This window comes from Mesorhizobium sp. M0590 (assembly GCF_040320905.1).
In the GTDB taxonomy this organism is placed as follows: domain Bacteria; phylum Pseudomonadota; class Alphaproteobacteria; order Rhizobiales; family Rhizobiaceae; genus Mesorhizobium.
On the sequence record NZ_JAMYQN010000002.1, the window covers coordinates 228,282 to 284,423 of the forward strand.

Consider the following 56,142-nt stretch of genomic DNA (forward strand, 5'->3'; position numbering starts at 1 on the left):
CGTTCTAGGTTCTGAGCACGCCGCCGGTCTGCTTGCCGACATTCTCGACGATGCGCTTGGCCAGCGCCTCGAAATCGTCGTCGGTCAGCGTCTTTTCGACCGGCTGGATCGACACTTCAATGGCGATCGATTTTTTCGCCGCGCCGAGCGCTGCACCCTCGAAAACATCGAACACCGAGACGCCGGAAATCAGCTTTCGGTCGGCGGCAAGGGCGGCGCGAACGAGTGTGCCGGCTTCGACCGCCTTGTCGACAACGAAGGCGAAATCGCGCTTGACCGCCTGGAAGGCGGACAGATCAAGCCTCGGCTTCGTCCGCGTCGGCTTGGCCTTCGGCTCGGGCACCGCATCGATGAACACTTCGAAGCCGCAGAGCGGGCCGGAGACGTCCAGCCCCTCCAGTGTCTTCGGGTGGAACTCGCCAAACGTGCCAAGGATTACCTTCGGCCCAAGCTTGATCGTGCCGGAGCGGCCGGGATGATACCAGGCCGGGCCGCCAGCCTCGATCTGCAGCCGCTCGACCGGCGCGCCGCAGGCTTCGAGTGCTGCGATCGCATCGGCCTTGGCATCGAAGACGCCGACGGCGCCGGCGTTGCCGGCCCAATGGCGGCCGGAGCCCTCGAGCTTGGCGGTGCCGCGCCGCACGCCGGCGGCAACGCGCCGCTGCTGGTCGGCGCCGTCGCCCTCGTAAGTGCCCGACACTTCGAAAAGCGCGATATCGCCGATGCCCCTGTCGGCATTGCGCTGTGCTGCCGCAATCAGCCCCGGCAGCAGCGACGGCCGCATGTCCGACATATCGGCGGCGATCGGGTTGGCAAGCTTCAGCGCCTGCTGGCCGCCGCCGAACAATTCGGCGTGTTTTGCCGGAATGAACGACCAGGTGACGGCCTCCATCATGCCGCGCACGGCAAGTGCCCGCTTGGCGGCGCGGGTGCGGATCTGCAGCACAGTCAGGATCCTGGCGTTGACCGCATCGTGCGAACCGAGCGGCTGCGGCGCGATGTTGTCGACGCCGTGGATGCGCATGACCTCCTCGACCAGGTCGGCCTTGCCGTCGACATCCGGCCGCCAGGACGGGACCGCCACATTGACGACATCGCCCGTGCCCTCCGGCCTGAAGCCGAGGCGGGCAAGAATGTCGAGGCTTGTCGAGCGCGGCACTTCGATGCCGGTCAGCCGCTTCACTTCCGACAATGGGAACGAGACGATCTTCGGCTGATGGCCGGCATAGCCGACGACTCGGGTTTGGGCCGGCGTACCACCGCAGAAATCGAGCACCAGCTTCGTTGCCAGCTCCAAGCCGGGAACCATCATTTCCGGGTCGACGCCACGCTCAAACCGATAGCGCGCGTCGGTGATGATGCCGAGTGTGCGGCCGGTGCGGGCGGTGGTGATCGGGTCCCAAAGCGCCGACTCGATCAGCACGTCTGACGTGTTCTCGTCGCAGCCGGAATGCTCGCCGCCCATGATGCCGGCAATCGATTCGATGCCGTCCTGGTCGGCGATGACGCACATCTCCGGCGTCAGCGTGTATTCGCGGCCGTCGAGCGCCAGCACCTTTTCGCCGTCATGCGCCCGGCGCACGGTGAGATTGCCGGTGACCTTCGCAGCGTCAAAAACATGCAGCGGCCGACCGCGGTCGAAGGTGACGTAATTGGTGATATCGACGAGCGCGCTGATCGGCCTCAAGCCGATGGCGAGAAGCCTTTGCTGCAGCCATTTCGGCGACGGTCCGTTCTTGACGCCGCGTACCAGGCGCAGCGCAAAGCCGGGACAGAGCTCCGGCGCTTCGATCGTCACCTTGACCGGCGTCTCGCCCTTGCCGGGGATCGGCTCTATCGGCGCGATCTTCAGCGTGCCGAGCCCGCTCGCCGCCAGATCGCGGGCGATGCCATGGACACTGGTCGCATCCGGCCGGTTCGGCGTCAGATTGATCTCGATCAGCGGGTCGTCGAGATGGGCATAGGCGGCGAAGCTGGTACCGACCGGCGCATCGGCCGGAAGGTCGATGATGCCGTCATGCTCCTCGGACAATTCGAGCTCGCGCTCGGAGCACATCATGCCGTGGCTTTCAACGCCGCGGATCTTGCCGACGGTCAGCGTCACGTCGATGCCGGGAATATAGGTGCCCGGTGCTGCAAAGGCGCCGATCAGGCCCGCGCGGGCGTTCGGCGCTCCACACACGACCTGCACCGGCGGCTTGCCGTCGCCGGTGTCGACGGTCAGCACGCGAAGCCGGTCGGCGTCGGGATGCTGGACCGCCGTCAGCACCTTGGCGATGACGAAGGGGGCCAGGCTCGCCCGGTCGTCGACATGCTCGACCTCGAGGCCGATCGAGGTGAGACGCTCGACGATTTCCGCCAGCGAGGCGTCGGTGTCGAGATGATCCTTGAGCCAGGAGAGGGTGAGTTTCATGACTGTGTTCCGTCTGGTCTGGGCACGCTGCACTTGAAGCTATGCGTCCGCGCGTCGCACATGTGCAGGAAGGCGAGCTGCCCGCGGATTTGCTGCGGCCCGGTCGTCACGCGCTCAAGCCCCCGAACAGCGTCGGCATGTCAAGCGGCCTAAAACCGTAATGCGACAGCCAGCGCACATCGGCGTCGAAGAAGGCGCGCAGATCCGGCATGCCGTATTTCAGCATGGCGATGCGGTCGATGCCCATGCCCCAGGCGAAGCCCTGGTATTCGTCGGGATCGAGCCCGCCGTAACGGAGCACATTGGGGTGGACCATGCCGCAGCCGAGGATCTCCATCCAGTCCGAGCCCTCGCCGAAGCGCACCTCGCCGGGCCGCGAACGGTCGCACTGGATGTCGACCTCGAGGCTGGGCTCGGTGAACGGGAAGAAGGACGGCCGGAAGCGCATCTTGACGCTCGGCACTTCGAAGAAGGCCTTGCAGAACTCCTCCAGCACCCATTTCATGTTGGCGACGTTGGCCGATTTGTCGATCACCAGCCCCTCGACCTGATGGAACATCGGCGAGTGGGTGGCATCGGAATCCTGCCGGTAGGTCTTGCCGGGAATGACGATGCGGATCGGCGGCTTCTGCATCTCCATGGTGCGGATCTGCACCGGCGAGGTGTGGGTGCGCAAAAGCTTGCGCTCCCCCTGCTCGTCCGGCTGGAAGAAGAACGTGTCGTGCATCTCGCGCGCCGGGTGGCCTTCCGGGAAGTTCAGCGAGGTGAAATTGTAATAGTCGGTCTCGATGTCCGGACCTTCGGCGATGGCAAAGCCGAGATCGCCGAAAATCGCCGCGATCTCGTCGATAACCTGGCTGATCGGATGGATGCGGCCGCGCTCGGCCGGCGATTGCCTGACCGGCAAGCTGACGTCGACCTTCTCGGCGGCAAGCCGTGCCGTGATCGCCACATCTTTCAGCTCGGCGCGGCGCGCCGAAAGTGCCTCGGTGACGCGGTTCTTGAGGCCGTTGATTGCCGGGCCTTTGACCTGTCGCTCCTCGGCGCTCATCGAGCCGAGCGTCTTCAGCATCTCGGAAACCGAGCCCTTCTTGCCAAGGGCAGAGACACGCACCGCCTCGATCGCCTGCTCGTCGGCGGCCGAGGCGATCTCGGCCATCAGGGAATTTTCGAGAGTTTCCATGTCACTCATGTTCCAGATCCGATTGGAAGCAAAGAAAAACCCGCGCCAGCCCTGCCAGCGCGGGTTTCCCAAATCAAGTGTCGAATAGCTTGGGAAGCGCTGGTCTTAAGCGACAGCGCTTTCAAAAGCATTCGGCGTGGTGTTCTTCAGGTATTCGAGCGCGACCTTGGCCTTGGCCACGAGTGCGGCGAAGGCCTGCGGCTCGTGGATGGCCATGTCCGACAGGATCTTGCGATCGATCTCGATCCCGGCCTTGTTGAGACCGTCGATGAAACGGCCATAGGTCAGGCCATGCTCATGCGTCGCCGCATTGATGCGCTGGATCCACAGCGCGCGGAACGAGCGCTTGCGGTTCTTGCGGTCGCGATAGGCGTACTGCAGCGACTTTTCCACCGCCTGCTTGGCGATGCGGATGGTGTTCTTGCGACGGCCGTAAAAACCCTTGGCGGCTTTCAGGACCTTCTTGTGCTTGGCGTGCGAGGTGACGCCTCTCTTTACGCGTGCCATGTCATGATCTCCTTAAAAGCAATTCCAGGAAAGTGCCTGGCGGTTTTCCGTTCGGAATTGCGTAAAAACAAATGCGTGCCCAGACCGAATGCTCTTATTTTGGCGCATGATGTTTCCAAAAAGTCTGCAACTTTTTGGCATCATGCCCTAGAGGCCGTTCGGCAGAAAATTCTTGATGACCTTCTTGCCATCCGGTTCAGCCAGAACCATCGTGCCGCGGGCATTTCGAATGAACTTGTTGGAACGCTTGATCATGCCGTGACGCTTGCCGGCCGCAGCCGACAGAACTTTACCCGTACCTGTGATCTTGAACCGCTTCTTGGCGGCCGATTTGGTCTTCATCTTGGGCATTTTGCTACTCCGTTTATATGCGCACCAATGCGCTTTTTGTTCGCTTCAGGCCGACCAAAGCCCGAAAAGCAAATGAAACCGCCACGGCATGCCCTGCCGGGCGGTTTTTTGGGAACGGCGGTCCTATACGTCAAAGCGGGCTGGCGCGCAACACCCCGTGCTCAGCAACACTGTATTCAGCAACACTGTACTCAGGGGAAACGGAACAGCACCGGCAATATGCCGGACTGCTGGGCGCCGTCGATCAGTTCGAAAGCCGGCAAGGCAACGAGGAAGACCAGCCCGTCCAGCAGCGTGGTTCGCAGCAGGCGCGGCTTGAAGCTGCCGGTGTCGCCTTCCTGATACAGCGATAGTTTCGGGAAGAAGCGCGGCACTTTCGCCAGGTAGGCCTGGTATGGCGCGCCGAGAACCTGCTTGAGGAATTTCTCCTCGCGCAGGATAACGATGTAAAAGGCACCCGCGCAGAGCGCTCCAAAGCCGATCGTGGCGGAGATGGAGCCGATCTGTGCGCCGACACCGGCGGCAGCTAAAGTGGAGAAAAGGTAGAGTGGGTTGCGCGTAATCGAATACGGTCCGCCGGTCACCACTTCTGAGGATTTGCGTCCACCGATGTAGAGCGTCGACCACAAGCGTCCGACGACGCCGAGAAAGATCAGCACGACGCCGACCATTTCGATCGTTTCATGCACTGGCGTATCGGGCGGGAAAACCGACTGGCCGAACAGCAGCGCCGCAAACATCACCACGATCAGAACGGCAAGTACCATCCTGCGCGTGTGCTGATAGCTGCCCAGTCCATATCTGGCTTCCGAATGCTTGACTTCATTGACCATGTCGGGAATCCGATCGTCGAGGGAACCAGAGCGTCTTTGCTCTCGCCGGCGATCGCAGCGTCTGGCCAAGAAAACAGGCGCCCCGCCGATCGCCGGGACGCCTTGCAACATGATTCAGGCGGATTTTATGCACGTCGCCCAAAAGTGCGCAGCGGTTTTGCGACAACGACATGCACAAAACAGAACTAAAGCGCAACGCGCTTTAGCGGGGCGCCAGCACCATCATCATCTGGCGGCCTTCGAGCTTCGGTTCGGCTTCGACCTTGGCGATGGGCGCCACTTCCTCGCGAACCTTGTTCAGAAGCTGCATGCCGAGTTCCATATGCGCCATCTCGCGACCGCGGAAGCGCAATGTCAGCTTGACCTTGTCGCCTTCCTCGAAAAAGCGCCGGACGGCCTTCATCTTGGTCTCATAGTCGTGGCTGTCGATGTTCGGGCGCATCTTGATCTCCTTGATCTCGATGACCTTCTGGTTCTTGCGCGCCTCGGCCGCCTTCTTCTGGTTGGCGTATTTCAGCTTGCCGAGATCGAGGATCTTTACGACGGGCGGCACTGCATTGGGCGATATCTCGACCAGATCGAGCCCCGCCTCTTCGGCGAGCAGCAATGCATCGTTGATGGAGACATCGCCGCGGTTCTGGCCTTCGGCGTCGATTAGCTGGACCCGGGGAACCCGGATGTCACGGTTGGAGCGCGGGCCTTCCTTGGTGGGCGCCGCTGCTTTGAAAGGTCTGCGAATGGTCGTGGTCTCCTTGAGCCGTTTCGTTAAGGGGTTCTTCAGTTCAGAATTGCGAACGCGCAATGTGGTGAGCGCGCGGTCGGAGTCAATAGCACAGCATTCTCAGGAAATCACCTGCTCGATGGAATGCTCCTCTGCACCAAGCGAAGAAAGTGGCGGAGCACTTTTCGTTGAACCCCCGCTTGTGCCAAAAGACCGGCGTGAGGGAATACACCATGACCACCACCCCGATCTTCCTGGACGTCGACGGGACGAGCATCGCCGTCAGGCATGCGGCAGGTGCCGAGCCCGGCATCGTCTGGCTCGGCGGCTACAAATCCGACATGCTGGGCACCAAGGCCGAAACGCTGTCGGAATGGGCGCGCAAAGAAGGTCGCGCCTTTCTGCGCCACGATTATTCCGGCCACGGCGAATCGGGTGGCGCCTTTGCCGACGGCACCATCTCGAAATGGCTGGGCGAGAGCCTGGCGGTTTTCCGCCGCTTCACCCAGGGCAGGCAGATCCTGGTCGGCTCCTCGATGGGCGCCTGGATCGCGCTGCGCATGGTGCAGGAATTGCGCAAGGCGGGCGAAAACAGCATCGCAGGTCTTGTGCTGCTGGCCCCGGCGCCCGATTTCACCGCTGAACTGATCGAGCCGGTGCTGACCGGAGCGCAAAAGCGCGACCTCAGGAAAAAGGGCTTTTTCGAGGAGCCGTCGGACTATTCAGCCGAGCCTTACATCTACACGCGCGCGCTGATCGAGGACGGCCGCAACAACCGGGTGATGACCGGGCCGATCGACACGCACTGTCCGGTCCACATCCTGCAAGGCCTTGCCGATCCCGACGTGCCGTCGAGCCATGCGTTGAAGCTGGTCAGCCTGCTGCCGGCCGACGACGTCACGCTGTCGCTCATTCCCGACGGCGACCACCGCCTGTCGCGGCCGCAGGATCTCGACATGCTGGTGCGGGCGGTGGACGCCATGGTGCGGCAGGCGGGATAGATTCAGCCGTTGCGGAACGCATAAGCATATCCGTTGATGGCCGGAGCGCCGCCAAGGTGGGCGTAGAGCACTTTCGATCCCTTGGGAAAATAACCCTTGCTCACGAGATCGATCATGCCCTGCATGGATTTTCCCTCATAGACCGGATCCGTGATCATGCCTTCAAGACGCGCGCAGAGACGGATTGCTTCCTTCGTCTCCTGCGAGGGGACGCCGTAGACCGGATAGGCATAATCTTCGATCAGGACGACATCGTTCTCATCGAGCTCCTTGCCGAGTTCGACCAGCGTCGCGGTGCTCTGCGCGATCTTGAGCACTTGCGCCTTGGTCTGCGCCGGGGTGCAGGATGCGTCGATGCCGATCACCTTGCGCTCGCGGCCGTCCTTGGCGAAGCCGACCAGCATGCCGGCGTGAGTCGAACCGGTGACGGTACAAACGACGATGTAGTCGAAGGCAAAGCCGAGCTCCTTCTCCTGCGCGCGGACCTCCTCGGCAAAGCCGACATAGCCCAGGCCGCCATATTTGTGTACCGAAGCCCCGGCCGGAATTGGATAGGGTTTGCCACCCTTGGCCTTCACATCCGCGATTGCCTGTTCCCAGCTTTCCCTAATCCCGATGTCGAAACCCTCATCGACCATCTGGACATCAGCGCCCATGATCCGGCTCAAAAGGATATTGCCGACGCGATCGTAGACGGCGTCCTCGTGGGGCACCCAGCTTTCCTGCACGAGGCGGCACTTCATGCCGATCTTCGCCGCGACGGCCGCCACCATGCGCGTATGGTTGGATTGGACGCCGCCGATCGACACCAGTGTGTCGGCGTTTGAGGCGATCGCGTCCGGGACGATATATTCGAGCTTGCGCAGTTTATTGCCACCGAAGGCAAGGCCGGAATTGCAATCCTCCCGCTTGGCATAGAGATCGACCTTCCCGCCGAGATGACCACCAAGCCGCTCCAGTTTCTCGATATGGGTCGGCCCGAATGTGAGCGGATAACGTTCGAATTTCTCGAGCATGAGAGTGCCCTCGCTTGTTCCATTCATTGCGGTGTGGTGCGATGAACACTATCAGCTCTGCCTTGAAATGTGCTCTCAAAGATCGAGCCCAGAATATCCAAAATATCGCTTCATGGCATTGAAATGTCATATATATTCGATTCTTAATCCGAATAACGGAAGAATCTTTCATGCGCGCAGCGCTCGACCGGATCGACCTGAAAATGTTGCGCCTGCTCCAGGGCAATGGGCGACTGACCAATGCGGAGCTGGCGCAGTCGGTCGCTGTTAGCCCGGCGACGTGCCACCGCCGGACGCAACGCCTGTTCGATGAAGGCTACATCAGCCATGTCAGGTCGATGGTGACCCCGCAGAAGGTCGACAGAGGCGCGTTGGTGATGGTTGGCGTCGTACTCGACCGTTCGACCCCGGAGAGTTTCGCGGAATTCGAAAAGGCCGTCGCCAAGCTGAAATTCATCCTCGACTGCCATCTGGTGGCAGGCGACTTCGATTATTTTCTGAAGATCAGGGTTGGTGACATGGCGGATTTCAACCGAATCCACGGGGACCAATTGATCGCACTGCCTGGCGTTCGCCAGACCAGAACCTTCTTCGTGATGAAAGAGGTCGTCGACAATGCGCCTCTGGATTTTTGAACGGACGGCTTCGAAGCGTCAAACCATTGCACTCAGCCAGCAGACGCGATCGGCGCTGGATTTTCACTACAGAACCGTCGGCGGCATTGCCCCCTTACGGGGCCTGACTGCTCTTTTCCTCGAAATGCTCAAAAAGCGATAATCATTTCAGCCGCTTGTCCGGTTTTGACGGTCGCTGTCTTGAATCGCCGTTTTCTCCATCCCATTTCGATTTCACGCAGCCGGATTTGGCTGTCTCCAACTGAAGGATTGGGAGAAATGAACACATCTGCATTGATCCGTCCGGCCTGGACGCCGGCGACCATCGCGTTGATGGTGATCGGGTTCATGGTGTTCTGGCCGCTCGGCTTCGCCATGCTCGCCTACATCATCTGGGGCGACCGGCTCGAGGGCTTCAAGCGTGACGTCAATCGCGCCACAGACGGCATCTTCGCCGGCTGCCGCCGCGGGTCCGACAAGGCCGCGCGCTGGGGCCATGGCTCCGCCCGCACCGGCAACGTCGCTTTCGACGACTGGCGCGAAAAGGAACTCGAGCGGCTTGCCGAGGAACGCCGCAAGCTCGACGAGATGCTGAGCGAGTTCGACGAATATGCCCGCGAATTGCGCCGCGCCAAGGACCAGGAAGAGTTCGACCGCTTCATGGCCAACCGCAACAAGTCGACGTCGCCCACGACCGGTGGGTCAACCGGCTCGACGACGAACAACAAACGCGGCGGTAATTCCACGCCAGGCCTGCTCGACGAGTAAAGGTCCTTGCCCCGATAAATAATTCAAAAACGGCGTCGCGTCAGCGGCGCCGTTTCTTTTTTGTTCTATTCGTTTCCCTCGAATCGCGTATCGTCCCGGCATGTCATTCGGCTTCTTCCGCACCCCGGCGAAACCCAAGCCCACGCCCGTCGTGGAGCGCGAGCATTGCGTTGCCGGCCGCACGCTGCCGCTCAAGATCGTCGAGAACGACCGCGCCCGCCGCCTGACGCTGCGCATCGACTCCGGCGGCCGCGGCCTGCGCATCACCGTGCCGCCGGGGCTGCGCCGCGGCGAGGTGGAAAAATTCCTCGACCGCCATCAGGACTGGCTGGAGCAAAGGCTGGCCAAGGTACCCAACCGGCCACAGGTGCGGCCCGGCATCAAGGTACCGGTGCGCGGTGTGCCGCATCGCATCGTCCATGAACCGTCGAAACGCGGAACCGTCACGCTGTCGCGCGACGAGCGCGGACCGCTGATGATCGTGCATGGCGAACGCGTGCATCTGCCGCGCCGCATCGCCGATTTCCTGAAGCGCGAAGCCAAGCGCGAGATCGAGGCGCTGGTGACGAAGCACAGCGCGGCGATTGGCAAGCGGGCCAAGGCGATCCGCTTCAAGGATACGTCGAGCCGCTGGGGGTCCTGCACGTCGGACGGCAATCTGTCGTTTTCCTGGCGCATCATGATGGCGCCGCGGCCGGTGATAAACTACCTCGTCGCGCATGAGGTGGCGCACCTCAAGGAGATGAACCACGGCCCGAAATTCTGGAAATTATGCGAGCAGCTTTGCCCGGACACCGAGCGCTGCAAGGACTGGCTCAAGCGCAATGGCGGCGCGCTGCAGGCGATCGCGTTCGAGTGATTGATGCCTGCGCGGATGGAATACCGGCTGATTGGAGCGGGCTGGGCGATGTGCGATGTCACGGTTGGGGACCTTCAGGCGACCGTGGCGGCGTCTTATCTGGGCGATGCCCTCAACGAGTTGCTTGGCGCCACGCTGAACGCGCTGAAAGGCACCAGGTATTCGGTCGCACGCTTCTGTGATGAGCCCGGTGAGTATCGCTTCGTCCTGGTGCCAGAAGGCGCTTTTGTCAGAGTGCAGATGTGATGAGCCCGGTGAGTATCGCTTCGTCCTGGTGCCAGAAGGCGCTTTTGTCAGAGTGCAGATACTGGAATTTTCAGAAATCTGGTCTGACGAGCCAGACGACTTCGGCGAGGTGAAACTTGAAGCCACATGCGGGTTGCGAGAGTTCGCAGAAGCAGTTCTCAGTGCCGCGCGTGAGGTTTTGAACACACATGGCCTCAAAGGTTACAAGGAAAACTGGCGCAAACATGACTTTCCGTTGGAGGCCATGAACAACCTAAGTTGCGCGTTGAGAGGAGGAACACTCCATTGACAGAGTGCGCTTTTGATCAGGGCTTAATTGCTCAATCGTCATTGGCCGCGTTCAACTCCTCCGGCCGCAGCCCCTCGTCGGCGTGGCGCGGCCAGGGCAGGAAATCCTTCTCGAAGCCATCGTTGCTGAAATAAGCCAGCGCCCGGTGCGCCTCGGCGCCGTTGAAGGCGGCCTTGTCCATCAAATGAGCGATGACCTCATGGGCCTGCGCCAGCTTTTGCCTGAGTTCCGCGACGGTCTTTTCCGGCATGATCTTTGTTCTCCCGCCTTTGTGCCTGAGCAAGGCAGCGCGTTGCGTTCTTAGATTAGCAAGGTAGCGCGTTGCGCTCTTACATTAGCAAGGTAGCGCGTTCCGCGCTGGCGGCAAACAGGATGCTTTTTCTCGACTCTTTGGCCGTTTCGTGCCAATCCCGCGCCATGGCGCTCGACATCAAGATATGCGGGTTGAAGACCGACAAGGCACTGGCCGCGGCATTGGCCGGCGGCGCCAGCCATGTCGGCTTCATTTTCTTTGCCAAAAGCCCGCGCTATGTCGAGCCGGCGGAAGCTGGCCGCCTGCGCGAAGCGGCGCGCGGCAGGGCCAAGGCGGTTGCGGTGACGGTCGACGCCGGCGACGCGTTTCTGGATGAGATCGTCGAAAAAATGCAGCCCGACATGCTGCAGCTTCACGGCGCCGAAACCCCTGAGCGGGTGGCCGAGGTGAAGGCGCGCTACGGCTTGCCGGTGATGAAGGCGCTGCCGGTCAGCGAGGCTGCCGATCTCGAGCAGGTAAAACCCTTCGTCGGCATTGCCGACCGCTTTCTGTTCGATGCCAAGCCGCCTAGGAATTCGGAATTGCCGGGCGGCAACGGTCTTGCCTTCGACTGGCGCATTCTTGCCGGCCTTGACGCCGGCGTCGATTACATGCTTTCCGGTGGGCTCAATGCTGGAAATATCGGCGACGCCGTTCGGCTCGTGAACCCGCCCGGAATAGATATTTCTTCGGGCGTGGAAAGCGCGCCGGGCGTCAAGGAACCGGCGCTGATCGAACAATTTTTCCGGGCCGTCGGGGCAGCACGCGACAACCGCGCCGCCTGACCACGCTTCAAACCGCAGACCAGGAGATCGGCGATGGATAAGCCGGCGATACCGAATTCCTTCCGCACCGGCCCCGACGAGCAGGGCATGTTCGGCATTTTTGGCGGTCGTTTCGTTGCCGAAACGCTGATGCCGCTGATCCTCGAGCTGGAGCGGCACTGGAACGAGGTCAAGAACGACCCGGATTTCAAGGCCGAGCTGACCGATCTCTCGACGCATTACGCCGGGCGGCCTTCGAAGCTCTATTTCGCCGAAGGCCTTACCCGGCATCTTCGCGGGGTTTCCGCGGCTAAGGGCCTCGGGGGCGGCGCAAAAGTCTATTTCAAGCGCGAGGACCTGAACCACACTGGCTCGCACAAGATCAACAACTGCCTCGGCCAGATCCTGCTCGCCAAGCGCATGGGCAAGACGCGGATCATCGCCGAGACCGGCGCCGGCCAGCATGGCGTCGCGTCCGCTACAGTGGCGGCGCGCTTCGGGCTTCCTTGTATCGTCTATATGGGTGCAACCGATGTCGCCCGGCAAAGCCCCAACGTCTTTCGCATGAAGCTTCTGGGCGCCGAGGTGCGGCCGGTGACCGCCGGCCACGGCACGCTGAAGGACGCCATGAACGAGGCGCTGCGCGATTGGGTGACCAATGTCGAGGATACCTATTACCTGATCGGCACCGCCGCCGGCCCGCACCCCTATCCGGAGCTGGTGCGCGACTTCCAGTCGGTGATCGGCACCGAGGCGCGTGCCCAGATCCTCGAGCAGGAAGGCCGGCTGCCGGACACCATCATCGCTTGTGTCGGCGGCGGCTCGAACGCCATCGGCCTGTTCCATCCCTTCCTGGATGACAGGCAGGTGCGCATCATCGGCGTCGAAGCCGGCGGCCGCGGGCTCGACGGCATCGAGCATTGCGCCTCGATGAGTGCCGGCGCGCCCGGCGTGCTGCATGGCAACCGCACCTACCTCCTGCAGAACGCCGACGGCCAGATCATGGACGGCCACTCGATCTCGGCCGGCCTCGACTATCCCGGCGTCGGGCCGGAGCACTCATGGCTGCGCGATTCCGGCCGCGTCGACTATGTGCCGATCCTCGACGACGAGGCGCTGGAGGCGTTCCAGCTGACGACACGCGTCGAGGGCATCATTCCGGCGCTGGAATCGGCCCATGCCATCGCGCAGGCGGTGAAGATCGTGCCTGATATGGACAAGGACCAGATCGTCATCGTCAACCTGTCCGGCCGTGGCGACAAGGACGTGCACACAGTGGCCAATATGCTGGGCATGGAGATCTGATCATGGCCACTCGCATCGACCGCCGCATGGCAAAGCTGAAGGCCGAAGGTCGACCGGCACTCGTCACCTATTTCATGGGCGGCGACCCGGACTACGACACCTCCCTGTCGATCATGAAGGCGCTGCCCGGCGCCGGCAGCGACATCATCGAGCTCGGCATGCCGTTTTCCGATCCAATGGCCGACGGCCCGGCGATCCAGGCGGCCGGCCTGCGGGCGCTGAAGGGCGGCCAGACACTGGTCAAAACGCTGAAGATGGCCTCGGAATTCCGCGCCGGCGACAGTGAAACCCCGATCGTCTTGATGGGCTATTACAATCCGATCTACATCTACGGCGTCGAGCGCTTCCTGAGCGATGCGCTGGCCAGCGGTATAGACGGGCTGATCGTCGTCGACCTGCCGCCTGAGATGGACGAGGAGCTTTGCATCCCGGCACTCAAGGCCGGCATCAATTTCATCCGGCTGGCGACGCCGACCACCGACGACAAGCGCCTGCCCAAGGTGCTGCAGAACACGTCGGGTTTCGTCTACTACGTCTCGATGACCGGCATTACCGGTTCGGCGCTGGCCGACACCGGCAAGGTGGCGGCAGCGGTCAAGCGCATCAAGAGCCATACCGACCTGCCGGTCTGCGTCGGCTTCGGCGTCAAGACCGCCGAGCAGGCGCGCACCATCGGCGCGTCGGCCGACGGCGTCGTTGTCGGCACCGCGATTGTCAATGCCGTCGCCAACGTGCTCGGGCCGAAGGGCGAAAAGACCGCCGATCCGGCCGAGGCCGTCGCCACGCTGGTCAGCGGGCTTTCGCAAGGGGTTCGCGCGGCTCGCCTTGCTGCCGCCGAATAATCTTCCTACGTCTTCTTAAGGGACAGGAGCCGAAGCGATGAACTGGATCACCAATTACGTCCGTCCGAAGATCAATTCGATGCTCGGCCGCCGCACCGACATGCCGGAAAACCTGTGGATCAAGGATCCCGAGACCGGTGAAATGGTGTTCCATAAGGATCTGGAGCAGAACCAGTTCGTCATTCCGTCCTCCGGCCATCATATGAAGATATCGGCAAAGGAACGGCTGAAATTCTTCCTCGACGACGGCAAATACGAGACGCTGGAAAACCCCAAGGTCGTTCAGGATCCACTCAAGTTCCGCGACGAAAAGCGCTACATTGACCGGCTGAAGGATGCCAAGGCCAAGACCGGCATGGAAGATGCCATCATCAATGCGCTGGGCACGGTCGAGGGCCTGCCGGTGGTGGTGACGGTGCAGGATTTTGCCTTCATGGGCGGCTCGCTCGGCATGGCGGCCGGCGACGCCATCGTGCATGGTTTCGAGGTCGCCTTGCAGCGCAAGCGGCCGCTGATCCTGTTTGCGGCCTCCGGCGGCGCCCGCATGCAGGAAGGCATCCTGTCGCTCATGCAGCTGCCGCGGACCACGATTGGCGTCGACAGGCTGAAGGAGGCTGGCCTTCCCTATATCGTCGTCCTGACCAACCCGACGACCGGCGGCGTCACCGCCTCCTATGCCATGCTGGGCGACGTGCATATTGCCGAGCCCGGCGCCCTGATCGGCTTTGCCGGCCCGCGCGTCATCGAGCAGACCATCCGGGAAAAGCTGCCCGACGGCTTCCAGCGCGCCGAATATCTGATGGAACACGGCATGGTCGACATGGTGGTGTCGCGGCTGGAGATGCGCCAGACGGTTGCGCGGCTGCTGAGAATGCTGCTCAAGCTGCCGGAAGAGCAAAAACCGCAGGAGCCGGAAATCCTGCCGCCGTCGGTGATCCCGGTCGAAGCCCGGCCGCACGCCTGACGCATTCGCCACGAACCGCGATTGCGCGCCGTCCGTGGCGCGCCTAGGATTCGCCATGACCACGCTTGCCGCCGACCGCGAAATCGAAAGCCTGATGGCGCTTCATCCGAAGGGCTTCGACCTTTCGCTCGACCGCATTTCGCGGCTGCTCGAGCGGCTCGGCAATCCGCAGGACCAGCTGCCGCCGGTCATCCACATCGCCGGCACCAACGGCAAGGGCTCCTGCGCTGCTTTTTCACGGGCGCTGCTCGAAGCCGCCGGCTACCGCGTCCACGTCCACACCTCGCCACATCTGGTGAACTGGCACGAGCGCTACCGGCTGGCCGCGGATGGCGGCGGCAGGCTGGTGGACGACAAGGTCTTCGCCGAAGCCATCGCCCGCGTCGCCAAAGCCAATCAAGGCCAGAAGATCACCGTCTTCGAAATCCTCACCGCCGTCACCTTCCTGCTGTTTTCCGAACATCCGGCCGATGCCGTCATCCTCGAGGTTGGCCTTGGCGGCCGCTTCGACGCCACCAATGTCATCGCCGAGCCGGCCGTGTCGGTGATCATGCCGGTGTCGCTCGACCATGAAGCCTATCTCGGCGACCGCGTCGAGCTGATCGCCGCCGAAAAGGCCGGCATCATCAAGCGCGGATGCCCGGTCGTCATCGGCGCGCAGGAAAGCGAGACGGCCCAGCAGGTGCTCATCGAAACCGCCGAGCGGCTCGACTGCCCCGCCTTCGTCTATGGCCAGGATTTCCTTGCCTATGAGGAAAACGGCCGCATGGTCTATCAGGACGAAGACGGATTGATGGACCTGCCGCCGCCGCGCCTGCCGGGGCGCCATCAATTCGCCAATGCGGCGGCGGCGATCGCGGCGGTCAAGGCAGCGGGCTTCGAGATCAGCCACCGCGCTGCCGAGAAGGCGATGGCGAATGTCGCCTGGCCGGGCCGCATGCAAAAGCTGCCACAAGGCCGGCTGAGTGAACTGGCGCCGAAGGGCGCCGACATCTGGCTCGACGGCGGCCACAATCCCGGCGCTGGCGTGGTCGTCGCCGAGGCGCTGGCCGAGCAGGAGGAAAAGAACCCGCGTCCGCTGTTCCTGATCTCGGGCATGATCAACACCAAGGACCAGAGCGGCTATTTCCGCGCCTTCAAAGGGCTGGTCCGGCATGTCTACACCGTGCCGGTGAGCCTGAGCGACGCGGGCGTGCCGAACGACGAGCTGGCGACCCGCGCCATCGAGGCCGGCCTGTCGGCCGAACCGGTCAGTTCCGTCGCCAATGCGCTGATGCTGCTGCGCGACACATGGGACGGACCGCCGCCGCGCATCCTGATTGGCGGGTCACTTTACCTGGCCGGCGCGGTGTTGGCCGAAAATGGTACGCCGCCGGTTTGAGGCGTGCTTCAGCCGGGCCACGGTGACGCCACACTTGTCAGACCACCGCGAGGAGCCAATCATGATCAAGGTAAAGCAGCTCGCACACGTTTGCATTTTCGCGAATGACCTGGAGATGACGCGAAGCTTCTATCGGGACGTCCTCGGCATGGACACCCAGTTCAATTTCCTGCGCGACGGGAAGATTTTCGGCTTCTACCTCAATTGCGGCAGCCGTAGCCATGTCGAGGTGTTCCAGAAAGACGGCGCCAGCTATGGCGACTTGAACCAGATCAACCACTTCTGCCTCGAAGTGGAAAACATCGACGCCGCGATCATCCATCTGAGGTCAAAGGGCGTTGATGTCACTTCCAAGAAACGCGCGTGCGATGACACCTACCAGGCTTGGATCCGCGACCCCAACGGCGTGAAGATAGAACTGTTCGAATATACTGAGAAAAGCGCACAATTCGTCGGCGGCGATCGTATCGCGGATTGGTGATGACGTCATGTTCGACGCCCTCGTTGCGGAAATACGGCGAGCCCTTCTTCATCTCGGCAAAGGATTCGCCATCCTTGGTCAGGAGCTTCACCTTGCCGTCGGTCAACGGCACGATCACATAGTCGTGGCCATGGCGATGCCAGCCGGTGTTGTCTCCCGGGGCGAAGCGGTATTCGGTGACGATGACGCGCTCATTGTCGATGAAGACGGTGGCCTTGGCGGATCCGGTCATATCGCTTCTCCTTTGAATTCAGAAGAGAAGAATACCGGGCGGCAAGCCGCGAGTGCCAGAGCGGCCCACCAATGACGCCAGCAAAAGAAGGCCCGGCGCGAGGCCGGGCTTTTCTGCAAAATTTTGATCGGATCAGGCGAGGCTGCCGTTGATCCAGTGCGACAATGCCGTTTTCGGCGCAGCACCGACCTTCATGTCGGCGACTTCACCGCCCTTGAAAATCATCAGCGTCGGGATCGAGCGTACGCCGAACTGCGCGGCCAGCTCAGGATTCTCGTCGATGTTGAGCTTGGCGATCTTTATCTTACTGCCGAGTTCGATGGCGATGTCCTCGAGCGCCGGGGCGATCATCTTGCACGGGCCGCACCATTCCGCCCAGAAATCGACCACGACCGGCTCCTTGGCGTTGAGCACGTCGGCCTGGAAATTGCTCTTGTCGACCTTGACGGTGGCCATGCTGAGATCCTTTCGATTTGTTCGTCGCACCAAATGTGGTGGTGATCGCGTCCGTCTTCAAGCAAGTGTTGTGTCACGCTCCCGTGAGTCTAGCAAGCGCATCGTCCAAGGCCGCCGCCGGCAGCTCGATCAGCCGCGGCGCCTCGGTGAACAGCAGCGCCGCCGAGACCTCGCGTCCCGGATAGAGCGGCTGAAGCAGCGCGCGATAAAGTGCTAGCTGCAGAACATAGGCTTGCGGCACTTCGGCGAGCGTAGCTGGCGCTGGCCGATTGGTCTTGTAGTCGACGATCGAAACCTTGTCCGGCGTTACTGCCAGCCGGTCGATCTTGCCGGAAATCGAGCGCAGTTTGCCCCTTACCTCCAGGCTGCCCATGATGGCGACTTCGGCGCGCGAGTTTGGCGCAAACAGCGGCGCGAAGCGGCTGTCGGCAAGAATTCTGAAAACGCCAGCCAAGGCCTTGTCGTGCTCGTCGTCGAGCCATTCCGCGCCGGCTCTTGCCAGATAGCGTTCGGCGGCATCCCGGCGTTTTCCCTCGGCGATGCCGGGCAGCATCTGCAGCAATTTGTGCAGCGCCAGCCCGCGCATGACGGCAAAGCCGGGCTCGGCGTCGGCATCCAGTACCGGCGAACGCGTGTCGGCCACCGCTTGCCGCGCCTCCTCGATCAGCACCGAGGCGCCGGACGGCGAGAGCGGCCGCGGCAATTCCTCGAAGGGCGGCAGAGGCCGGAACAGGGTTTCAAGCAGTGGTGCAAAGCGTTCCGCCTGTCGTGCCTCATTCACTGCCGCCAGTGGCATGGGCGGCAGTTTCGTCACCTGGAAACGATGCACGGTCTCGCCAGTGGCGGGATGCCGGCGTTCTTTGCTCTCCGCGGCACCGACCAGTGCGCGGCTGACGATCGAATGCCAGGTGCCGGTATTCGGCGCCCGCTTGCCATGGTAGCCGCAGACGATCAGCCGATCCTCGGCGCGGGTCATGCCGACATAGAGCAGCCGGCGGTATTCGTCGTCGGCGAGCTCGCGGGCGCGGGCCGATGCGGCGCGTGAAAACCCATTGGCGACATCGCTGGCCGAACGCCAGAGATAGCCCTTGCCCTCCCAGCAGTCGCCCGAGCCTTCGAACGGCATCAATCTCGGCAGATGCTGGTCGCTGAACGGCGCGGAGCCGCCATCGACAAGGAATACCACCGGCGCTTCCAGGCCTTTGGCGGCATGCACGGTCATGACGCGAACCTCGTCGCGGGTCTGGTCCATTTCGCGCTTGATCTCGGGGCCGGCGTTTTCCAGCGTCGACAGGAAGGATTCCAGCCCTGGCAGGCCGGTTCGCTCCTCGGCCAGGCAGAAATTCAGGAATTCGTCGAGGATATCGCCGGCCTCCGGACCGAGCCGCGCGATCATCTTCTTGCGCAGGCCGTCGCGGGCGAGAGCTGCGGCATAGAATTCGAACACCGGCTTGAATGCGGCCTCGTTCGACCATGTGTCGAGCCGGCTGACGACGGCGGCCAACGCCTCGCTTTCGCCGACATGCCGGCGCAGCGAGGCGATCAGCGAGACGCCCGACGGCCTCTGGGCAGCAAGCGCGAAAAGCTGCTCTTCCGAAACATCGAAGATCGGGCTGCGCAGCACGGCGGCCAGCGACAGATCGTCCTCGGGCTGGATGAGAAAATGGCCAAGTGCGATCAGGTCTTTCACCGCGACGTGGCCGGGCAGGCTGAGCCGGTCGGCGCCGGCCACCGGAATGTCGCGGCGCTTCAGCGCCCGCGTCAGCGCATGGACGAAGCGATCGCGCTTGCGCACCAGCACCAGCACGTCGCCGGGGCGGAGTTTCTTGCCGCGGCCTTCGATGACCTCACCGTTGCCGATCCAGCCGGCAATCGTTGCGGCGACGTTTTCAGCGACGCGGACTGCCGGCGCGTGGGCATGGTCGACCGCTTGCGTCCAATCGTCTGGTTCGTCGACGACGTTGGCGCCGATCGACGGCCAGACCTCGACATGACCCGGCGCATCGGTGCGGATCGCCTTGTGGTCGAGCGGATCAGGATCGTGGCTGATGCCGCGCCGCACGTTCGGGTCGGCAAAGACCCGGTCGACGGCGGCAAGAACATCTTCGGTCGAGCGGAACGACCAGGTCAGCTTGAGATCGGCGAAGGCGGCGGCGGCGGATCTAACTTTGCCGGCAAACAAAAGCCGGCTGTCGGCAAAGGAATCCGGGGCGGCTCCCTGGAAGGAATAGATCGACTGCTTTTCGTCGCCGACAGCAAAGATGGTGCGGTGGACCGCGTCGCGTGCGCCGAGCCCGGCAAAGAACTCCTCTGCCAGCCGCTTGACCACCTCCCACTGGTCGGGACTGGTGTCCTGCGCCTCGTCGAGCAGGATGTGGTCGATGCCCTGGTCGAGCTTGTACTGCACCCAAGGGCCGGCATCGGGCCGTGCCAAAAGGTTGACCGTGCGGGTGATCAGGTCGTTAAAGTCGAGGAAGCCGCGGGCGCGCTTCAATTGCTCGTAACGGGCGATCAGCCAGTCGGCGATGGTCAGCGCCGCACGCGTGCCTTCCAGCATCCTGAACAAGGCCAGCCGGTCGGAGATTTCGAGAATGGCGTCGACCGCCGCCAGATAACGTTCGGCAAGATCGGGCAGCCGGTCAAGCAATGCCCTTTTAAATGTCTTTGCCGGATCGTAAGGCTCGCCGTCGGCCCTCAGGAAAGCCTTGGAGAGCAAATTCAGGCGACGTACCGGATCCTCCTCGGCAAAGGCAAGGCGGGCGTATGGCAGCAGATTGTTCAGCACGATGCGCGCATCGGCGGCCTCGGCCGCCCGTGAAAAGGTGACGAGATAATCCGGCAGGAAGCCGGGCAGCGGCCAGACCGAGGCGGCTATACCTTCGGCCGTCTGGCCGGCGCGGAAATGGAACTCGTCGAACAGCGCCTGAAAACCATCGCCGCCGGCCGCGGCGATGAACGCACGCAAACCATCGCGCTTGCGCACGATCTCGGCCAGCAGTGCGTCGAGCCCATGCTCGCCGCCGCGCTCCAGCACGGTGGCGAAGGCCTCGGACAATGCCGCATCGCCTGCAACGCCGCCCGAAATCATGTCGCGGCGGGCGGCGGCAAACAGCGAAGCCTCCATTTGCGGATCGAGCATTTCGAAATGCGCAGGGATATTGGCTTCCAGCGGGAACTGATGCAGCACCGATTCGCAGAAGGCGTGGATGGTCTGGATCTTCAGCCCGCCCGGTGTTTCCAGCGCCTCGGCAAACAACCGCCGCGCCCGGCGCATGGTTTCGCGGTCGGGCTGGCGGCCGTCTAGCGCCTCTATCCGTGTCGAGAGCTCGGTATCGCCCAGGGCCGTCCATTGCGACAGGGTCGAAAACACCCGGTTGGACATGTTGGCGGCGGCGGCACGCGTATAGGTCAGGCACAGGATCTTGGACGGATCGGTGCCGCGCAGCAGAAGCCGGATGACGCGCTGGGCGAGCACATGGGTCTTGCCCGATCCGGCATTGGCCGACACCCAGGCGGAATTGCGCGGGTCGGAGGCGCTTGCCTGGCTGGCGGCAGTGTCGCTTGGAATGGGGTAGGCCTTTTTCATGCCTCTCCTCCCTCGTCGTCGGCATCGCCGCCGGCCGACCATTCGAGCACGCGGGCGAGATGGTCGTAATCGCCGTCGGTCTCACCCTCGCGGAACGGCAACGCCCGCGACAAATACCCGGTCGTCGGGTCGGCATAGTGGATCAGCAGCTTTTCCAACCTCGCCCAGGCCTCTTCGGCGAGATCGGCGGCGGTTCGCGGCTTGCGGTTGTATTCGAGGATCGATTCTTCGAACACCTCGCCATTCGGCCTCAGCCGCACGAAAGCCAGTTGCGACGGCTCACAGGCGCCAAGCTCCTTGAAGGCGCCGCGACGCAGCAGCGCGCCCTCCAGCGCCAGTTGCGGCGCGAGCAGCGTGTGCGCCTGCGCTTTGGATGGCGAGGAGCCGGTCTTGTAGTCGAGGATGTCGGCCATGCCGCCAGCCAGCAGATCGATTCGATCAGCGTAGCCGGACAGGGTCACGCCGGATAGGCCGACACCGGTCTTTTCGGCGCGTTCCTCGGCGTGCCGCCGTGCCACGGCGGCGGCCCGGCCGCGCTCCCATTCGATGATGCCGGCGGCAAGCTTTTCAAAACGCGGCCACCACACCGCCTCGACATCGGCGGGCAGGGACGCGTCGGCAAAGCAGGAGCGGCCTGCGGCGATGAGCCCGTCCAGCGCCTCCGGCGCGCGCGGGTCGGCCACCCTCGCCGAGAAGAGGTGCAGAATGGCGTGAAACAGCGTGCCACGCTCGGCGGCGCCCGGATCGCGAATGACCGGATCGAGCGGCATCAGGCCGAGTATCCTTCTGGCATAGACCGCATAGGGATCGCGGCGTAGCGTTTCGATCTCGGTGACCGAGAAGTGGTGCGGCCGCGCGGCGAGCGGCGGCTTCGGCTGCGGCCTCGGCGCAAAGTCCTGCTTTTCGCCGGCATCGAGCGCACGCGCCCAGGCAAGCAGTTCGTCGCCGCGCCGGCGAAGTGCAGCAGCTTGGTCCTCGCCGACGAATGTAAGGATGCGCTGCAGCCAGCGCGAAGGTACCGACGGTCCGTCGCCGGAGCGGCCGGAGCGAGCCAGCACCACTTTTTTGGCGCCCATGGCCATCTGGAAATCATGGGCGGCAAGGCCGATGCGCCGCTCGGGCGGTTCAAGATCGATGCCGGTCTTCATCAGCCGCGACATGAAGCGGTCGCTCTCCGGCTTGCGCGGCCACACGCCTTCGTTGAGCCCGCCGACGACCAGCGTGTCGACATCCTGAAGCCGCGCTTCCAGCACACCCCAGATGGCGATGTTCCTGTCGGTGCCCTGCGCCGGCTTGACCGTCTCGGGCGCGATCAGCGCCTCCATGACGTCAGGCCATTCGTCAGCGGCGAAGGAGAACGACACCGAGGCCGCGACCAGCCCGCGCAAGAGCTCGGCGAGCTTTTCGCCGGCATCGCCCGCATAGAGTTCGCTCAGGCTGCCGTCAGCGGCGCGGCCGAGACTTTCGAGCGCAACGACGCTGGCGCGCACAAGGGTGGCAAGATCGGCATTCTCGTCGCCGCGAAAAGCAACCAGCGGCGCCAGCGCGGCCGTTAGCCGGATCAGCAGGTCGCGCGCCTGTTCGATGCGCCTGACCGAAAGCCGCGGCCACCAGAAGGGTGGGCGGCGATTGCCGCCGCCGTCGAATTCGAGGAGCCGGGTGTCGAAGAGCTGCGGCAGCGACGCCACGTCCGGACGCCCTGTGCCGCCGCGCAGCCCCACGAGTTCGACGATTTCGGCCGCATAGCGCACGCTTGCCCGCTCCAGGCCGAGGCCAAGCAGGGGATGCTTGAGCAGCGACAGCAGGGCGACGGGGTCGCCCGGGCGGAAGGCTGCCTGAAGCGCCAGCCTGAGCAGGCTGGCGGCTGGTGTGTTGATCAGCGGCGTGCCGCCGGAATCGTCGGCGGCAACGCCGAAGCGCAGCAGCTCGACTGAGACGCGCCGCGCCAGAGCGCGGTCGCCGGTGACGAGTGCGGCGCGCTGGCCGGGCCATTCGACGGCCTGTTTGAGCGCGACGGCGATCGCCACGGCTTCGTCGCGTTCGCTGGCGGCTTCGAGAAGCGTCACATCGGCGAAGGCCTCGGCAATATCGCCGGCCCTAAAGCGAGCGCGCGTCTCGGCCCAGAGCTCGGTGGTCTCCGCCGGGCGCAGCGCTTCGCCGACAAGTGCGGCGCGCAGCGCAAGCGGTCGCGGCGCAACAGCAATCTCCTCGACATCGGCGCGCGGCACGCCGATCTTGCCGATCAACTTTGCCAGGCCGTATTGCGGGTGGCCAAGCACGGCTGGGCGCGCGCCCGGTGTGGTGATCGCGACAAAGGACGGCTCGTCCAACGCCCGGTCGAGCCCGGGCAGCACGACGGCGCCATTGGGCAGACCGGCGATCACGGCAAGCAGCTCGGCCGTGGCGGGAATGGAGCCGGTGGAACCGGCGGCGATCACCGGTCCGGCTGGCGGATTACGCTTCAGCCGCGCCGCCTCCAGCCTTATCAGGGCATTACGATGCGCGGCCGGATTGGAACGATGGCGTTCCTCGAGCAGGTTCGGCCAGTTCTCCGTCACGATGGTCAGGAAGTCGAGTGTCACCTGCCACCAGCCTGCAAGATTGCCGGTTACAAGGTCGGCGAGCCTTGCCCAATCCGTGCCTTCGGTGTCGATCTCATCCATCAGGCGTGCAAGGTCGCGCGCCAGCCAGATGGCGTCGGCGGCGGAGGCCGGTATGACAATCTCCTCGTCGAACAATGCCGCGACATGTGCCGGCAGGCGGCGTTTCCACGCCCGCACCAGCGGCGCAAGCAGCAGAAGACGCTCGACCGCGGCGATCGGCGGCGCAAGGTCGATGGCGACCGAAGCTCCTGCCTCGAAGGCGGCTTCATCTTCATCGAACTCACCAAGCGGACGGATGACCGGCAGGATCGCCGAGCGGCTTCCCGAGCGCGAGAGAGCATCGACGAAGACGCCGCGAAGCGCCCGCGCCGCACGGCGCGTCGGCACATAGATGGTGAGATCGGCCAGCGCCAGCGGATCGCCGTCATAGGCGAAGCCGGGAACCAAGCGCCCCGCAAGCAGCGCCTCGGCCAGCGTCGGCAGGAACGGCGCTCCGGGCGGGATCGAGAAAACGCGGCGGGAGCCGCTCATTTCGACTCGGTAAGAGCGCCGGGTGCCTCAGCAACAGCATTGGGCGTGCCGGCAAGCGCGGCGGCGACCGCTGCTTCCGCCCGCGAGATCGCGTCAGGTGTGCCGACAGTAATCCAGTGGCCCTGCATTTTCATGCCGAACAGGCGGCCGGCGGCGATTGCCGCATCGAAATAGGCGTTGAGAGAGTGTGGACCGGCCGGCGCATCCTTGAAGATGCGCGGATGGACGATTGCGGCGCCGGCATAGATCAGGCCGGCGGGATCGTTGTTCGCACGCCGCAAGGCGCCGTCCGGCGCCACCAGGAAATCGGTGCCGCCGCTATGTCCGGTTGCCGACTGGAGATCCGCAAGCATCAGCAGAATGTCCATTGTCGCGCCCTCCCATGCAAGCGCAAGACGCCTGAGATTGGAGACGCCGCTGTCGATCCAGAAGGTGTCGGCGTTGAGCACGTAGAAGGGCACCCCTAAACTGGGCAATGCCTTGACGATACCACCGGCGGAGTCAAGCAAGCCCCTACTCTCATCCGAGATGACGATTCTCGGCGCACTGCGGCGGGCTACATGGTCCACGATCTGTTGCGGGAGGTAATGGACGTTGACGACGGCCTTGGCGACGCCGGCTTCGGCTAGGCAGTCCAGCCCCCAGTCGAGCAATGTCTTGCCGGCGACCTTGACCAGCGGCTTCGGCATGGTGTCGGTGATCGGCCGCATGCGCTTGCCGAGCCCGGCGGCGAGCACCATGGCGGTCGTCGGCATCGGCTGCTCATCCGACGCCTTCGGGCCCAAATCCTTAGCCGTCAAATCGAGCGTTCCTCCAGCAAGCCGTGGGCGATGTAGAAATCCTGCAGCCCGGCCAGCGCCGGATGCGCCAGTGCCCGGCGAAGATAGTCGCGGATGCGCGGCAGATGCTTCAGATAATAAGGCTTGCCGTCGCGTTTTTCGAGCCGCACGAAGATGCCGAGGATCTTGGAATTGCGCTGTGCGGCCATGATTGCATAGGTTTCGCGGAATTCGTTCTCATCGAAGGCACCGGCAGCGCGTCGCGCGGCGATGTAGGCGGCGAGCGTGTGCTTTTCGATTTCGGGTGAGATAGTGACGCGCGCGTCCATGGCGAGCGAGGCGACGTCGTAGGCGGACGGCCCGATCAGCGCGTCCTGGACATCGACGACGCCGAGGCGATCGTGACCGGAACGGTCAGCGCGCCAGATCAGGTTGGGTGAATGGAAATCGCGCAGCATCAGCGTGTATTCGCGCCCCTCCAGCCGATCGAGCACCGCACTCCATTCGCTGCGGTAACCGGCGCGCAGCGCCTCTCTAGGCGGAGCGCCTGATATCGCCGGGACATACCAGTCGACCAACAATTCGGCCTCGATCATCATGGCGTCGCGGTCGAAAGGCGGCACCTCATGGAAGACGCCGGGGCCGGCCTGCATGCGGGCCGGCCATGTTTTGCCGTGCATCATGGCAAGCAGTTCGGCCGCCGCAGCGTAGCGCTCGGCCACCGGCTGGCCGCGCTTGTCGAGAAACCCTTGGGAACCGAGATGCTCCAGCAGGAGAAAACCCTGGTCGAGATCCTGGGCATAGATTTCCGGGACGCTGACGCCGCCGGCCCGCAAGGCCCGGTCGATGGCGACGAACGCCGAAACGGATTGCGCGGTGTGAGCGATCTCGGCATAGGGTTTGCCGTCGCGGACTGGCGGTCCGAGCACCAGCCTTGGCGAGTTCATCAGCACCCGCGGCGGAAATCTGGCGAGCGTGACGATCTCGTAGGAGCGAGCCGAGGCATCACCGATGAAATGTCGTCGCTGCGCTTCGCCCCAACCGGCCTGCCCGAGAAAATCGCGCATTGCCAGCGATCGCGCCGCGCGCTCGAAGGCGGCGCCCTCTCCCGATAGTCTCGCCAGTCGGCCGTCGCCCTGCTGGAGAAGTTCGACCAGCACCGAGGTTTTCGGCAGATATGCCTCTGCCCGCTCCGGCCATTCGACCAGCGCGGCGCCTTGCGTCAGCGCCTCGTCGAAGCCCAGCTCGTCCAGCTCGGATGCCGTGCCCAAGCGGTAGAGATCGAAATGATGAACCGGCACACGCGTGTCGTAGCTCTGGACCAGCGTGAAGGTCGGGCTCGGCACGTCGAGTCCGGCATCGTCGGCCAGTGCCTTGATCAGCGCCCGTGCCAAGGTCGATTTGCCGGCGCCGAGATCGCCCTTGAGGGCGAGCACGTCGCCAATGCGCAGCGACATGGCGAGATCCTCGCCGAACCTTGCCGTCGCAGCCTCGTCGGCGAGAAAACGCTCCAGCACCAATACCGCCATCGAACGCGCTACTCGGCCGCCGCGCGGATGCCGGACGGCGTGTCGGGAAAGGCGCAAACAACCGTGGTGCCCTTATCCCTGCCGGTCTCGATGCGGACGCTGCCGCCATGCAGTTCGACAAAGCTCTTGACGATCGACAGGCCGAGCCCGGCGCCACGGCGGCGGCCGCCATTGGTGCGCGGCTCGAAGCGCCGGAACACTGAGTCAAGCAGGTCCGGCGGCATGCCGGGGCCGTCATCGTGAACGGAAAATTCCACGCCGTCGGCAAGTTGGCGGCAGGCGAGCGTTATGGTGCTCGCCTCCGGCGCGTAATTGGCGGCATTGCTGAGCAGATTGTAGAGGATCTGGCGGACGCGGATCTCGTCGCCGTGGAAGGTTTTCGGCGCGGCCGCCGCGTCGATCCTAAGCTTGATCGCATGTTCCTCCAGCCGGTCGGCGACCAGTTCGGCGGCAGCCGTAATGGTTCGATCGATGTGAACTTCGGAAATGTCGAGTTCCATGATGCCGGCATCCACCGTCGCCAGGTCGAGGATGTCGTTGACGATGGTGAGCAGGACCGAGGAAGACGAGCCGACATGCCCGATATATTCGCGTTGCTTCTGGTTCAGCGGACCAGTCGACGGCAGTGAAAGAAGCTCGGTAAAGCCGATGATGTTGGTGAGTGGCGAGCGCAGCTCATAGGAGACGTGCTGCACGAATTCGTTCTTGATCTGGTCGGACTTTTGCAGCGCCTCATTCTTGTCCTTCAGCGCCCGCTCGACATTGACGCTGTCGGTAACGTCGACGAAGGTCATCATCACCTGGCCGTTGGGCAAAGGGATGACGGCGTAGCGCAAAACGGTGCCGTTGTTCAATTCGGTTTGGCCGTGGCGGTCGCGGCGCTCGTCGTCGAAGCCGGTGATGGCGGCAACGAACCCGCCCCACGGACTGTCGACGGCACGGCGGTCGCAAAGGTTGCGGATCGTCGAGACATGGACGTTGGGTTTTGAGGCATCGGCATCCAGCCCCCACAATGCCGCGAACGCCGGGTTCGACAATCTCAGCTTGCCGTCGGGGCCGAACACAGCGACGCCTTCGGCGAGGTTGTCGAGCGTCTCGCCCTGGACCCGGACGGCGGTCTGGTAGCGGCTTTCAAGGTCCATCTTCTCGGTCAGGTTCTCGAACACCCAGGTGACGCCGCCCTTGGGCTGCGGATTGGCGACGACGCGAATGGTCTTGCCGTCCGGCAGATGCCACCAATGCTCCTGCGATTCAACCGCGCGGTAAGCGCCGAGCAGGCTCTCTTTCCAGCGCCGCCATTCGGGCTGCTCGGCGATCCTGCCTTCGCTGCGCAGGCGGTCAAGCAGCAAGGCGTTGTCCGGCGCGCTGTGCAGGAAGCCGCTGTCGAGGCCCCATAGCTTCTGGAACGCCTGATTGAAAAACCGCAATTTCTCGTCGGTGTCGAAAATCGCCACGGCGGTGTTGAGCTGATCGAGCGTGTCGGCGTGGCTCTGCATGGTCCGCTCATATTCGGCGCGAATGGCCTCGATAGCGCTGATGTCGCAGGCAAGACCAGCCGAACCATCCGCCCCGGCAAAATCGGTCACGGCAAACATACGGCGGTCGCCTTCGATGACCGTGGAGAGCGTCTGTTCAAAGACCGCGCGCGACTTGTGCTGCGCAGCGATCGTGTCGCGCGCCTGGCCGCCGAGGAATTCCTTGCCATCGCGGACCGCCGCTTCGGCATTCTCGGCCTCGACCGCTTCGGCATAGGCGCGGTTGACCCATTTCAGCCGCCCGTCGACAGTACGCAGCCATGACGGCATCTTGAGCGCATCCAGAAGACCGATCAGCGTCTCATGGTCGGCGGCTAAGCGTTGGTTCTCGATCTTCAGCCTGGCCTGGCTTCGCTGTGTCTCCGAAAGCGAGACGAAGCGAACCAGCACATGCGCCGCACTCTTGCGGCCGTGAACCTCGAGCGGCTGGCCGGCCTGCGATTCGATGACCAGATCGAACGGCTTTGCCTTGTCCCGCAGTGCCGCTACGGCATGTTCGAGTGCGGCCGCCGAACGCGGCATCAGCCAGCGGCCGAAAGCCAGGAAGGCCGCCCGGTCCTCCGGCGCGCCGCTCTCGATCGGCAATGTCCCGACAAGTTCGGGCTTCTTGTTCTCGGCCGCCCATACCACCACGCGCTGATCGCGAGAATGGAGCAGCGCCTCCGAGCGCTGCAGCGCGGCATTGACGTCGGCGATGCGGGTCCTGAGCTCGGCATTTTCCGCCGCGGTGCGCGCCCGTTCGCGGATCAGAAAGATGGCCGACAGCAATGCCGCCCCCATGACGCCGACGAACATGGCGAGTTGCATGACCTCGACCGTGCTGACCGACAGCCCGGCCTTTTGCGCCACGCGGGTTTGGGCATGTGCAGTAAAGCCAAGCAGCGGACCAACCAGCGCGGAAGAAGCAAGCAGCACACCGACACGGCTGCCGGCGCGCCATAGAAGGCTGCCGCCTCTGGCAGCGGAGCCCGTGATCGAATCGTTATGGCCGCCGGAAACGGCCTGTCCCGCGCAAGGCGGGTTATCCCCCGGCATGTCTTGGTCCTCTTCGCCGCCTGAATGCAAGACCGCCCTGATGCGTGCGCCCGGGCCTCGTCCCCGGACCGCGAATCAGCACCATAGCGCTTGCGCGAATCGGCGTGAAGAATCAATCAGCGCAAAAATAAAGCCGGGCGAAAAGTCAATTGCCCGGCTTCAATATCTAGTGGCAAGTTTCGCCGTGGTTAATAGCGGTAGTGTTCCGGCTTGAACGGTCCCTGCGGAGTGACGCCGATATAGGCGGCCTGTTCGCCGGACAGTTCGGTCAGGCGGGCACCGAGCTTGTCGAGATGCAGGCGCGCGACCTTTTCGTCGAGATGCTTCGGCAGGACATAGACCTGGTTCTCGTACTGACCGGGCTTGGTGTACAACTCGATCTGGGCCAACACCTGGTTGGTGAAGGACGCCGACATGACGAAGCTCGGATGGCCGGTGGCGTTGCCGAGGTTGAGCAGACGGCCCTCCGACAAAAGGATCATCCGCTTGCCGTCCGGGAAGGTGATCATGTCCACCTGAGGCTTGATGTTGGTCCACTTCAGATTGCGCAGCGAGGCCACCTGGATCTCGTTGTCGAAGTGACCGATGTTGCCGACGATCACCATGTCCTTCATCAGGCGCATGTGGTCGAGGGTAACGACGTCCTTGTTGCCGGTGGTGGTGATGACGATGTCGGCCGTCGGCGCCGCGTCCTCGAGCGTGACCACCTCGAAACCGTCCATCGCCGCCTGCAGCGCGCAGATCGGATCGACCTCGGTGACCTTGACGCGGGCGCCGGCGCCCTTGAGCGAAGCCGACGAGCCTTTGCCGACGTCGCCATAGCCGCAGACAACCGCGACCTTGCCGGCCATCATCGTGTCGGTGCCGCGGCGAATGCCGTCGACAAGCGATTCCTTGCAGCCATATTTGTTGTCGAATTTCGACTTGGTGACGGAATCATTGACGTTGATCGCCGGGAACGGCAGCAAGCCTTTTTTCTGCAGCTGATAGAGCCGGTTGACGCCGGTCGTCGTCTCTTCAGTGACGCCGCGGATCGCTTCCTTCTGCTTGGTGAAGAAGCCGGGCGATGCCTGCATGCGCTTTTTGATCTGGGCAAACAGGATCTCTTCCTCTTCGCTGCCCGGATTGGACAGCACATCCTCGCCGGCCTCCGCGCGGGCGCCGATCAGGATGTACATGGTGGCATCGCCACCGTCGTCGAGGATCATGTTGGAGGTGCCGCCATCGGCCCACTGGAAGATCTTGTCGGTGTAGACCCAATAGTCCTCCAGCGTCTCGCCCTTGACGGCAAACACCGGAATTCCGGCCTCGGCAATGGCCGCGGCGGCGTGGTCCTGGGTCGAGAAGATGTTGCAGGAAGCCCAGCGGATATCGGCGCCGAGCGCCTTAAGCGTTTCGATCAGCACCGCCGTCTGGATGGTCATGTGCAGCGAGCCGGTGATGCGCGCGCCCTTGAGCGGCTTCTTGTCGCCGAATTCCTCGCGGCAGGCCATCAGGCCCGGCATTTCGGTTTCGGCGATCTCGATCTCCTTGCGGCCCCAGCCGGCAAGCGCGATGTCTGCGACCACATAGTCCTTGCTACCCGTCATGGCAGTGCTCCGATGCGAATTGATTGCGGGACGCGCCCGCCCCGAAGGCGTGTCGGAGGGCGCGAGTTGCCGGCCTGACTAGCAGATCGGGAGTCGGACGACAATGGGATATAAAGAAATCTTTATCCGTGCATGTCTTCAGCTACGGCGGCCATGAGAGCGCGCAGAAGGGGTGCTGTCCAAGGTGGCCGTCCCTCAGACCTCAGATCGGCAACACTTTCAAAGCCGGAAACAAAAAACCCGCCTCGGCGGGCGGGTCTTCGGGGCCAATTGGCACCATAGCGAGATTAGTAGCATAGCTGCCGGCACAAAGCAAGAACAAAATACGCGACGGTCGCGCAAAAATGCGATTTCCTTCACCGCCGCAAGGTTGCGCCCGAACATGCCGCAGCAGGTGCCGTCGGCGAAGCCGTCAGCACTCCTCGCCGAAACGGGAAGCAACCAGTTGCTCCAGCGCATCGATGACCTCTTCGGCCTCCGGGCCGGTGGCGGTGACGCGGATCGAATAACCGGGGCTCGCCGCCAGCATCATCAGGCCCATGATCGAGGTGCCGCCGACCTTGACGCCGTCCTTCTCGACCTGGACCGTGGCGTTGAAGCCGCTGGCGATTTGAACGAACTTGGCCGAGGCGCGCGCATGCAGGCCGCGCTGGTTGACGATCGGAAAGTCGCGAACGATCTTGTCCTTTTCCGGCAACAGGGCACTCATTTGCTGCTCAGGAGCTGACTGGCGACATTGATGTATTTACGGCCGGCAGCCTGCGCCTCATCCAGCGCGGCCGTCATGTTGTCGCCTTTGCGAACGCTGGACAGCTTGATCAGCATCGGCAGGTTCATGCCGGCAATGACCTCGATGCGCCCGGATTCCATCACGGAAATGGCGAGGTTGGAGGGCGTGCCGCCGAACATATCGGTCAAAACGATGACGCCTGATCCCGTATCGACGCGGCCGACCGCGTCGATAATGTCGCGGCGGCGCTGTTCCATATCGTCGTCGGCACCGATCGCCACGGTCTCGAAATTGTCTTGTGGCCCAACGACATGTTCCACGGCATTGCGGAACTCGGCGGCCAGTTGACCGTGCGTTACAAGCACGAGTCCGATCATTCTTTGGTGGCTCCCGTCATCGCCGCTTCACAGGCGCATTTTATGCTCGCCGACCGTTCCAGGTGGCGGGAGCGCTATCTTGTCGACGCAAGGCCTGTTGACAAGCCCAAAATTGCGCCGGCCCAAGCCAATTTGACGCATTGCAGCAAAAAATCGAAATCGGATCACAGGAAAGGCGCAATCGACAGGCGCGACATCACTGCCGGCAAGGCCGCCGCTACATTGCGCCCGGCAAGATCAATGCGCGGCACTGGTACGCCGACAACGAGTTCGCTGCAGTCTTCCTGGAAGCGGGCCATTTTGCCGGCTGGCACCAGCCGGATAATGAGGTCGATCACGCAGCTTGGCTCGAACCGTATCGGTTTGGGGCCGAATCCCGGCACCTCGACGAGGCCGGCTATGCTGGCTGGTGCGCGGCAGACCAGCCGCCCGTCGCAATCTGCAGCATAGAGCTGGTCATCGCCGATCAGCCGGGAAAACAGCCCACGCTGGCTGCAATGATCGATCAAGGCGAGCGCCAGCGTCGTCTTGCCCAAGCCGGACGGTCCGGTGATGAGAATGCCGCGATCACCTATCAGGATCGCGGTGCCGTGAATATTTTCAGGCTGCACAATAGGACCAGGCGTGATTGGAATTCATCCGTCAGCCTTCCGCCGGCAGCGTCACCACGAAGCGCGCGCCCTTGATCTCGCCAGGCTTGGTGCCCGGGATGTTCTCGGCGCTCAGCGTGCCGCCATGGGCTTCAACGATCTGCCTGGATATCGACAGGCCAAGGCCCGAGTTCTGACCGAACGCCTCGCCGGCCGGCCGATCGGTATAGAACCGCTCGAAAATGCGGTCGATGTTATCGGCACGGATACCGGGTCCATTGTCGTCGATGGTGACGATGTTGAACTTGCCGGCGCGCGCCAGCGATATGGTGATGTGGCCACGTTCCTCGGGAACGAACGAGCGGGCATTCTCGATCAGGTTGGTGATCACCTGGCCGATCCTCAGGTCATGACCGACGACGAAGTAGCCTTTCACGCCCTGTGGCAGTTTGGCGACCTTGAATTCGATCTCGACCGCCTTCTTGTTGCGCGTGGCCTCGCGCGAGACGGCGACCAGATCGGTGATGAACTTCTTGAGGTCGACGGTTCCCGCATCTTCCCGCGCCAGCTCGGCATCGAGACGGGAGGCATCGGAAATATCGGTGATGAGACGGTCAAGCCGCCTCACATCGTGCTGGATGATATCCATCAGCCGGCTGCGCGAATTGTCGTTCCTGGCCAGCGGCAATGTCTCCACCGCGCTGCGCAGCGAGGTAAGCGGGTTCTTCAACTCGTGCGAGACATCCGCGGCAAAACTTTCGATCGCCTCGATGCGGGCGTAGAGCGCATTGGTCATGTCGCGCACGGCGATCGACAGATTGCCGATCTCGTCCTGGCGGTCGGAGAAGTCGGGGATTTCCTCGCGGTTCTTGACGCCGCGGCGAACCCTGACCGCCGCCGCGGAAAGCCGGCGCAGCGGGTTGGCGATGGTGGAGGCCAGCAGCATCGACAGGATGGCGGTAACCAGGGCGGCAATGCCGAACACGCGCAGGATCGCCTTGCGCTCGGCCGCGACGATCTTGTCGATGTCGCCGCCTTCGGTCGACAGCATCAGCACGCCGAGAACGGCACGGAAGCGCTGGATCGGCACCGCCACAGAAACGATCTGCTCGCCCTGCTCCGAGATCCGCACGATCGTCGACGGGCTGCCGGTAAGCGCCTTGACCACTTCCGGAAACGCGGCGCCGTTGCCACCCGGCTGCTCGCGATAGACGGGCAGCTGCTTGTTGCGGAAGAAATCGAAGACGAATTTCTGGATGCGCTCCAGAAGGTCTGGCTGTTCCTCTTCGACCGGCGGCAGGTCGTAGCGAAGGATCTGGCCGCGCGAATAGAGATGGCGGGAATCGAGCAGCAGGTTGGCGTCGCGGTCGTAAATGCGGGCGCGGGTGCGCGTCGGCGAGATCAACCGCCTGAGCACCGGCGCCACGCGCTCCGGATTGATCGGGAAATCGAGGTTATCGAGCTGATCGGAGCCCGGGCCGAGGCTTTCGCCGGCCTGTAACTCGAGCAGCTTCTCCGGATCGATGCTGATCGAATCGGTCTCGACCGTCGCCGAGGCGGCGATCGCGCCGGCGATGATCTCGCCTTGAGTCATCAGGCTCTCGACACGGGCGTCGATCAGCCCGTCGCGAAAGGTATTGAGATAGAGAATGCCGGTGACCAGGACGGCAAGGCCGGCAAGGTTGAGAAAGAGGATACGCCGCGTCAGGCTGGAAAAGATGTGATGGCCGAGAAACCGGCGCATCGGCACCGTAATTTTCGACACGAAGGCGGGCAGAATCCGCGGCGGGCGCCTGGCGGCGCCCGACCGTCTCACTCGCTCTACTTGCACTGCCATCGAATAGCAGCTCCCGCTCGACTCAAGCTTCGCGGAACCGATATCCGACTCCGTAAAGGGTTTCGATCATTTCGAAGTCATCATCAACGGCCTTGAACTTTTTGCGTAGCCGCTTGATGTGACTGTCGATGGTGCGGTCATCGACATAGACCTGCTCATCATAAGCCGAATCCATCAGCGCATCACGGCTTTTTACAACGCCCGGACGCTGGGCCAGCGAATGCAGGATGAGGAACTCGGTGACGGTCAGCGTCACCGGCTCGCCCTTCCAGGTGCAGGTGTGGCGCTCCTGGTCCATGACAAGCTGGCCGCGCTCAAGCGACCGGGCCTGCTGGTTGGGCGCCTTGGCAGCCGCCTCGCGGGTGCTGGCGCGTCGCAGCACGGCGCGGACGCGTTCGACAAGAAGACGCTGCGAGAAGGGTTTGCGGATGAAGTCGTCGGCGCCCATCTTGAGGCCGAACAGTTCATCGATCTCATCGTCCTTGGAGGTCAGGAAGATCACCGGCAGGTCGGATTTCTGACGCATCCGGCGCAGCAACTCCATGCCGTCCATGCGCGGCATCTTGATGTCGAGGATGGCGAGGTTCGGCGGGCGCGCCGCCAGTCCCTCCAGCGCCGATGCCCCATCCGTGTAGGTTTCGACCCGATAACCCTCGGATTCGAGGGCGATCGAAACCGAAGTCAGAATGTTGCGATCGTCGTCGACAAGCGCGATTGTTGCCATTTCAAGCGGCTCCCTCATGAGCTGTCCCTTCTTTCGTCGAGAAGGGGCTTTTGCAGGACAAATTAGGTACAAAATGTGGCATAGGCTGTATCCGCTGTCACGCGCGGCATGTCGACGGCCACAATTGTACCTCGATATGGATTGGACGAATGAACATCGCCAATCCTTTGGGCAACCATCAGTGTTTTTGCACATATAAACGATTTAAACAACTTTCAAAATATTTAAATCGATTAATGATTTGATATCATTCGCCTTTTCTGGTTTTGACGTTTTTAGCTCCTGCAATGGGAGTTCCGGAATTCGCCGGTAAAGACGCGGTAAATCGAAGAAGGGACACCCATGTCGGAAGCCGGCAAACGCAATCCTGCATGTGCAATCGATCGGATCGGCCTAAGAACCACGGGCGTGGTGCGCTATAATTTCGGCGCGGCCGCGCTCTACGAGGAGGCAATCCGCCGTGGCGAGGCCCGACTCACCGCGCATGGCGCGCTTGCCGCCGAGACCGGGCAGCACACCGGCCGCTCGCCCAGGGACAAATTCGTGGTGCGCGACGAAAGCACCGCGCCGCATGTATGGTGGGACAACAACAAAGCGATTTCGCCGATCCAGTTCGATACGCTGCTTGGCGATTTTCGCGCCCACGCGGCTGGAAAGGACCTTTATGTGCAGGACCTGGTCGGCGGCGCCGACGAGGAGCTGAAGCTGCCGACCAGGGTGATCACGGAGCTTGCCTGGCACTCCTTGTTCATCCGCAATCTGCTCATCCGACCGGCCGCCGCCGAACTCGAGCATTTCATGCCCGATTTGACGATCATCGACCTGCCGTCGTTCCGCGCCGATCCCGCCCGCCACGGCACGCGCGGCGAAACGGTGATTGCCGTCGATCTTTCGCACATGATCGTGTTGATCGGCGGTACCTCGTATGCCGGCGAGATGAAGAAGTCGGTGTTCACCGTGCTCAACTATCTGCTGCCGGCAAAAGGTGTGATGCCGATGCACTGCTCGGCCAATGAAGGGCCCGTCGGCGACGCGGCCGTTTTCTTCGGCCTTTCCGGGACCGGCAAGACGACGTTGTCGGCCGACCCGTCGCGCACGCTGGTCGGCGACGACGAGCATGGCTGGGGACCGCACGGCATCTTCAATTTCGAGGGCGGCTGCTATGCCAAGACGATCAAGCTTTCGGCCGAAGCCGAGCCGGAGATCTTCGCCACCACCCAGCGCTTCGGCACGGTGCTGGAGAATGTGGCGCTCGACGCAGGCCGCGTGCCGGATTTCGACGACGGCGGGCTGACCGAAAACACACGCTGCGCCTACCCGCTCCACTTCATCCCCAACGCCAGCAAGACGGGGCGCGCCAGCCACCCGAAGAACATCATCATGCTGACCGCCGACGCATTCGGTGTGATGCCGCCGATCGCGCGGCTGACCCCGGCGCAGGCCATGTACCATTTCCTCTCCGGCTATACCGCCAAGGTGGCGGGGACCGAGAAGGGCGTTACGGAACCCGAAGCGACATTTTCGACATGCTTCGGCGCACCGTTCATGCCGCGGCATCCGTCGGAATACGGCAATCTGTTGCGCGAGCTCATCGCCCGCCAAGGCGTCGATTGCTGGCTGGTCAACACCGGCTGGACCGGCGGCGCCTACGGCACCGGCAAGCGAATGCCGATCAAAGCAACGCGGGCGCTGCTTGCGGCGGCGCTCGACGGCTCGCTGAAAGCGGCCGACTTCCGCACCGACGCCAATTTCGGTTTCGACGTACCGGTGACGGTTGCCGGCGTCGACCGCGCCATTCTCGACCCTAGATCGACCTGGATCGACAAGCCCGCCTACGACCGGCAGGCGGCAAGGCTGGTCGGCATGTTCGTCGACAATTTCGAAAAGTTCGAAGCCCATGTCGACGCCACCGTGCTCGGCGCCGCACCACGCATGCAGGTAGCGGCTGAATAGCCGTCGCCCCGGGTGATGCTTCAAGGCCCGGCTTCGATCGGGCCTTTTCTTTTTTCGCCTGCCGCGCCATGAGTGCGGCATGAACGCCGACGACAAGATCATCATTACCGACGATGCGGTGATTAATCCGGGCGACTTGCACGAGGACTTCATCCGTTCGTCCGGCCCGGGCGGCCAGAACGTCAACAAGGTGGCGACGGCAGTGCAATTGCGCTTCGATGCCGCCAATGCGGCTGGCCTGTCGGAGCGGGTGCGCGAACGGACCATCAAGCTTGCCGGCCAGCGCGCCACCAAGGACGGCGTCATCGTCATCGAAGCCGGACGCTTCCGCACCCAGGAGCAGAACCGGGCGGACGCCCGGGCGCGGCTGACGGCACTGGTCGCCAAGGCCGCCGAACCACCACCACCGCCGCGCAAGAAGACCAGGCCGTCTAAAGGCGCGGTCGAAAGACGGCTCAAGAGCAAGGCCGGGCGCGGCTCGATCAAGAAACTGCGCGGCCGGGTCGGGGATGAGTGACAGCCGAAGCGGCTTCGGATCTCAGATCGCCGGTTAAAGCGCGCAGCCACCGTCGGAGGCGGCTTTCGGGTCGCCGTTTTCATTTGACGGTGGCATTCTGATTTCTCCAGACCAACGGATTAAGCGACGCGATGCTCGTACTGCCCAAAGGCGTCCGCCATATGCCCGGCTACCTGTCGCGCGCCATGCAGGAAGTGCTGGTGGAAGATATCAGGCAGGTCGTGCAGAACGCGCCGCTGTTCGTGCCGGCGATGCCGCGTACCGGCAAGGAGATGAGCGTGCGCATGACCAATTGCGGTCCGCTGGGCTGGGTCACCGACAAGGAGCACGGCTATCGCTACCAGCCGACCCACCCGGTGACCGGAAGGCCTTGGCCGCCGATCCCGGAGATGCTGCTCGAACTGTGGCGGGATGTATCTGCCTATGCGCACCCGCCGGAAGCCTGCCTGGTCAATTTCTATTCGCAGGATGCCAAGATGGGTCTTCACCAGGACCGCGACGAGAGCGATTTCTCCGCGCCTGTCGTCTCGGTGTCGCTCGGCGACGATTGCCTGTTCCGGGTCGGCCAGACGACGCGCGACGGCGCCACCAAATCGTTCAGGCTGAGGAGCGGCGACGTCGTCGTGCTTGGCGGCGAAGGGCGGCTCTGCTTTCACGGCGTCGACCGTATCTACCCGTCGACCTCGGCATTGCTCAGGAGTGGCGGCCGCATCAATCTGACGCTGCGACGGGTGACGATGCCGAAATAGGCTGTTCGGGTGGCCGGGGGCCCGGGCGGACATAATCGTCGCGCAGATAGATGCGCTCGGTCTCGTCCTCGATAAGAATGCGGTAGTGCGCCAGGATGGCGTCAAAGCCAAAATGCCCCATCAGTTGGCTTGTCCACATCGTGTTGTTTTTCTTGAAGACGACGATATCCGGGCGCAGACGCACGAACTCTTCGCGTTTGCTTTCGACGTAGCGCGCCATGATGGCTTGGTAACGCATGGCTTCGGCGGTGTCACCCGAGAGAGCTGCCTGCCGGGACAGGGAAAGTGCGAACGCTCCAAGCCAATCGCTGACGTGGGTCGAAACGAACTGCCCATCGATCATACGGTTCAACGGATGTCCCGAGGAAATATCCGAACTGACCAACGCTACGGTCGGCCGATCGGTGGCGGCGCGAATTGCGGCAACCAGCGCCGGCCCTGGTTTCTGGGTGCTCCAGTACGGCAAGAAAGCGATTGCCACCGCCGCCAATGCCCAAGCTCGCGAAGGAGCCGTCACGAACGTCAACAGCTTCGACGGCTGCTGCACGATCCTGGGCAGTGCTAGCAGGCAGAAAATGGCTGCCACAGCGCAAAAGATCGCGGGATAGGCATGATAAGACCAGCCTTTGGCTTGGTAGAACAGGGGAAACATGCCAGCGATCGATGCCGCCAACGCAACCGCCGCCAGCTCTGGAAACCGCCTGGCAGGCCACAGCCACCAGATCAGGAAGACAAGGAAACACCACGAGAAACCGTAGCCGATCACAATCGGCCAAAAGATGCCGATCTTTGCATAAACGTCCGCCAAGAGGGGATAGATGTCGCGCACGAATTCCGGATGGATCAGCGTGACCGTGCTGAGATAGACAACGCAGATGCCGCCAATGACCCAGTGTTCCAGGGCGAAGATCGATTTCAGACTGCGCCGGCGCACTGCAACGACCAGCGCCGGCGCCAACACCATGATCGCATAGTAGGGCTTGACCAGCAGCAGAATGCTGCCCGACAGGCCGGCGAGTACGGCGAGCCCGGGGTCTGGTTGGGCAGCTGCATCTCTGCGCGCGCGCCAGGCATGAAGCGCAAGCAGCGGCATGAAAAGTGCCATGCCGATATGCTCCCGCTCACTGAAAGCATTTCCGGGGAAGACCACCAACATTGCGCAAAACGCTGGCCCCAGTGCAAACAATGATGCAGTTTCGGTGAAACCCGCACGCTTGACGATCACGCCCGAGAGCGAAAGTCCGATAAACACGGCAAGGTATGTCCAGGCCTCAACCAGGATTTCCGGGGCGGTACCCAGCAATCTGGCCGCAGCCACTGGCGGCAGATAGAGCCAGACGCTGAATGGGGGATTGGTCTCGTAGATTTGCGAGTAAAGCCGCTCACCGGACAGCATACGCTCGCAGACCGTGATCAGCCAGCTAGTGTCGGGAACAGTCCCCCAACGTCGCTGCCAGAAGATCGAGAAGACGGTGACTGCGGCAATGGCCAGGACATTGCGGCTAGGAAGCAGCGACGCCGCAATATCCCGGTCGCGCCAGCGGCTCAAGCCGCCAATGTCGTTCGAGACGCTCATGCTGTTGCACCGAGGCTCTCGAGATCGAGCCATATGTCGTCCAGCGGAGCGATTGGATCCAGCCGTGTCATGGGTTTCCGGGGGGCTCCTGCTCAATCGGTGTGGAGCGGCGCAGGCGCCGTGTAACGCAGATAGACAGTGATTTCCGGCTCGGCGTGCAGCAGACGATAGTCGGCCAAGGCGACCTGGATCCGCTTGTCCTGCAGCATCAGGGCAGTCCACGCGGGCGAGCCTGACAGCACGATATCGGGCTTCTTCGCTGATATCTCGGCGGCGTTTTCGCCGATCACCCGATCGCGGATGCTTTCAAGTTCCGGTCTCCGTTCGAGATCGCCGGTGACGCGGGCGAGCGTGTCCGCGTTGGAGACCGCCCAGGCGCTCGGATGGCGTGATATGAACCTGCCGCCGACCAGCCTGGCGAGGGGATGGGCAACCTGCATCTGGTCGGCAATCGACATGATGGTCGGGGTTTCGACCGTTGCGCGGATCGCGGCGACAGACCGGGCGATCGGGCCGTTATCCGTCGTCAGCGCCGCGTACTGTGCCCGGACCGCTATTTGCAGCACCAGCACGCAGCCGAAGATCAGGGCGGCCTTGCGAACGAAGCCTGCACTGCCGAATGTGCCGAACCGCACAAGCTGGATGCCAAATGCAAGTGTCGCAACAACGACCATCGGCAGCGCGTGATTGGGCCAACCCTTGCCCATGACGATGAAGGCCGGAATGAACCCCAGGGCGGTCAGGAGCGGAATCCTGACGTCCCAGTTCGTCTTTCTCAGGCCGCCGGCCGCAAGCACGGTGGCGGCGGCCAGAAGCAGCACCACTTTCGGCCAGTTTGCCAGCATATCGGCGGCAGAGGCCCTCAACGGAAGATAGACCTCCCTGACCAAGGGCAGGACGTCGCTGACGTAAGCGCGGTCGAAGAGCGCGATGGACGCGATATAGGCGGCCACGATCGCAGCGCCCACCAGGTTCTCTGCGACGAAGAGCGGTTTCAGCGACCGCCTTTCAAGCGCAAGACAGAGCGACGGCAACATGAAGGCCAGCACAAAATAGGGCGGCTTGACCATGACCACGACCGCCGCGCCGAAGCCCGCGACCATGTGCTCCAGGCGCGAGCCCGCGCTGAAATCCAGGTTCCGCTGACGTGTGCATTGCAACGCCACCCAAGGCAGAATGGTAATCAATGCGAAGTGCTCGCGTTGGCCGAATTGATCCGGCATGAAACACAGGATCAAAAACAGGGCCGCCGCTGCCGCCCACAGCGCATGGGGCTGCCGGTAGACCGGTTCATCGCGCGAGAGAATGTGGACGGAAACGGAAAGACTGGCCAGGCTCAGGCAAACGACGCCAAGCGTCAGCCAGAATTCCGCACGCATGCCAGTGAGCTTTTCCAGGAGCATGAACGGCATGTAGAGCCAGATCGAGAAAGGGGGGTTGGTCTCCACGATGTCGGTGTTGAGCCGCTCTCCGCCAAGCAGGCGGTCGCAGACGACCAGAAGCCACGACACGTCAACATTGGTCGGAATTGCAACGGTCGATAGCCAGACGGCGTATGTGACGACCAGACTGGCCAGCAGCAACGGTGCACCCGCTACGCCCACAAAGGGCGAGAAGCGGTTGGCGCCGGGCAGCAGTTCACTGAGGGATCGCGCGCTAGAGACCACGAAACACCCACCGCCCGAGGACGACATAGTTGATGACCGGCACGGCAATGCAGGTGAGCAGGATCGGGATTGCGGCAGGGACGCCGAGCATCTGGGTCAAAAGCCCCGGCAGGGCGATCGCGACGGCGAGGCCGGAAGCGGTGAGCAGGAGGAAGCGGGGCAATTCCATCGCGTGGCTGCCGCCCGAGGTGAACGTGAAATATTTATGCCCGGTGTAGGAGAACAGCGCGGCGACGGCGTAGGCCGCAAACGATGTGAGCGCCGCCGGCAGGGCCGCCGTTGCCTGTCCACGCGACAGCAGAAAAGCGCAAACGGCGTAGATCAGCGTCGACGCGATGCCAATCAGCGCAAAGCGCGATAGTCGACGATACGAGCCGGTGCCCATGACGCGGTCAAGCTGCCAATTTCTCGTCGAGGCGAGCGGTTTCGACGGCGCTGTCCTTGCGGAATACCGCCAGCAGCGAAACCCCGAAGGGCAAGCTTGCATTTGGTATGATGCGGCCTTCCGCCGAAAACACTGCCTTCATCGCCGCATTCAGTGGTTTTGGCGGCGTGGCATGGCCGGCTGGCAAGGCCGACTTGCGCAACCTGTCCACCAGTCGTGCCAGCGCCGCTACCGGGAAGAGCGCGGCATTTGTGTAGCTCAGCCGGTCGATCGCGAAACCAGCCCTTTCGATTCGTTCACGCAGCAGATTGCGTGAATAGCGCCGCATATGATGCAGCCCCACATCATGCGTGCTCCACAACCATTGGTGTGCGGGCACAGTGAGGACGACGCTGCCGCCCGGTTTCAGCACTTGGCGGATCGCGGCAAGCGACGCCTCGTCTTCGGCGACATGCTCCAGCACGTCGAACAGGCAGACGAGGTCGCAGCTTTGCGGCGCGACAGGAATGTTGTCCGGCAGATGTCCGGCGAGGAAGTCGCGGCCGGTCTTTTCCCAGGCAATCCTGCGCGCGAGATCGCTCATCTCGACTGCCGTCACTGCGCCGAACTGCTCCAGCATCCGGATGTTGCCGCCGGTGCCGGCGCCGATCTCGACGATGCGCGCGTTTTCAGGCAGGCCGATGCTGCGAATGACCGCCTCGGCGATGGCGCGACGCCCGCAGAACCACCAATGCTCGTCTTCGGTGGCGGCCATCTGTCGGTAGGCGTCGATCTCCATCAGCTCATTCCCTCATATTTGCGGCGCACGATGTAGATCGGACGCTGCTTGATCTCGGCGTAGACCCTGCCGAGGTATTGTCCGATGATGCCGATGCCGAGTAACTGGATGCCGCCAAGGAAAAGAACACTGACCAGCAGGGAGGCGTAGCCGGGCACATCAACGCCAAAGATCATTGTCTTGGCGACGATCAGCAGGCCGTAGAGGAACGACAGCGCGGAAATCGTCGCGCCGACATAGGTCCAGATTTCAAGCGGAGCGGTGGAGAAGCTGGTGATGCCTTCGAGCGCGAAGTTCCACAGCTTCCAGCCGGAGAATTTCGACTGGCCGGCGATGCGCTGATCGCGGACATATTCGACGCTTGCGGTGCGGAACCCGACCCAGGCGAACAGGCCCTTCATGAAACGACGGCGTTCGGGCAAAGACCGCAGCGCCTGGATGACCTGGCGGTCGATCAAACGGAAGTCGCCGACATCGTGCGGGATCTTCTGCTGCGCGATCCAGTTGTGAACGCGGTAGAACATCGAGGCGGAGCGCTGCTTGAGAAAGCTGTCGCTCGACCGATTGGCTCGCTTGGCCAGAACAACCTCAAAACCCTCGCGCCACTTTTCCACAAGCAGCGGAATGACATGCGGCGGATCCTGCATATCGACATCCATCGGAATCGCTGCATCGGCATCGCAGCTGTCGAGCCCCGCGGTCATCGCGGCTTCCTTGCCGAAATTGCGTGAAAGGTCGATTACGTGGATGCGTGGATCGGTTTGTTGGGCTTCGATCAGCTTTTCGAGCGTCGTATCGCTGCTGCCGTCGTTGACGAAGATGAACTCGAGGGCAACGCCTTTGTCCTTCAGCGGCGCGGTGCTTTCGCATACCGCCTTCAGGAATGGAGCAATTGCGCCTTCCTCATTGTGGACAGGCACGATCAGGGCAATCGTTGCGCCGCCGCTGCCCGGACGTGCGATGCGGTCAGCTGCCGGCCGATCGATGTTTAGGAATGGCGCATTCATTTGTTTGCCGAGCCCGCAGATCAGGCCCGACAATAGAAAGACTGGGTTAAGATGACTTTAAGGAATGTCCCGGGATTTCACAGTTTCCTGAGCGCCACTTCCTCGACCAGATGGTTGGCGCCCTTGCGCAGGATGAGATCGGCACGGGCGCGGGTCGGCAATATATTCTCGCGCAGATTCTTCAGGTTGATGTTGGTCCACAGGCCCTCGGCGATGGCGCGGGCCGCATCCTCGGAAAGTTGCGAATAGCGGTGGAAGAAGGAGGCCGGGTCGCGGAAGGCGGTTTCGCGCAGCCGCATGAAGCGGGCGATATACCAGTGATGGATCAGCGCCTCCTCGGCATCGATATAGATGGCGAAGTCGAAGAAATCCGACAGGAAAGGCACGATCTTGCCGTCCTTGGGCAGCTTGCCCGGCTGCAGGACATTGATGCCTTCGAAGATCAGGATGTCGGGCCGGTCGATGGTCTGGAACTCGCCCGGGATAACGTCATAGGTCAGGTGCGAATAGACCGGCGCGCGGACGTTGCGCTGCGCCGATTTGATGCCGGACAGGAAGCGCAGAAGGGCGCCGACGTCGTAGCTGTCGGGAAAGCCCTTGCGCTCCATCAGGTTGTTGCGGCGCAGGACTTCGTTCGGCAGCAGGAAACCATCGGTGGTGACCAGGTCGACCTTGGGACTCGACGGCCAGCGCGCCAGCAGCTCCTTTAGCACGCGCGCCGTGGTCGATTTGCCGACCGCGACGGAACCGGCAATGCCGATGATGAACGGTGTCTTGGCCGCGTCCAGCGCGTTGAAGAAGGCCTGGCGCTGCCTGAACAGGAGTTGACTGGCTTCGACATGAGCCGACAACAGCCGCGACATCGAAAGATAGATGCGCTCGACCTCGTGGAGATCGACCGGATCGTTCAGCGACCGCAGACGACGGACCTCGTCCTCGGTGAGCGTCATCGGCGTATCGGCGCGGAACCGCGACCATTGCTCGGCCGAGAAGAAACGATAGGGTGAATACTTCTCGGTAGGAGCGAGCTGGTCCATCGAGTTCCTCCGCAGCGATCAGCCCCGGTCCAGCCGAGACGCCTTTTCGGCGATGCCCGAACGACCGGTGCGGCGTTCAAGCTCGTTGAGCACATCGCTCAGCGGAATGTCCGCTATGCCGAGAACGACAAGCCAATGATAAATGAGATCGGCGCTTTCCGAAACAAGCGCGGCCCTATCGGCGCTGACGGCTGCGATCACCGTTTCGACCGCCTCTTCGCCGAATTTCTGCGCTGCCTTGCTCATGCCGCGCTGAAAGAGCTTGGCCGTCCACGAATCCGGATCGCCGGAACGTGCGCGTTCGCCAATAATCTTCTCCAGATCGGAGAGCGAGAACTCGGTCATGACGGCGTTTACAGCCTCTTCTTAGCCGGAAAGGCTCTAGGACCGATTACCCGGCGAGTCCAGCCGCATCGGCAGTCCGGCCTGAGCCATGTGCAGCTTGGCTTCGGCGATGCTGTAGGTGCCGAAATGGAAGATCGACGCCGCCAGCACCGCGCCGGCATGGCCGTCGCGAATGCCTTCGACAAGGTGGTCGAGCGTGCCGACGCCACCGGAAGCGATGACCGGCACGCGTACGGCATCGGCGACCGCGCGGGTAAGGGCTATGTCGTAGCCGGCTTTGGTGCCGTCGCGGTCCATCGATGTTAGCAGGATCTCGCCGGCGCCGAGATCGACCACTCGCCGAGCGAACTCGACGGCGTCGATGCCGGTCTTCTCGCGGCCGCCATGGGTGAATATCTCCCAGCGATCAGCCTCGCTCGCAGCGGACACTTTCTTGGCATCGATGGCGACGACGATGCACTGGTTGCCGAATTTGTCGGCAGCCTCGGCGACAAAATTTGGGGTCTTCACCGCCGCTGTGTTGATCGATACCTTGTCGGCGCCGGCCAGTAGCAGCTTCCTGATGTCGGCGACCTGACGGACGCCACCGCCAACGGTCAGCGGCATAAAACATTGTTCGGCGGTGCGGGCGATGACATCGAAAATGGTCTCGCGGTTTTCCGACGAGGCGGTGATGTCGAGAAAGCAGAGCTCGTCGGCGCCGGCCGCGTCATAGGCTTTTGCCGCTTCGACGGGATCGCCGGCATCGACCAGGTCGACGAAATTGACGCCCTTGACGACACGGCCGTTCTTGACGTCGAGACAGGGGATGACGCGGGCTTTCAGCATCAGATCCTCTCGATCGCCGCAAGAAAGTCGACAAGCAGCTGGCCGACGACGGGCGGAACTTCGGACTGGGAATCAAAGGCCGGGTCGTAGGCCGAGAGCGTCACGCCGACGATTGGGATTGACCTGGCCAGTCCGCAGGCAAGCTGCCGCAGCTGTTCCGGACTCGGGCCGCCCGGGTGCGCGTAGCGGTTCACCTGCAACACATCCGGATCGAGGACATCCAGGTCGAGATGCAGATGCGCCCGCACAGTCCCTGTCGCCGTGAGCTTTCCGATCATATCGAGTGCACCGGCACATTCGGTGCGCACGATCGGCAAAGTTTCCAGCAGTCGCTTTTCGTCGGGATCGAGGTCGCGGGCATCGACCAGCATGCAGCGCGCCGGGTCTATCGGCCGGAACCCCGGAATTGCTGCCGCCATCGGATGCCAGCAGAGCCCGAGCGTCGCCGCCAGCGCCATGCCGTCGAGAAAGCCGTAGGAGGACGTCTCCGGCGTGTTGAGATCGCCATGCTGGTCGATCCAGATGATCGAATCCGCAACTTCACCGGCGACCGCACCGGCGGCGGTCAGGCAATTTCCAGCAAGGATAATGGGGAAGCGTCCTCCATCGCGGGCGAGGTTAACCTTGGTCGCGATGGCGTTGCAGACGGCGAAGCCGGTTGCAATTTCGCGCCCCTGCTCGTCTCCGACCTTGCCGATATCTTCGACGGCGACGTCATGGCCAGCCACGGTCAGGGCTTCGACCAGCCCACCGCCGATGATGGCGTCCGGCCCCTGGCCGCACCCTTCGTGATAGTGCCCGCTGTCGTAGGGAGCAACGATAATCGAGACCTTCACGTTTCACACCCCTGCCATCGGTTTGCCACGCAGGATCGCCAATGCCTCGGCCGGGTCGATGCGGCCGTCGTAGAGGGCGCGTCCGGAGATCGCGCCTTCGAGCTTGCGGGCATCGGGCATGGTCATGCGCACGATGTCGGCGATCGAGGCGAGCCCGCCCGAGGCGATAACCGGGATCGACACCGCGTCGGCGAGATCGATGGTGGCGTCCCAGTTGATACCGGTCAGCACACCGTCGCGGTCGATATCGGTGTAGATGATGGCGGCGACGCCGGCACCCTCGAATTTCCTCGCCAGTTCAATGACGCCGAGGCTCGAGGCTTCAGCCCAGCCTTCGACCGCGACCTTGCCGCCCTTGGCGTCGATGCCGACGGCGATCTTGCCCGGGAATGCCTTGCAGGCCTGCCTGACCAGATCCGGATCGCGCACCGCCACGGTGCCAAGAATGACGCGGGCCAGCCCACGGTCGAGCCAGTCCTCGATCTGCGCCAGGGTGCGGATGCCGCCGCCGAGCTGCACCGGATTGCTCGTCGCCTTCAGGATGGCGCCGACCGCGGCGCTGTTGACGCTCTGGCCCTTGAAGGCGCCGTTGAGGTCGACGACGTGCAACCATTCGAAGCCCTGCTCTTCGAAGGCGCGCGCCTGAGCGGCGGGATCGTCATTGTAGATGGTTGCGGTCGCCATGTCGCCATGCCTGAGGCGCACGCATTTGCCGTCCTTGAGGTCTATCGCCGGAAACAGAAACACGTTCAGGCGCCTTCGACGATGACAAAGTGGCCGGTCGAGCCGGCGAACCTGTACTTCAAGGCCTCCTGGTATTCAGGCGAGCCGTAGCATTCCAGCGCCTTTTCATAGGATTCGAATTCCACCACCACGTGGCGATCGCCTGCCGGTCCTTCCGGGCTGGTGTACCGCCCGGCGCGCACCGGGAACTTCGCGCCGTATTTCGCGAAAGCCGCAGCATTGGCTTCGATGTACTGCTTGTAGATCTCGGGATCGTGGACATCGACCATTGCCATCCAATAGCCCTTCTTGCTCATGGTTCAGGGCCTCCAGCCTAGGAAATTGGTGATCAGCGCCAGGCCCAGCGCCTGGCTCTTCTCGGGGTGGAATTGCGTTCCGGCTAGGTTGTCGCGGGCGACAGCGGCCGTTACCGGGCCGCCATAGTCGGCAACCGCCAGCACCTCATCCTCCTTCCGTGCATCGAGATGGTAGGAGTGGACGAAATAGGCGTGCAGTCCCTTGCCACCCGTCGCAATGCCGGAAAACAGCGGATGCTTGCGCTTCAGGTCAATCGTGTTCCAGCCGATCTGCGGGATCTTCAGTGTCGGATCGGCCGGCGTGATCTCCTTGACGTCGCCGGCGACCCAGCCAAAGCCCTTTGTGACGGTCTTTTCCAGGCCTCGCTCCGACATCAGCTGCATGCCGACGCAGATGCCGAGGAACGGCCGTGCCTTGGCGATCGCCACCTCCTCGACCGCCTCCCACATGCCGGCGACCGCACGCAGTCCAGCGGCGCAATCGGCATAGGCGCCGACGCCGGGCAGGACGATGCGGTCGGCGGTCCTGACCCGCTCGGCATCGGCGGTGAGTTCGATCGCGGCGGCAATGCCGGCTTCATGCGCGGCACGCTCGAAGGCCTTGGTGGCCGAGCGCAGATTGCCCGACCCGTAATCGATGATCGCCACCCTCATCTCAGGGCTTTCCCGGAATATGGTTCAGCCCCAGCGCCAGGCCCATCTGCGCCGACCGCGCATGTGCTGCGTCTGGGACGATGCGTTGCACCGTCGGTTGTTCAGCCGACTGAGCATCGGCTTCCAATGCATAGCGGACGTCTGCGTCGTCGAGCCTATCGGCCTCGACCACGCCCCATTCATGCCAGCCGCGACGGCGCAGGGCTGCGATCCGCAAGGCCTGCCCTTCCAGTCCGACAAAGAGCATGACAAGCAGGGATAAAAGCGAGCCGGCTGTTTCCAGGTCCAGCCTTTCGCCCAGCATCGAGAGCAGGCCCATGGCGACAAACGCCAATGCCGCCTCGACCCAGAGCCGGTGCCAGGCCAGCCACAGCGGCGGCACCAAGAAGCCGAGCCAGGCAAAGCCGTCACGGATAAAGGTAGTGTCCACGCTTTCGCTGCGGCCTGGCGGCTCCATCACGACATAGATGGCCATGACGCTATCCTTTCAGGGATCCCTTGGTGGAGGGAACCGCGTCCGGCTGGCGCGGGTCGCGCTCAAGCGCCGAACGCAGCGCACGCGCCACGGCCTTGAAGCAGGTCTCGGCGACGTGGTGGTTGTTGGCGCCATAATGATTGGTGACATGCAGCGTGATGCCGGCATTCTGCGCCAGCGCGTGGAAGAATTCGCGCACCAGCTCGGTGTCGAACGTACCGATCTTCGGCGACGAGAATGAAACATTCCAGACCAGAAAAGGCCGGCCGGAGACATCGATTGCCGCCCGCGTCAGTGTCTCGTCCATGGCGAGATCGATCGAGGCGTAGCGCATGATGCCGCGCCGCTCGCCCAATGCCTTGGCCAGCGCCTGGCCGAGCGCAATGCCCGTATCCTCGACCGTGTGGTGGTCGTCTATGTGCAGGTCGCCCTTGGCCTTCACGGTCATGTCGATCAGCGAATGGCGCGACAACTGGTCCAGCATATGGTCGAAGAAGCCGACGCCCGTCGAAATGTCGGATTTGCCCGAGCCGTCGACCTGAACCGACACGGCGATGTCGGTTTCCCTGGTCTTGCGGCTTATCTCGGCGGAACGGGGCGCCATGACCTCATCCTTGTCTCAGATTTTGCACGATTCAGGCGTTCACATGCCTGAAAACGAAAGCCTTCTAGCAGCATGATCCGGCGATTGCCAGTTACCGCTGCGGAGCACAGTCCGGCCCGGCGGATGGCCGGTTTGCAATCGTCCGGCCTATGCATACATATGGCCGATCAAGTCACTCGTAACGCGCCGATCGCCTCGATGGGATCGGTGCTTATCGGAGCAGAAAATGTCGAATGAACTGACCATGCATGCCACGACCATCCTGACCGTGCGCAAGGGCGGCAAGGTGGTGATCGCCGGCGACGGCCAGGTCAGCCTCGGCCAGACGATCATGAAAGGCAACGCCAAGAAGGTGCGCCGCATCGGCAAGGGCGGCAACGTCATCGCCGGTTTCGCCGGCGCCACCGCCGATGCCTTCACGCTGCTCGAGCGGCTCGAAGCCAAGCTCGAACAATATCCCGACCAGCTGACACGCGCCTGCGTCGAGCTTGCCAAGGACTGGCGCACCGACCGCTATTTGCGGCGGCTGGAAGCGATGATGCTGGTGGCCGACAAGTCGGTGTCGCTGGCACTGACCGGCACCGGCGACGTGCTGGAGCCCGAATTTGGCGTCATGGCCATCGGCTCGGGCGGCAATTACGCGCTGGCAGCGGCACGCGCGCTGGTGGACAGCGACAAGGGCGCAGAGGAGATCGCCCGCAAGGCGATGCAGATCGCGTCAGACATTTGCGTCTACACCAACAACAACTTCGTCGTCGAAACCCTCGATGCCGCCTGAGCGGAGCCTCCGCTATGGTTTTCGGCCGGTGACCCAGAGGGACCTGCCGATGATCGCCGGCTGGCTTGCCGAGCCGCATGTCGCCGAATGGTGGAACGACCCAGAGACCGAGATTGCGGAGATCCGCGAGCATATCGACAGCATTTCGGTCGAGCCGCTGATTATCGAGCTCGACGGAAAGCCCATCGGCTATTTGCAGAGCTACGATCCGCATCTGGAGGACGGCCATCCCTATAGCGACCAGCCGTTCGGCACGCTCGGCATCGATCTGTCGATCGGCGTGCCGGAGCTTGTCGGGGTCGGCCACGGCTCGGCGATCGTCCGGCAGTTCGTCGAGCAGCTTTTCGAGGAAGGTACGCCGCGCGTCATCATCGACCCGGACCCCGCCAATGCACGGGCTATCCGTGCCTATGAAAAGGCCGGTTTCACGGCTATCGATCGCAGGAAGTCGGAATATGGCGATGCCGTGCTGATGGCGATTGATGCCCCAGAGGGGTGATGCCGGACAGGGTGACGCAGAAGAGGGGCAATAGCAGCATGAGCGTATCCAGCGACAAAACCGTCTCGGCCTACTACGACAGTTGGCGAATGGGGCTTCTGCTGGTTCTCGGCCTGGTCATCTTCCAGGCCGGGGTCCTTTACGGCATGGGGCGGACGCCGATCTGTACCTGCGGCTATGTCAAGCTGTGGCACGGCATCGTGCAAAGCTCGGAGAATTCCCAGCATATTTCCGACTGGTACAGCTTCTCGCACATCATTCACGGTTTCCTGTTCTATGCGCTGGCGTGGTTCCTTTTCCCGCGCTCGCCGATCGGGCTCAGGCTGGCCTTTGCGGTGGTTATAGAGGGCGGCTGGGAGCTGCTCGAGAACAGCCCTTTCATCATCGATCGCTATCGCGCTGGCACGATCTCGCTCGACTATTATGGCGACAGCATCATCAATTCGGTGTCGGACACACTGGCCATGGTGCTGGGGTTTGTCATGGCGCGAAGGCTTCCTATATGGGTGGTCGTAACCCTCGCCCTCATCTTCGAATTCGGTGTCGGCTATCTCATCCGGGACAATCTGACACTCAACGTGATCATGCTGCTGCATCCGTTCGAGTCCATTCGGCAGTGGCAAAGTGGAATTTAGTGACATGAGCACCTTCTCTCCTCGCGAAATCGTTTCGGAACTCGACCGCTTCATCATCGGCCAGAAAGACGCCAAGCGTGCCGTGGCGATTGCCTTGCGCAACCGCTGGCGCCGCCAGCAGCTCGAGGGCCAGATGCGCGAAGAGGTGATGCCGAAGAATATCCTGATGATCGGCCCGACCGGCGTCGGCAAGACCGAGATTTCGCGCCGCCTGGCACGCCTTGCCGGTGCGCCTTTCGTCAAGGTCGAAGCCACCAAGTTCACCGAGGTCGGTTATGTCGGCCGCGATGTCGAGCAGATCATCCGCGACCTGGTCGAGATCGCCATCGGGCTGGTTCGCGAGAAGATGCGCGAGGACGTCAAGGCGCGTGCCCACATCAACGCCGAGGAACGGGTGCTCGAAGCGCTCGTCGGCAAGACGGCGAGCCCGGCCACCCGTGACAGTTTCCGCAAGAAGCTGCGCGACGGCGAGCTCGACGACAAGGAGATTGAGATCGAAGTGGCCGATACCGGCAATGGCGGCATGCCCGGCTTCGAGATCCCCGGCATGCCGGGCGCCAATATCGGCGTGCTCAACATCAACGATATGCTGTCGAAAGCGATGGGCGGCAAGAAGACCAAGTTGCGCAAGACGACCGTCAAGGAGTCCTACGGGCTGTTGATCAGCGACGAGTCCGACAAGCTGCTCGATCAGGACGAAGTGGTGCGCAGGGCACTCGAATCGACCGAGAATGACGGCATTGTCTTCCTTGACGAGATCGACAAGATCGCCTCGCGCGAAGGCGGCATCGGTGCCGGTGTTTCGCGTGAAGGTGTGCAGCGCGACCTGCTGCCGCTGGTCGAAGGCACCACGGTTGCGACCAAATACGGACCGGTGAAGACCGACCACATCCTGTTCATCGCCTCGGGTGCGTTCCACGTCGCTAAGCCCTCCGATCTGCTGCCGGAATTGCAGGGCCGCCTGCCGATCCGCGTCGAGCTGCGGGCGCTGGAGAAGGGCGATTTCGTCCGCATCCTCACCGAGACCGAAGCCAGCCTGATCAAGCAGTATATCGCGCTGATGAAGACCGAAGGCGTCGATCTGGTCTTCACCGACGACGCCATCGATTCGTTGGCCGGCATCGCCGTGGACCTCAACGCCAGCGTCGAGAATATTGGCGCCAGGCGGCTGCAGACGGTGATGGAACGGGTGCTGGACGATATCTCCTATGACGCGCCGGACCGCAACGGCACCTCGGTGACCATCGATGCCGCCTATGTCGAGAAGCATGTCGGCGACCTCTCCAGAAACACGGACTTGTCGCGTTTCATCCTGTAGGAGACGCTTCATTCTCGAAGAGGGTCGGGGAATTGCTCCCGGCCTCCCCAATTTGGCCCAGCATTCCCGATGTGTGGCCAAATGGAAGCATCCGGCAAGCTTTCGTCCCGTCGGGTGCAGGCGTCTCTCGACTCCCGGTGGAGCATTACCTAGTTTGCCGGCGACTATTTGGGCGGCGGCGCATGAAAAAACTGATCCTCGTCATTTTGGGGCTGACGCTGGCGGCAGCCATGTTCGCCGCACAAGCGGCAACGATGGTGCCGCCGGGCAACCGCAACACCGAGCAGCCCGACATACCGGGCGCTTCGAGCCGGCGCACCCAGGCGACCAACACCACCTTCCAGGCGAAATACCGCAAAGTCTTTGCGCTGCTCCAGAACGATGCCGAGCTGCGCGGTAAGATCAAGCAGGCAGCCGCGGCCTATGACATCGACCCAATGCATATCGTTGGAGCCATCGTCGGCGAGCATACCTATAATGTCGATGCCTATGACCGGCTGCAGACCTATTACGTCAAGGCGATCTCGTATCTGTCGAGCAAGCTCTCCTTTGCCTATGATGGCGAGGACATCACCGATTTCGTGCAACGGCCGCAATTTGCGAAATGCGCAGGGAAGTCCGACAGCTACGATCTGTGGGAGTGCCGCGAACAGGTGTGGAACCGGTCGTTCCGCGGCAAAACCGTCAACGGCGAGAGCTTTCCCAACGACCGCTTCGGCGCCACTTTCTTCCAGCCTTATTATGCCGGCCAGACTTTTGGCCTTGGCCAGCTCAATCCGCTGACGGCACTGCAGATGAGCGATCTCGTGCACAAGGTTTCCGGCCTGCCGGAACTCGACGTCGGTGACCCCAATGCGGTCTACAAGACGATCATGGACCCTGACCTGACACTGCCTTATGTCGCGGCGACGATAAGGAAGTCGATCGACGCCTATAAAAGCATTGCCGGCTTCGACATCTCAGGCAATCCCGGCATCACGTCGACGCTCTACAATGTCGGCAATCCCGAACAGCGCGCCTATGCGCTGAAAGCCGAGAACGACAAGCGCCGCGCTGCGGGCGAGCCGGAAAAGCTGCCCGAGGAAAATTACTATGGCTGGCTGGTCAACGACAAGCTGCCGGAGCTGAAAGCGCTGTTTTAGCCGAACGCGTTCGGCCAATTATCCACGCGGCGGATCAAGCCGCCAGCAGCGATTTTAATTTGACCGCCTGCGAGACTAGCGCTTCCGGCGCCGGCCTTGCCTGCTTTGCAATCAGCATCTCGGCCAGCCTTATGTCGCGGGCGACCGCGTTGCCTGGGCCGATGCCGCTTGCCGCAACCAGCCTGCCGTCCTCGGCGAGGTGGAACAGGATGAAGGCGCCGTAGCCGAGGTCGCGGCGCACGATGCTGCGGCCTTCGTCCGACAGGCCGGCGATCTGCAAGGTCAGGCCGTACTGATCCGACCAGAACCACGGCACCGCCGCATGGGACTCGCCGGCGCCAAGCATATTCCTTGCGGCGAGCGCGCCCTGCTCCTGTGCATTGCGCCAAGCTTCGAGCCGCACGCGCCGGCCGCCATAGATGGCGAGCGGAAACGAACAGCAATCGCCGGCGGCAAAGATATCCCGGTCGCTGGTGCGAAGCTCGGCGTCGACGGCGACACCATTGTCGACGGTCAGCCCCGCCTCCGCGGCAAGTCCGGTCACCGGCACGGCGCCGATGCCGATCACGGCAAGATCGGCGACAATGTCGTGTCCACCGGCGAGCGCGATGCGCACTTCGGCGCCATCATCGGCAATGGCGGCGATGCCCTCGCCGCACAGGATTTTCACGCCTTCGGCTTCATGCGCCTGATGGATGATCTCAGCGATCTCGGCCGGCACGCCGCGCATCAAGATGCGCGGCTGCGCCTCGATAACTGTGACCGCCGCACCCAGTCTGCGTGCCGCCGCGGCAAGCTCAAGCCCGATGAAGCCGCCGCCAATGATGGCGATGCGATTTCCGGCGCTGAGATGGGCGCGAATGGCCAGCGCGTCGTTGAAGGTCCGGAGGTAGACGCAGCGCCCACCAAGGCCCGGCATCGGCAGCTTGCGCGGCACCGAACCGGTCGCCAGCAGGAGCTTGTCGTAGGCCAGGACGGAACCGTCCGAGAGGCGCACGACATGCGCCGCGCGGTCGATCGCCACCGCCTGAACCGAATGGATATGCCTGATCGATCTTTCGGCCAGGATCGCGTCGGTGGCGATTGCCTTGAGCAGGGGCGCGTCGGCAACCATCGCGTCTTTCGACAGCGGCGGCCGCTCATAGGGAAGATGCGGCTCGTCGCCGACCAGCGTCACCGGTCCATTAAAGCCGAGCTCGCGCAGCGCAAGGGCGGCGCGCCCGCCGCATTCGCCGGCGCCAATGATGACCATTCCCTTCGTCATCATCAACCAATCCGGACAAGGACTTTGCCGGCGTCGACTTTGACCGGATAAGTTCTTAGATCGACGCAGACCGGCGCGCCCCTGGCAGCCCCTGTCTTGTAGTTGAAGCGGCCATTGTGCTTCGGGCATTCGATGATATCGTCCATCACCAGCCCGTCGGCCAGATGCACCTTCTCATGCGTGCAAAGCCCGTCGGTGGCGAAATACTCGTCGTCGGGGCTGCGATAGATGGCAAAGGTGCGGCCGCCATGGTCGAAGCGCATCACGTCCTCTTCGTCGATGTCCTCGGCGTCACAGGCCTCGACCCAGTCGCTCATCTACGGCTCCCCCAATACTTGGCACCCTCGGCATGGGCTTGTCATTCGGCAGCCACCGCAGCGGTAGCGTTGTCGTTGTGGAAGTCCTCGCGATAGGGCCTCGCCGTCGGCGGCAGTTCGCGCTTGATGAAATAATCCTCATTGCGCAGCTGGCGCAGGAAAGCCGGTATCATCTCGCGGTAGCCGGCCAGGATGGACGATGTCGGCGTCGGCAGATCGTGCTTGATCAGTTCGTGCAGCCTGGGCAGCGCGTGATAGGGCACCATGGGAAACATGTGATGCTCGACATGGTAGTTCATGTTCCAGTAGATGAAGCGGCTTATCGGGTTCATGTAGACGGTGCGGCTGTTGAGCCGGTGATCGGTGACGTTTTCAGCCAGGCCGCCATGCTGCAGCAGGCCGACCATGACATGGTGCCAGGCACCGTAAAGCCTGGGCAGACCGACCAGCATCAGCGGCAGGAACGAGCCGGTATAGAGCGCCAGCGCAATGGTCGCGGCATAGATTGTCGTCCAGATGCGGGCAATGCGAATTGCCTTCGGCTGCTCCTGGTCGGGAATGAACGTTCTTTCGGCCGGACTGACGATACCGGCTGCATTGCGCAGCATGTCGCTCATCGCATGCCAGGCGTCGAGAATGCCGACGAAGTTGAGCACCACGCGCAGCAGATCGGGCGGACGCATCACCGAGATCTCCGGATCGCGGCCGACGATGATGGTATCGGTATGATGGCGCGTGTGGCTCCAGCGCCAGGTCACCGGGTTGCGCATGATCA

At 62.8% G+C, this 56,142-nt stretch carries 56 protein-coding genes and 1 pseudogene (1 of these 57 cut by a window edge); 19 read left to right on the forward strand and 38 right to left on the reverse strand.

Annotated features, from left to right (window positions below):
* Window positions 1-4: 4 nt before the first annotated feature.
* From pheT to infC, 6 genes are all read right to left on the reverse strand, one after another.
* Window positions 5-2,413 carry a phenylalanine--tRNA ligase subunit beta gene (pheT, locus tag NKI52_RS04800; RefSeq protein WP_352576304.1) on the reverse strand — a complete coding sequence of 803 codons (2,409 nt, stop codon included), beginning with the start codon at window positions 2,411-2,413 and terminating at the stop codon, window positions 5-7.
* 106 nt (window positions 2,414-2,519) lie between these two features.
* A complete protein-coding gene (gene pheS, locus NKI52_RS04805; RefSeq protein WP_352451635.1) occupies window positions 2,520-3,605 on the reverse strand; it encodes a phenylalanine--tRNA ligase subunit alpha in 1,086 nt (361 codons plus the stop codon).
* Window positions 3,606-3,701: 96 nt separating this feature from the next.
* A complete protein-coding gene (gene rplT, locus NKI52_RS04810; RefSeq protein WP_006201247.1) occupies window positions 3,702-4,103 on the reverse strand; it encodes a 50S ribosomal protein L20 in 402 nt (133 codons plus the stop codon).
* A gap of 147 nt (window positions 4,104-4,250) precedes the next feature.
* Entirely contained in the window at window positions 4,251-4,454 is a 204-nt protein-coding gene (rpmI, locus tag NKI52_RS04815; protein ID WP_006201248.1) for a 50S ribosomal protein L35, read from the reverse strand.
* A gap of 191 nt (window positions 4,455-4,645) precedes the next feature.
* The gene (locus tag NKI52_RS04820) at window positions 4,646-5,287 is read right to left on the reverse strand and encodes a methyltransferase family protein (RefSeq protein ID WP_352697215.1); all 642 of its coding nucleotides are present in this window, start codon (window positions 5,285-5,287) and stop codon (window positions 4,646-4,648) included.
* A gap of 202 nt (window positions 5,288-5,489) precedes the next feature.
* Window positions 5,490-6,026: a translation initiation factor IF-3 gene (gene infC / locus NKI52_RS04825; RefSeq protein WP_023677573.1), complete on the reverse strand. Its 537-nt coding sequence runs from the start codon at window positions 6,024-6,026 to the stop codon at window positions 5,490-5,492.
* Window positions 6,027-6,241: 215 nt separating this feature from the next.
* On the opposite strand from infC, the gene NKI52_RS04830 reads away from it, so the two are divergent.
* Window positions 6,242-7,009 (forward strand): alpha/beta hydrolase, encoded by a 768-nt coding sequence (locus NKI52_RS04830; RefSeq protein ID WP_023677572.1) that lies wholly within the window; start codon window positions 6,242-6,244, stop codon window positions 7,007-7,009.
* Window positions 7,010-7,011: 2 nt separating this feature from the next.
* On the opposite strand, the gene NKI52_RS04835 is transcribed toward NKI52_RS04830, so the two are convergent.
* A complete protein-coding gene (locus NKI52_RS04835) occupies window positions 7,012-8,025 on the reverse strand; it encodes a 1-aminocyclopropane-1-carboxylate deaminase (RefSeq protein ID WP_023677571.1) in 1,014 nt (337 codons plus the stop codon).
* A gap of 170 nt (window positions 8,026-8,195) precedes the next feature.
* Here NKI52_RS04835 and NKI52_RS04840 point away from each other — a divergent pair, with 170 nt between their 5' ends.
* The 4 genes from NKI52_RS04840 (at window position 8,196) to NKI52_RS04855 (ending at window position 10,512) form a co-directional block, all read left to right on the forward strand.
* The gene (locus NKI52_RS04840; RefSeq protein WP_023677570.1) at window positions 8,196-8,660 is read left to right on the forward strand and encodes an Lrp/AsnC ligand binding domain-containing protein; all 465 of its coding nucleotides are present in this window, start codon (window positions 8,196-8,198) and stop codon (window positions 8,658-8,660) included.
* Window positions 8,661-8,918: 258 nt separating this feature from the next.
* A complete protein-coding gene (locus NKI52_RS04845; protein WP_023677569.1) occupies window positions 8,919-9,407 on the forward strand; it encodes a DUF2852 domain-containing protein in 489 nt (162 codons plus the stop codon).
* 100 nt (window positions 9,408-9,507) lie between these two features.
* Entirely contained in the window at window positions 9,508-10,266 is a 759-nt protein-coding gene (locus NKI52_RS04850) for a M48 family metallopeptidase (RefSeq protein ID WP_023677568.1), read from the forward strand.
* Between the two features lie 3 nt (window positions 10,267-10,269).
* Window positions 10,270-10,512, forward strand: a complete 243-nt coding sequence (locus NKI52_RS04855; protein ID WP_352697217.1) for a hypothetical protein — start codon at window positions 10,270-10,272, stop codon at window positions 10,510-10,512.
* Window positions 10,513-10,832: 320 nt separating this feature from the next.
* Here the strand turns inward: NKI52_RS04855 and NKI52_RS04860 are convergent, their stop codons facing one another.
* Complete coding sequence (locus tag NKI52_RS04860) at window positions 10,833-11,051, reverse strand: hypothetical protein (RefSeq protein ID WP_023677566.1); 219 nt, start codon at window positions 11,049-11,051, stop codon at window positions 10,833-10,835.
* A 167-nt stretch (window positions 11,052-11,218) separates the two neighbouring features.
* Here NKI52_RS04860 and NKI52_RS04865 point away from each other — a divergent pair, with 167 nt between their 5' ends.
* The 6 genes from NKI52_RS04865 (at window position 11,219) to NKI52_RS04890 (ending at window position 16,830) form a co-directional block, all read left to right on the forward strand.
* Window positions 11,219-11,878 (forward strand): phosphoribosylanthranilate isomerase, encoded by a 660-nt coding sequence (locus tag NKI52_RS04865; RefSeq protein ID WP_023677565.1) that lies wholly within the window; start codon window positions 11,219-11,221, stop codon window positions 11,876-11,878.
* A gap of 33 nt (window positions 11,879-11,911) precedes the next feature.
* Window positions 11,912-13,162, forward strand: a complete 1,251-nt coding sequence (gene trpB, locus NKI52_RS04870) for a tryptophan synthase subunit beta (protein WP_352576311.1) — start codon at window positions 11,912-11,914, stop codon at window positions 13,160-13,162.
* A gap of 2 nt (window positions 13,163-13,164) precedes the next feature.
* Complete coding sequence (trpA, locus tag NKI52_RS04875; RefSeq protein ID WP_023677563.1) at window positions 13,165-14,004, forward strand: tryptophan synthase subunit alpha; 840 nt, start codon at window positions 13,165-13,167, stop codon at window positions 14,002-14,004.
* Between the two features lie 37 nt (window positions 14,005-14,041).
* Window positions 14,042-14,968, forward strand: coding sequence for an acetyl-CoA carboxylase, carboxyltransferase subunit beta (accD, locus tag NKI52_RS04880; RefSeq protein WP_352634867.1), 927 nt, complete (start codon window positions 14,042-14,044; stop codon window positions 14,966-14,968).
* A gap of 55 nt (window positions 14,969-15,023) precedes the next feature.
* The gene (locus NKI52_RS04885) at window positions 15,024-16,349 is read left to right on the forward strand and encodes a bifunctional folylpolyglutamate synthase/dihydrofolate synthase (protein WP_352472565.1); all 1,326 of its coding nucleotides are present in this window, start codon (window positions 15,024-15,026) and stop codon (window positions 16,347-16,349) included.
* A 61-nt stretch (window positions 16,350-16,410) separates the two neighbouring features.
* On the forward strand, window positions 16,411-16,830 hold the full coding sequence (locus NKI52_RS04890) for a VOC family protein (protein WP_352568479.1): 420 nt from the start codon (window positions 16,411-16,413) through the stop codon (window positions 16,828-16,830).
* Here the strand turns inward: NKI52_RS04890 and NKI52_RS04895 are convergent.
* The 13 genes and pseudogenes from NKI52_RS04895 to NKI52_RS04955 all read right to left on the reverse strand — a co-directional run.
* Window positions 16,826-17,062 (reverse strand): annotated as a pseudogene (locus tag NKI52_RS04895) (cupin domain-containing protein); the annotation flags it as partial. The gene NKI52_RS04890 and the pseudogene NKI52_RS04895 overlap by 5 nt on opposite strands.
* A gap of 132 nt (window positions 17,063-17,194) precedes the next feature.
* Window positions 17,195-17,518 (reverse strand): thioredoxin, encoded by a 324-nt coding sequence (gene trxA, locus NKI52_RS04900; RefSeq protein ID WP_023677558.1) that lies wholly within the window; start codon window positions 17,516-17,518, stop codon window positions 17,195-17,197.
* Window positions 17,519-17,591: 73 nt separating this feature from the next.
* A complete protein-coding gene (gene addA / locus NKI52_RS04905) occupies window positions 17,592-21,104 on the reverse strand; it encodes a double-strand break repair helicase AddA (protein WP_352697219.1) in 3,513 nt (1,170 codons plus the stop codon).
* The gene (addB, locus tag NKI52_RS04910) at window positions 21,101-24,238 is read right to left on the reverse strand and encodes a double-strand break repair protein AddB (protein WP_352697221.1); all 3,138 of its coding nucleotides are present in this window, start codon (window positions 24,236-24,238) and stop codon (window positions 21,101-21,103) included. The genes addA and addB overlap by 4 nt, the downstream gene beginning before the upstream one ends.
* Window positions 24,235-24,993, reverse strand: a complete 759-nt coding sequence (locus NKI52_RS04915; RefSeq protein ID WP_352568482.1) for a nucleotidyltransferase family protein — start codon at window positions 24,991-24,993, stop codon at window positions 24,235-24,237. The genes addB and NKI52_RS04915 overlap by 4 nt, the downstream gene beginning before the upstream one ends.
* Before the next feature lie 41 nt (window positions 24,994-25,034).
* Window positions 25,035-26,546, reverse strand: coding sequence for a tRNA (adenosine(37)-N6)-threonylcarbamoyltransferase complex ATPase subunit type 1 TsaE (gene tsaE / locus NKI52_RS04920; RefSeq protein ID WP_023677554.1), 1,512 nt, complete (start codon window positions 26,544-26,546; stop codon window positions 25,035-25,037).
* A gap of 8 nt (window positions 26,547-26,554) precedes the next feature.
* Window positions 26,555-29,116 carry a sensor histidine kinase gene (locus NKI52_RS04925; protein ID WP_023677553.1) on the reverse strand — a complete coding sequence of 854 codons (2,562 nt, stop codon included), beginning with the start codon at window positions 29,114-29,116 and terminating at the stop codon, window positions 26,555-26,557.
* A gap of 188 nt (window positions 29,117-29,304) precedes the next feature.
* Window positions 29,305-30,705, reverse strand: a complete 1,401-nt coding sequence (gene ahcY / locus NKI52_RS04930) for an adenosylhomocysteinase (protein ID WP_023677552.1) — start codon at window positions 30,703-30,705, stop codon at window positions 29,305-29,307.
* A 412-nt stretch (window positions 30,706-31,117) separates the two neighbouring features.
* On the reverse strand, window positions 31,118-31,414 hold the full coding sequence (locus NKI52_RS04935) for an HPr family phosphocarrier protein (RefSeq protein WP_023677551.1): 297 nt from the start codon (window positions 31,412-31,414) through the stop codon (window positions 31,118-31,120).
* Complete coding sequence (locus NKI52_RS04940) at window positions 31,411-31,812, reverse strand: PTS sugar transporter subunit IIA (RefSeq protein ID WP_254815942.1); 402 nt, start codon at window positions 31,810-31,812, stop codon at window positions 31,411-31,413. Before NKI52_RS04940 ends, NKI52_RS04935 begins: the two co-directional genes overlap by 4 nt.
* Window positions 31,813-31,976: 164 nt before the next feature.
* Window positions 31,977-32,423, reverse strand: a complete 447-nt coding sequence (locus tag NKI52_RS04945; RefSeq protein ID WP_352568484.1) for an HPr kinase/phosphorylase — start codon at window positions 32,421-32,423, stop codon at window positions 31,977-31,979.
* A 31-nt stretch (window positions 32,424-32,454) separates the two neighbouring features.
* On the reverse strand, window positions 32,455-34,239 hold the full coding sequence (locus NKI52_RS04950; protein WP_023677548.1) for a sensor histidine kinase: 1,785 nt from the start codon (window positions 34,237-34,239) through the stop codon (window positions 32,455-32,457).
* A gap of 22 nt (window positions 34,240-34,261) precedes the next feature.
* Complete coding sequence (locus NKI52_RS04955) at window positions 34,262-34,963, reverse strand: response regulator transcription factor (protein ID WP_023677547.1); 702 nt, start codon at window positions 34,961-34,963, stop codon at window positions 34,262-34,264.
* 342 nt (window positions 34,964-35,305) lie between these two features.
* Between NKI52_RS04955 and NKI52_RS04960 the strand changes: the two genes are divergently transcribed.
* The 3 genes from NKI52_RS04960 (at window position 35,306) to NKI52_RS04970 (ending at window position 38,182) form a co-directional block, all read left to right on the forward strand.
* Entirely contained in the window at window positions 35,306-36,916 is a 1,611-nt protein-coding gene (locus NKI52_RS04960; protein WP_352568486.1) for a phosphoenolpyruvate carboxykinase, read from the forward strand.
* Between the two features lie 79 nt (window positions 36,917-36,995).
* Window positions 36,996-37,433 carry an alternative ribosome rescue aminoacyl-tRNA hydrolase ArfB gene (gene arfB / locus NKI52_RS04965; RefSeq protein ID WP_023677545.1) on the forward strand — a complete coding sequence of 146 codons (438 nt, stop codon included), beginning with the start codon at window positions 36,996-36,998 and terminating at the stop codon, window positions 37,431-37,433.
* Between the two features lie 131 nt (window positions 37,434-37,564).
* Window positions 37,565-38,182: an alpha-ketoglutarate-dependent dioxygenase AlkB family protein gene (locus tag NKI52_RS04970; RefSeq protein WP_352454809.1), complete on the forward strand. Its 618-nt coding sequence runs from the start codon at window positions 37,565-37,567 to the stop codon at window positions 38,180-38,182.
* Here the strand turns inward: NKI52_RS04970 and NKI52_RS04975 are convergent.
* The 14 genes from NKI52_RS04975 to hisB form a co-directional block, all read right to left on the reverse strand.
* On the reverse strand, window positions 38,145-39,758 hold the full coding sequence (locus NKI52_RS04975; RefSeq protein WP_352697223.1) for a hypothetical protein: 1,614 nt from the start codon (window positions 39,756-39,758) through the stop codon (window positions 38,145-38,147). The genes NKI52_RS04970 and NKI52_RS04975 overlap by 38 nt on opposite strands.
* Before the next feature lie 92 nt (window positions 39,759-39,850).
* Window positions 39,851-41,425 (reverse strand): hypothetical protein, encoded by a 1,575-nt coding sequence (locus NKI52_RS04980; RefSeq protein ID WP_352697225.1) that lies wholly within the window; start codon window positions 41,423-41,425, stop codon window positions 39,851-39,853.
* Complete coding sequence (locus tag NKI52_RS04985; RefSeq protein WP_023677541.1) at window positions 41,415-41,810, reverse strand: GtrA family protein; 396 nt, start codon at window positions 41,808-41,810, stop codon at window positions 41,415-41,417. Before NKI52_RS04985 ends, NKI52_RS04980 begins: the two co-directional genes overlap by 11 nt.
* Window positions 41,811-41,817: 7 nt before the next feature.
* Complete coding sequence (locus NKI52_RS04990; protein WP_352576335.1) at window positions 41,818-42,588, reverse strand: class I SAM-dependent methyltransferase; 771 nt, start codon at window positions 42,586-42,588, stop codon at window positions 41,818-41,820.
* Window positions 42,588-43,595, reverse strand: a complete 1,008-nt coding sequence (locus tag NKI52_RS04995) for a glycosyltransferase family 2 protein (RefSeq protein WP_352454814.1) — start codon at window positions 43,593-43,595, stop codon at window positions 42,588-42,590. Before NKI52_RS04995 ends, NKI52_RS04990 begins: the two co-directional genes overlap by 1 nt.
* 77 nt (window positions 43,596-43,672) lie before the next feature.
* Window positions 43,673-44,632: a type I pantothenate kinase gene (gene coaA, locus NKI52_RS05000; protein WP_352451662.1), complete on the reverse strand. Its 960-nt coding sequence runs from the start codon at window positions 44,630-44,632 to the stop codon at window positions 43,673-43,675.
* 18 nt (window positions 44,633-44,650) lie between these two features.
* Window positions 44,651-44,977, reverse strand: a complete 327-nt coding sequence (locus NKI52_RS05005; protein WP_352697227.1) for a phosphoribosyl-ATP diphosphatase — start codon at window positions 44,975-44,977, stop codon at window positions 44,651-44,653.
* Between the two features lie 36 nt (window positions 44,978-45,013).
* Window positions 45,014-45,808, reverse strand: a complete 795-nt coding sequence (gene hisF, locus NKI52_RS05010; protein ID WP_023677537.1) for an imidazole glycerol phosphate synthase subunit HisF — start codon at window positions 45,806-45,808, stop codon at window positions 45,014-45,016.
* Entirely contained in the window at window positions 45,805-46,641 is an 837-nt protein-coding gene (locus NKI52_RS05015) for an arginase family protein (protein ID WP_352697229.1), read from the reverse strand. The genes hisF and NKI52_RS05015 overlap by 4 nt, the downstream gene beginning before the upstream one ends.
* Before the next feature lie 3 nt (window positions 46,642-46,644).
* Complete coding sequence (gene hisA, locus NKI52_RS05020; RefSeq protein ID WP_352454816.1) at window positions 46,645-47,388, reverse strand: 1-(5-phosphoribosyl)-5-[(5-phosphoribosylamino)methylideneamino]imidazole-4-carboxamide isomerase; 744 nt, start codon at window positions 47,386-47,388, stop codon at window positions 46,645-46,647.
* Window positions 47,389-47,390: 2 nt separating this feature from the next.
* Window positions 47,391-47,681: a DUF1330 domain-containing protein gene (locus NKI52_RS05025; RefSeq protein WP_352697231.1), complete on the reverse strand. Its 291-nt coding sequence runs from the start codon at window positions 47,679-47,681 to the stop codon at window positions 47,391-47,393.
* Between the two features lie 3 nt (window positions 47,682-47,684).
* Window positions 47,685-48,335 carry an imidazole glycerol phosphate synthase subunit HisH gene (gene hisH / locus NKI52_RS05030; protein WP_023677533.1) on the reverse strand — a complete coding sequence of 217 codons (651 nt, stop codon included), beginning with the start codon at window positions 48,333-48,335 and terminating at the stop codon, window positions 47,685-47,687.
* Between the two features lies 1 nt (window position 48,336).
* Window positions 48,337-48,810 (reverse strand): DUF2628 domain-containing protein, encoded by a 474-nt coding sequence (locus tag NKI52_RS05035; RefSeq protein WP_352697233.1) that lies wholly within the window; start codon window positions 48,808-48,810, stop codon window positions 48,337-48,339.
* Window positions 48,811-48,814: 4 nt separating this feature from the next.
* Window positions 48,815-49,414 (reverse strand): imidazoleglycerol-phosphate dehydratase HisB, encoded by a 600-nt coding sequence (gene hisB, locus NKI52_RS05040; RefSeq protein WP_352590768.1) that lies wholly within the window; start codon window positions 49,412-49,414, stop codon window positions 48,815-48,817.
* A 226-nt stretch (window positions 49,415-49,640) separates the two neighbouring features.
* Between hisB and hslV the strand changes: the two genes are divergently transcribed.
* The 5 genes from hslV (at window position 49,641) to NKI52_RS05065 (ending at window position 53,786) form a co-directional block, all read left to right on the forward strand.
* Window positions 49,641-50,192 carry an ATP-dependent protease subunit HslV gene (hslV, locus tag NKI52_RS05045; protein WP_023677530.1) on the forward strand — a complete coding sequence of 184 codons (552 nt, stop codon included), beginning with the start codon at window positions 49,641-49,643 and terminating at the stop codon, window positions 50,190-50,192.
* Window positions 50,182-50,691, forward strand: a complete 510-nt coding sequence (locus tag NKI52_RS05050; RefSeq protein ID WP_352576348.1) for a GNAT family N-acetyltransferase — start codon at window positions 50,182-50,184, stop codon at window positions 50,689-50,691. Before hslV ends, NKI52_RS05050 begins: the two co-directional genes overlap by 11 nt.
* Window positions 50,692-50,729: 38 nt before the next feature.
* Window positions 50,730-51,326 carry a DUF2585 domain-containing protein gene (locus tag NKI52_RS05055; protein ID WP_023677528.1) on the forward strand — a complete coding sequence of 199 codons (597 nt, stop codon included), beginning with the start codon at window positions 50,730-50,732 and terminating at the stop codon, window positions 51,324-51,326.
* A 4-nt stretch (window positions 51,327-51,330) separates the two neighbouring features.
* Window positions 51,331-52,644 (forward strand): ATP-dependent protease ATPase subunit HslU, encoded by a 1,314-nt coding sequence (gene hslU / locus NKI52_RS05060; RefSeq protein WP_352454824.1) that lies wholly within the window; start codon window positions 51,331-51,333, stop codon window positions 52,642-52,644.
* A gap of 182 nt (window positions 52,645-52,826) precedes the next feature.
* The gene (locus NKI52_RS05065; RefSeq protein ID WP_352576350.1) at window positions 52,827-53,786 is read left to right on the forward strand and encodes a DUF1402 family protein; all 960 of its coding nucleotides are present in this window, start codon (window positions 52,827-52,829) and stop codon (window positions 53,784-53,786) included.
* 34 nt (window positions 53,787-53,820) lie between these two features.
* On the opposite strand, the gene NKI52_RS05070 is transcribed toward NKI52_RS05065, so the two are convergent.
* The 3 genes in view from NKI52_RS05070 to NKI52_RS05080 are tightly spaced (at most 41 nt apart) and all read right to left on the reverse strand, a layout consistent with a single transcriptional unit that may run on beyond the window.
* Window positions 53,821-55,050 carry an NAD(P)/FAD-dependent oxidoreductase gene (locus NKI52_RS05070; protein ID WP_352697432.1) on the reverse strand — a complete coding sequence of 410 codons (1,230 nt, stop codon included), beginning with the start codon at window positions 55,048-55,050 and terminating at the stop codon, window positions 53,821-53,823.
* 2 nt (window positions 55,051-55,052) lie between these two features.
* Complete coding sequence (locus NKI52_RS05075) at window positions 55,053-55,367, reverse strand: MocE family 2Fe-2S type ferredoxin (protein WP_023677524.1); 315 nt, start codon at window positions 55,365-55,367, stop codon at window positions 55,053-55,055.
* A 41-nt stretch (window positions 55,368-55,408) separates the two neighbouring features.
* On the reverse strand, window positions 55,409-56,142 hold the 3' portion of the coding sequence (locus NKI52_RS05080) for a fatty acid desaturase family protein (RefSeq protein WP_352620624.1). The gene runs 394 nt beyond the window's last position; the window shows 734 of its 1,128 coding nt (coding positions 395-1,128); its start codon lies off the right edge, out of view; its stop codon occupies window positions 55,409-55,411.

Coding starts and splice junctions, on each gene's coding strand:
- pheT (WP_352576304.1), bottom strand. CDS start 2,413: ATGAAACTCACCCTCTCCTGGCTCAAGGATCATCTCGACACCGACGCC.
- pheS (WP_352451635.1), bottom strand. CDS start 3,605: ATGAGTGACATGGAAACTCTCGAAAATTCCCTGATGGCCGAGATCGCC.
- rplT (WP_006201247.1), bottom strand. CDS start 4,103: ATGGCACGCGTAAAGAGAGGCGTCACCTCGCACGCCAAGCACAAGAAG.
- rpmI (WP_006201248.1), bottom strand. CDS start 4,454: ATGCCCAAGATGAAGACCAAATCGGCCGCCAAGAAGCGGTTCAAGATC.
- NKI52_RS04820 (WP_352697215.1), bottom strand. CDS start 5,287: ATGGTCAATGAAGTCAAGCATTCGGAAGCCAGATATGGACTGGGCAGC.
- NKI52_RS04830 (WP_023677572.1), top strand. CDS start 6,242: ATGACCACCACCCCGATCTTCCTGGACGTCGACGGGACGAGCATCGCC.
- NKI52_RS04835 (WP_023677571.1), bottom strand. CDS start 8,025: ATGCTCGAGAAATTCGAACGTTATCCGCTCACATTCGGGCCGACCCAT.
- NKI52_RS04840 (WP_023677570.1), top strand. CDS start 8,196: ATGCGCGCAGCGCTCGACCGGATCGACCTGAAAATGTTGCGCCTGCTC.
- NKI52_RS04845 (WP_023677569.1), top strand. CDS start 8,919: ATGAACACATCTGCATTGATCCGTCCGGCCTGGACGCCGGCGACCATC.
- NKI52_RS04850 (WP_023677568.1), top strand. CDS start 9,508: ATGTCATTCGGCTTCTTCCGCACCCCGGCGAAACCCAAGCCCACGCCC.
- NKI52_RS04855 (WP_352697217.1), top strand. CDS start 10,270: ATGCCTGCGCGGATGGAATACCGGCTGATTGGAGCGGGCTGGGCGATG.
- NKI52_RS04860 (WP_023677566.1), bottom strand. CDS start 11,051: ATGCCGGAAAAGACCGTCGCGGAACTCAGGCAAAAGCTGGCGCAGGCC.
- NKI52_RS04865 (WP_023677565.1), top strand. CDS start 11,219: ATGGCGCTCGACATCAAGATATGCGGGTTGAAGACCGACAAGGCACTG.
- trpB (WP_352576311.1), top strand. CDS start 11,912: ATGGATAAGCCGGCGATACCGAATTCCTTCCGCACCGGCCCCGACGAG.
- trpA (WP_023677563.1), top strand. CDS start 13,165: ATGGCCACTCGCATCGACCGCCGCATGGCAAAGCTGAAGGCCGAAGGT.
- accD (WP_352634867.1), top strand. CDS start 14,042: ATGAACTGGATCACCAATTACGTCCGTCCGAAGATCAATTCGATGCTC.
- NKI52_RS04885 (WP_352472565.1), top strand. CDS start 15,024: ATGACCACGCTTGCCGCCGACCGCGAAATCGAAAGCCTGATGGCGCTT.
- NKI52_RS04890 (WP_352568479.1), top strand. CDS start 16,411: ATGATCAAGGTAAAGCAGCTCGCACACGTTTGCATTTTCGCGAATGAC.
- trxA (WP_023677558.1), bottom strand. CDS start 17,518: ATGGCCACCGTCAAGGTCGACAAGAGCAATTTCCAGGCCGACGTGCTC.
- addA (WP_352697219.1), bottom strand. CDS start 21,104: ATGAAAAAGGCCTACCCCATTCCAAGCGACACTGCCGCCAGCCAGGCA.
- addB (WP_352697221.1), bottom strand. CDS start 24,238: ATGAGCGGCTCCCGCCGCGTTTTCTCGATCCCGCCCGGAGCGCCGTTC.
- NKI52_RS04915 (WP_352568482.1), bottom strand. CDS start 24,993: ATGCCGACGACCGCCATGGTGCTCGCCGCCGGGCTCGGCAAGCGCATG.
- tsaE (WP_023677554.1), bottom strand. CDS start 26,546: ATGGCGGTATTGGTGCTGGAGCGTTTTCTCGCCGACGAGGCTGCGACG.
- NKI52_RS04925 (WP_023677553.1), bottom strand. CDS start 29,116: ATGCCGGGGGATAACCCGCCTTGCGCGGGACAGGCCGTTTCCGGCGGC.
- ahcY (WP_023677552.1), bottom strand. CDS start 30,705: ATGACGGGTAGCAAGGACTATGTGGTCGCAGACATCGCGCTTGCCGGC.
- NKI52_RS04935 (WP_023677551.1), bottom strand. CDS start 31,414: ATGAGTGCCCTGTTGCCGGAAAAGGACAAGATCGTTCGCGACTTTCCG.
- NKI52_RS04940 (WP_254815942.1), bottom strand. CDS start 31,812: ATGATCGGACTCGTGCTTGTAACGCACGGTCAACTGGCCGCCGAGTTC.
- NKI52_RS04950 (WP_023677548.1), bottom strand. CDS start 34,239: ATGGCAGTGCAAGTAGAGCGAGTGAGACGGTCGGGCGCCGCCAGGCGC.
- NKI52_RS04955 (WP_023677547.1), bottom strand. CDS start 34,963: ATGGCAACAATCGCGCTTGTCGACGACGATCGCAACATTCTGACTTCG.
- NKI52_RS04960 (WP_352568486.1), top strand. CDS start 35,306: ATGTCGGAAGCCGGCAAACGCAATCCTGCATGTGCAATCGATCGGATC.
- arfB (WP_023677545.1), top strand. CDS start 36,996: ATGAACGCCGACGACAAGATCATCATTACCGACGATGCGGTGATTAAT.
- NKI52_RS04970 (WP_352454809.1), top strand. CDS start 37,565: ATGCTCGTACTGCCCAAAGGCGTCCGCCATATGCCCGGCTACCTGTCG.
- NKI52_RS04975 (WP_352697223.1), bottom strand. CDS start 39,758: ATGAGCGTCTCGAACGACATTGGCGGCTTGAGCCGCTGGCGCGACCGG.
- NKI52_RS04985 (WP_023677541.1), bottom strand. CDS start 41,810: ATGGGCACCGGCTCGTATCGTCGACTATCGCGCTTTGCGCTGATTGGC.
- NKI52_RS04990 (WP_352576335.1), bottom strand. CDS start 42,588: ATGGAGATCGACGCCTACCGACAGATGGCCGCCACCGAAGACGAGCAT.
- NKI52_RS04995 (WP_352454814.1), bottom strand. CDS start 43,595: ATGAATGCGCCATTCCTAAACATCGATCGGCCGGCAGCTGACCGCATC.
- coaA (WP_352451662.1), bottom strand. CDS start 44,632: ATGGACCAGCTCGCTCCTACCGAGAAGTATTCACCCTATCGTTTCTTC.
- NKI52_RS05005 (WP_352697227.1), bottom strand. CDS start 44,977: ATGACCGAGTTCTCGCTCTCCGATCTGGAGAAGATTATTGGCGAACGC.
- NKI52_RS05025 (WP_352697231.1), bottom strand. CDS start 47,681: ATGAGCAAGAAGGGCTATTGGATGGCAATGGTCGATGTCCACGATCCC.
- hisH (WP_023677533.1), bottom strand. CDS start 48,335: ATGAGGGTGGCGATCATCGATTACGGGTCGGGCAATCTGCGCTCGGCC.
- NKI52_RS05035 (WP_352697233.1), bottom strand. CDS start 48,810: ATGGCCATCTATGTCGTGATGGAGCCGCCAGGCCGCAGCGAAAGCGTG.
- hisB (WP_352590768.1), bottom strand. CDS start 49,414: ATGGCGCCCCGTTCCGCCGAGATAAGCCGCAAGACCAGGGAAACCGAC.
- hslV (WP_023677530.1), top strand. CDS start 49,641: ATGTCGAATGAACTGACCATGCATGCCACGACCATCCTGACCGTGCGC.
- NKI52_RS05050 (WP_352576348.1), top strand. CDS start 50,182: ATGCCGCCTGAGCGGAGCCTCCGCTATGGTTTTCGGCCGGTGACCCAG.
- NKI52_RS05055 (WP_023677528.1), top strand. CDS start 50,730: ATGAGCGTATCCAGCGACAAAACCGTCTCGGCCTACTACGACAGTTGG.
- hslU (WP_352454824.1), top strand. CDS start 51,331: ATGAGCACCTTCTCTCCTCGCGAAATCGTTTCGGAACTCGACCGCTTC.
- NKI52_RS05065 (WP_352576350.1), top strand. CDS start 52,827: ATGAAAAAACTGATCCTCGTCATTTTGGGGCTGACGCTGGCGGCAGCC.
- NKI52_RS05070 (WP_352697432.1), bottom strand. CDS start 55,050: ATGACGAAGGGAATGGTCATCATTGGCGCCGGCGAATGCGGCGGGCGC.
- NKI52_RS05075 (WP_023677524.1), bottom strand. CDS start 55,367: ATGAGCGACTGGGTCGAGGCCTGTGACGCCGAGGACATCGACGAAGAG.